68 protein-coding genes and 1 tRNA gene (1 of these 69 cut by a window edge) are annotated in these 54,055 nt (G+C 44.7%); 51 read left to right on the top strand and 18 right to left on the bottom strand.

The genetic code is table 11. The features are described 5' to 3' along the window. Window positions 1–207 carry the end of a GNAT family N-acetyltransferase gene (locus tag DD616_RS02285; protein ID WP_013868537.1) on the top strand. The gene continues 336 nt to the left of window position 1, outside the view, so 207 of the gene's 543 nt are visible here — the last part of the coding sequence; its start codon lies beyond the left edge, outside the window; it ends in the stop codon at window positions 205–207. 186 nt (window positions 208–393) lie between these two features. On the opposite strand, the gene DD616_RS02280 is transcribed toward DD616_RS02285, so the two are convergent. Then, window positions 394–484 (bottom strand) — tRNA-Ser (locus DD616_RS02280). A gap of 315 nt (window positions 485–799) precedes the next feature. Between DD616_RS02280 and DD616_RS02275 the strand changes: the two genes are divergently transcribed. Next, the gene (locus tag DD616_RS02275) at window positions 800–1,477 is read left to right on the top strand and encodes a MaoC family dehydratase (protein ID WP_013868538.1); all 678 of its coding nucleotides are present in this window, start codon (window positions 800–802) and stop codon (window positions 1,475–1,477) included. Window positions 1,478–1,530: 53 nt separating this feature from the next. Here the strand turns inward: DD616_RS02275 and DD616_RS02270 are convergent, their stop codons facing one another. Beyond that, window positions 1,531–2,352 carry a phosphate ABC transporter substrate-binding protein gene (locus tag DD616_RS02270; protein ID WP_194575112.1) on the bottom strand — a complete coding sequence of 274 codons (822 nt, stop codon included), beginning with the start codon at window positions 2,350–2,352 and terminating at the stop codon, window positions 1,531–1,533. Between the two features lie 174 nt (window positions 2,353–2,526). Here DD616_RS02270 and DD616_RS02265 point away from each other — a divergent pair, with 174 nt between their 5' ends. Further along, window positions 2,527–2,877 (top strand): DUF3024 domain-containing protein, encoded by a 351-nt coding sequence (locus DD616_RS02265; RefSeq protein WP_026027345.1) that lies wholly within the window; start codon window positions 2,527–2,529, stop codon window positions 2,875–2,877. Between the two features lie 61 nt (window positions 2,878–2,938). On the opposite strand, the gene rnb is transcribed toward DD616_RS02265, so the two are convergent. Continuing rightward, complete coding sequence (gene rnb, locus DD616_RS02260; RefSeq protein ID WP_208871374.1) at window positions 2,939–4,948, bottom strand: exoribonuclease II; 2,010 nt, start codon at window positions 4,946–4,948, stop codon at window positions 2,939–2,941. Window positions 4,949–5,310: 362 nt separating this feature from the next. On the opposite strand from rnb, the gene DD616_RS02255 reads away from it, so the two are divergent. Next, window positions 5,311–7,323, top strand: a complete 2,013-nt coding sequence (locus DD616_RS02255; protein ID WP_064626716.1) for a DEAD/DEAH box helicase — start codon at window positions 5,311–5,313, stop codon at window positions 7,321–7,323. A 393-nt stretch (window positions 7,324–7,716) separates the two neighbouring features. Continuing rightward, window positions 7,717–8,925: a tyrosine-type recombinase/integrase gene (locus DD616_RS02250; protein WP_208871373.1), complete on the top strand. Its 1,209-nt coding sequence runs from the start codon at window positions 7,717–7,719 to the stop codon at window positions 8,923–8,925. Here the strand turns inward: DD616_RS02250 and DD616_RS02245 are convergent. The 12 genes from DD616_RS02245 to DD616_RS02190 form a co-directional block, all read right to left on the bottom strand. Then, window positions 8,922–9,140, bottom strand: a complete 219-nt coding sequence (locus tag DD616_RS02245) for a hypothetical protein (protein ID WP_208871372.1) — start codon at window positions 9,138–9,140, stop codon at window positions 8,922–8,924. The genes DD616_RS02250 and DD616_RS02245 overlap by 4 nt on opposite strands. Window positions 9,141–9,198: 58 nt before the next feature. Next, window positions 9,199–10,701, bottom strand: coding sequence for a DNA cytosine methyltransferase (locus DD616_RS02240; protein WP_208871668.1), 1,503 nt, complete (start codon window positions 10,699–10,701; stop codon window positions 9,199–9,201). Window positions 10,702–10,774: 73 nt separating this feature from the next. Continuing rightward, a complete protein-coding gene (locus DD616_RS02235) occupies window positions 10,775–12,394 on the bottom strand; it encodes a DNA sulfur modification protein DndB (protein ID WP_208871667.1) in 1,620 nt (539 codons plus the stop codon). 61 nt (window positions 12,395–12,455) lie between these two features. After that, on the bottom strand, window positions 12,456–13,058 hold the full coding sequence (locus DD616_RS02230) for a 3'-5' exoribonuclease domain-containing protein (protein ID WP_208871666.1): 603 nt from the start codon (window positions 13,056–13,058) through the stop codon (window positions 12,456–12,458). Between the two features lie 58 nt (window positions 13,059–13,116). Next, window positions 13,117–13,503, bottom strand: coding sequence for a hypothetical protein (locus tag DD616_RS02225; protein ID WP_208871665.1), 387 nt, complete (start codon window positions 13,501–13,503; stop codon window positions 13,117–13,119). Beyond that, entirely contained in the window at window positions 13,503–14,510 is a 1,008-nt protein-coding gene (gene yejK / locus DD616_RS02220) for a nucleoid-associated protein YejK (RefSeq protein ID WP_208871664.1), read from the bottom strand. The genes DD616_RS02225 and yejK overlap by 1 nt, the downstream gene beginning before the upstream one ends. A 34-nt stretch (window positions 14,511–14,544) precedes the next feature. Next, on the bottom strand, window positions 14,545–15,225 hold the full coding sequence (locus DD616_RS02215) for an ASCH domain-containing protein (protein ID WP_208871663.1): 681 nt from the start codon (window positions 15,223–15,225) through the stop codon (window positions 14,545–14,547). Next, the gene (locus DD616_RS02210) at window positions 15,222–15,461 is read right to left on the bottom strand and encodes a DUF7220 family protein (protein ID WP_208871662.1); all 240 of its coding nucleotides are present in this window, start codon (window positions 15,459–15,461) and stop codon (window positions 15,222–15,224) included. The genes DD616_RS02215 and DD616_RS02210 overlap by 4 nt, the downstream gene beginning before the upstream one ends. Before the next feature lie 70 nt (window positions 15,462–15,531). Then, window positions 15,532–15,906 carry a hypothetical protein gene (locus DD616_RS02205; RefSeq protein ID WP_208871661.1) on the bottom strand — a complete coding sequence of 125 codons (375 nt, stop codon included), beginning with the start codon at window positions 15,904–15,906 and terminating at the stop codon, window positions 15,532–15,534. Beyond that, window positions 15,903–16,172 (bottom strand): hypothetical protein, encoded by a 270-nt coding sequence (locus tag DD616_RS02200; protein ID WP_208871660.1) that lies wholly within the window; start codon window positions 16,170–16,172, stop codon window positions 15,903–15,905. The genes DD616_RS02205 and DD616_RS02200 overlap by 4 nt, the downstream gene beginning before the upstream one ends. Before the next feature lie 152 nt (window positions 16,173–16,324). Further along, window positions 16,325–16,594: a hypothetical protein gene (locus tag DD616_RS02195; protein WP_208871659.1), complete on the bottom strand. Its 270-nt coding sequence runs from the start codon at window positions 16,592–16,594 to the stop codon at window positions 16,325–16,327. A 36-nt stretch (window positions 16,595–16,630) separates the two neighbouring features. Continuing rightward, the gene (locus tag DD616_RS02190) at window positions 16,631–17,131 is read right to left on the bottom strand and encodes a hypothetical protein (protein ID WP_208871658.1); all 501 of its coding nucleotides are present in this window, start codon (window positions 17,129–17,131) and stop codon (window positions 16,631–16,633) included. 220 nt (window positions 17,132–17,351) lie between these two features. On the opposite strand from DD616_RS02190, the gene DD616_RS02185 reads away from it, so the two are divergent. Then, window positions 17,352–18,122: a hypothetical protein gene (locus DD616_RS02185; RefSeq protein WP_208871657.1), complete on the top strand. Its 771-nt coding sequence runs from the start codon at window positions 17,352–17,354 to the stop codon at window positions 18,120–18,122. Here the strand turns inward: DD616_RS02185 and DD616_RS02180 are convergent. Beyond that, complete coding sequence (locus DD616_RS02180; RefSeq protein ID WP_208871656.1) at window positions 18,107–19,009, bottom strand: LexA family protein; 903 nt, start codon at window positions 19,007–19,009, stop codon at window positions 18,107–18,109. The genes DD616_RS02185 and DD616_RS02180 overlap by 16 nt on opposite strands. Before the next feature lie 87 nt (window positions 19,010–19,096). Here DD616_RS02180 and DD616_RS02175 point away from each other — a divergent pair, with 87 nt between their 5' ends. The 39 genes from DD616_RS02175 to DD616_RS01985 all read left to right on the top strand — a co-directional run bounded on the left by DD616_RS02175 (window position 19,097) and on the right by DD616_RS01985 (window position 48,099). After that, window positions 19,097–19,291 (top strand): hypothetical protein, encoded by a 195-nt coding sequence (locus tag DD616_RS02175; protein ID WP_208871655.1) that lies wholly within the window; start codon window positions 19,097–19,099, stop codon window positions 19,289–19,291. A gap of 73 nt (window positions 19,292–19,364) precedes the next feature. Continuing rightward, window positions 19,365–19,913, top strand: a complete 549-nt coding sequence (locus DD616_RS02170) for a toxin YdaT family protein (RefSeq protein WP_208871654.1) — start codon at window positions 19,365–19,367, stop codon at window positions 19,911–19,913. Between the two features lie 71 nt (window positions 19,914–19,984). After that, entirely contained in the window at window positions 19,985–20,119 is a 135-nt protein-coding gene (locus tag DD616_RS17435; protein WP_256376003.1) for a hypothetical protein, read from the top strand. Continuing rightward, window positions 20,116–20,910, top strand: a complete 795-nt coding sequence (locus DD616_RS02165) for a helix-turn-helix domain-containing protein (protein ID WP_208871653.1) — start codon at window positions 20,116–20,118, stop codon at window positions 20,908–20,910. The genes DD616_RS17435 and DD616_RS02165 overlap by 4 nt, the downstream gene beginning before the upstream one ends. Window positions 20,911–20,912: 2 nt before the next feature. Continuing rightward, window positions 20,913–21,647 carry an ATP-binding protein gene (locus tag DD616_RS02160; protein WP_208871652.1) on the top strand — a complete coding sequence of 245 codons (735 nt, stop codon included), beginning with the start codon at window positions 20,913–20,915 and terminating at the stop codon, window positions 21,645–21,647. Then, the gene (locus DD616_RS02155) at window positions 21,647–22,279 is read left to right on the top strand and encodes a DNA N-6-adenine-methyltransferase (RefSeq protein WP_208871651.1); all 633 of its coding nucleotides are present in this window, start codon (window positions 21,647–21,649) and stop codon (window positions 22,277–22,279) included. Before DD616_RS02160 ends, DD616_RS02155 begins: the two co-directional genes overlap by 1 nt. After that, window positions 22,276–22,791, top strand: a complete 516-nt coding sequence (locus tag DD616_RS02150; protein ID WP_208871650.1) for an SAM-dependent methyltransferase — start codon at window positions 22,276–22,278, stop codon at window positions 22,789–22,791. The genes DD616_RS02155 and DD616_RS02150 overlap by 4 nt, the downstream gene beginning before the upstream one ends. Further along, entirely contained in the window at window positions 22,791–23,375 is a 585-nt protein-coding gene (locus DD616_RS02145) for a transposase (RefSeq protein WP_208871649.1), read from the top strand. The genes DD616_RS02150 and DD616_RS02145 overlap by 1 nt, the downstream gene beginning before the upstream one ends. A 385-nt stretch (window positions 23,376–23,760) precedes the next feature. Next, entirely contained in the window at window positions 23,761–23,952 is a 192-nt protein-coding gene (locus DD616_RS02140) for a hypothetical protein (protein WP_208871648.1), read from the top strand. Continuing rightward, window positions 23,939–24,427 (top strand): lysozyme, encoded by a 489-nt coding sequence (locus DD616_RS02135; protein ID WP_208871647.1) that lies wholly within the window; start codon window positions 23,939–23,941, stop codon window positions 24,425–24,427. The genes DD616_RS02140 and DD616_RS02135 overlap by 14 nt, the downstream gene beginning before the upstream one ends. After that, window positions 24,400–24,891 (top strand): lysis protein, encoded by a 492-nt coding sequence (locus DD616_RS02130; RefSeq protein WP_208871646.1) that lies wholly within the window; start codon window positions 24,400–24,402, stop codon window positions 24,889–24,891. Before DD616_RS02135 ends, DD616_RS02130 begins: the two co-directional genes overlap by 28 nt. A 147-nt stretch (window positions 24,892–25,038) precedes the next feature. Then, window positions 25,039–25,677: a hypothetical protein gene (locus DD616_RS02125; RefSeq protein WP_208871645.1), complete on the top strand. Its 639-nt coding sequence runs from the start codon at window positions 25,039–25,041 to the stop codon at window positions 25,675–25,677. After that, window positions 25,677–25,964 (top strand): hypothetical protein, encoded by a 288-nt coding sequence (locus DD616_RS02120; protein WP_208871644.1) that lies wholly within the window; start codon window positions 25,677–25,679, stop codon window positions 25,962–25,964. Before DD616_RS02125 ends, DD616_RS02120 begins: the two co-directional genes overlap by 1 nt. Window positions 25,965–25,973: 9 nt before the next feature. Continuing rightward, a complete protein-coding gene (locus DD616_RS02115) occupies window positions 25,974–26,186 on the top strand; it encodes a hypothetical protein (protein ID WP_208871643.1) in 213 nt (70 codons plus the stop codon). A 210-nt stretch (window positions 26,187–26,396) separates the two neighbouring features. Continuing rightward, complete coding sequence (locus DD616_RS02110) at window positions 26,397–26,867, top strand: DUF1441 family protein (protein WP_208871642.1); 471 nt, start codon at window positions 26,397–26,399, stop codon at window positions 26,865–26,867. Continuing rightward, window positions 26,848–28,932 (top strand): terminase gpA endonuclease subunit, encoded by a 2,085-nt coding sequence (locus tag DD616_RS02105; RefSeq protein WP_208871641.1) that lies wholly within the window; start codon window positions 26,848–26,850, stop codon window positions 28,930–28,932. Before DD616_RS02110 ends, DD616_RS02105 begins: the two co-directional genes overlap by 20 nt. After that, window positions 28,929–29,147 carry a hypothetical protein gene (locus DD616_RS02100; RefSeq protein WP_208871640.1) on the top strand — a complete coding sequence of 73 codons (219 nt, stop codon included), beginning with the start codon at window positions 28,929–28,931 and terminating at the stop codon, window positions 29,145–29,147. Before DD616_RS02105 ends, DD616_RS02100 begins: the two co-directional genes overlap by 4 nt. Further along, window positions 29,140–30,639 (top strand): phage portal protein, encoded by a 1,500-nt coding sequence (locus DD616_RS02095; RefSeq protein ID WP_208871639.1) that lies wholly within the window; start codon window positions 29,140–29,142, stop codon window positions 30,637–30,639. Before DD616_RS02100 ends, DD616_RS02095 begins: the two co-directional genes overlap by 8 nt. After that, the gene (locus tag DD616_RS02090; protein WP_208871638.1) at window positions 30,632–32,806 is read left to right on the top strand and encodes a head maturation protease, ClpP-related; all 2,175 of its coding nucleotides are present in this window, start codon (window positions 30,632–30,634) and stop codon (window positions 32,804–32,806) included. The genes DD616_RS02095 and DD616_RS02090 overlap by 8 nt, the downstream gene beginning before the upstream one ends. Window positions 32,807–32,877: 71 nt before the next feature. Next, window positions 32,878–33,216: a capsid cement protein gene (locus DD616_RS02085; RefSeq protein WP_170900777.1), complete on the top strand. Its 339-nt coding sequence runs from the start codon at window positions 32,878–32,880 to the stop codon at window positions 33,214–33,216. Between the two features lie 2 nt (window positions 33,217–33,218). Then, a complete protein-coding gene (locus DD616_RS02080; RefSeq protein ID WP_208871637.1) occupies window positions 33,219–33,557 on the top strand; it encodes a hypothetical protein in 339 nt (112 codons plus the stop codon). Then, window positions 33,532–34,134 (top strand): hypothetical protein, encoded by a 603-nt coding sequence (locus DD616_RS02075; protein ID WP_208871636.1) that lies wholly within the window; start codon window positions 33,532–33,534, stop codon window positions 34,132–34,134. The genes DD616_RS02080 and DD616_RS02075 overlap by 26 nt, the downstream gene beginning before the upstream one ends. Then, the gene (locus DD616_RS02070; protein WP_208871635.1) at window positions 34,097–34,606 is read left to right on the top strand and encodes a hypothetical protein; all 510 of its coding nucleotides are present in this window, start codon (window positions 34,097–34,099) and stop codon (window positions 34,604–34,606) included. The genes DD616_RS02075 and DD616_RS02070 overlap by 38 nt, the downstream gene beginning before the upstream one ends. Continuing rightward, a complete protein-coding gene (locus tag DD616_RS02065; RefSeq protein ID WP_231140441.1) occupies window positions 34,569–35,267 on the top strand; it encodes a phage baseplate assembly protein V in 699 nt (232 codons plus the stop codon). The genes DD616_RS02070 and DD616_RS02065 overlap by 38 nt, the downstream gene beginning before the upstream one ends. Then, window positions 35,264–35,599 carry a GPW/gp25 family protein gene (locus DD616_RS02060; protein WP_017042809.1) on the top strand — a complete coding sequence of 112 codons (336 nt, stop codon included), beginning with the start codon at window positions 35,264–35,266 and terminating at the stop codon, window positions 35,597–35,599. The genes DD616_RS02065 and DD616_RS02060 overlap by 4 nt, the downstream gene beginning before the upstream one ends. Then, window positions 35,596–36,585, top strand: coding sequence for a baseplate J/gp47 family protein (locus tag DD616_RS02055; protein ID WP_208871634.1), 990 nt, complete (start codon window positions 35,596–35,598; stop codon window positions 36,583–36,585). The genes DD616_RS02060 and DD616_RS02055 overlap by 4 nt, the downstream gene beginning before the upstream one ends. Next, window positions 36,569–37,183, top strand: a complete 615-nt coding sequence (locus DD616_RS02050; protein WP_208871633.1) for a phage tail protein — start codon at window positions 36,569–36,571, stop codon at window positions 37,181–37,183. Before DD616_RS02055 ends, DD616_RS02050 begins: the two co-directional genes overlap by 17 nt. Further along, window positions 37,176–38,462 carry a phage tail-collar fiber domain-containing protein gene (locus tag DD616_RS02045; protein WP_208871632.1) on the top strand — a complete coding sequence of 429 codons (1,287 nt, stop codon included), beginning with the start codon at window positions 37,176–37,178 and terminating at the stop codon, window positions 38,460–38,462. The genes DD616_RS02050 and DD616_RS02045 overlap by 8 nt, the downstream gene beginning before the upstream one ends. 9 nt (window positions 38,463–38,471) lie before the next feature. Next, complete coding sequence (locus DD616_RS02040) at window positions 38,472–39,032, top strand: hypothetical protein (RefSeq protein WP_208871631.1); 561 nt, start codon at window positions 38,472–38,474, stop codon at window positions 39,030–39,032. Between the two features lie 102 nt (window positions 39,033–39,134). Beyond that, window positions 39,135–39,374, top strand: coding sequence for a hypothetical protein (locus DD616_RS02035; RefSeq protein WP_208871630.1), 240 nt, complete (start codon window positions 39,135–39,137; stop codon window positions 39,372–39,374). Then, window positions 39,374–40,543 (top strand): phage tail sheath protein, encoded by a 1,170-nt coding sequence (locus tag DD616_RS02030; RefSeq protein ID WP_208871629.1) that lies wholly within the window; start codon window positions 39,374–39,376, stop codon window positions 40,541–40,543. The genes DD616_RS02035 and DD616_RS02030 overlap by 1 nt, the downstream gene beginning before the upstream one ends. After that, entirely contained in the window at window positions 40,536–41,012 is a 477-nt protein-coding gene (locus tag DD616_RS02025) for a phage major tail tube protein (RefSeq protein WP_064626817.1), read from the top strand. The genes DD616_RS02030 and DD616_RS02025 overlap by 8 nt, the downstream gene beginning before the upstream one ends. Before the next feature lie 65 nt (window positions 41,013–41,077). After that, the gene (locus DD616_RS02020) at window positions 41,078–41,782 is read left to right on the top strand and encodes a phage tail assembly protein (protein WP_208871628.1); all 705 of its coding nucleotides are present in this window, start codon (window positions 41,078–41,080) and stop codon (window positions 41,780–41,782) included. 111 nt (window positions 41,783–41,893) lie between these two features. Beyond that, complete coding sequence (locus DD616_RS02015) at window positions 41,894–44,644, top strand: phage tail tape measure protein (RefSeq protein WP_208871627.1); 2,751 nt, start codon at window positions 41,894–41,896, stop codon at window positions 44,642–44,644. 2 nt (window positions 44,645–44,646) lie between these two features. After that, window positions 44,647–45,012 (top strand): phage tail protein, encoded by a 366-nt coding sequence (locus tag DD616_RS02010; RefSeq protein ID WP_017049014.1) that lies wholly within the window; start codon window positions 44,647–44,649, stop codon window positions 45,010–45,012. After that, window positions 45,012–45,215 carry a hypothetical protein gene (locus tag DD616_RS02005; protein ID WP_170895095.1) on the top strand — a complete coding sequence of 68 codons (204 nt, stop codon included), beginning with the start codon at window positions 45,012–45,014 and terminating at the stop codon, window positions 45,213–45,215. The genes DD616_RS02010 and DD616_RS02005 overlap by 1 nt, the downstream gene beginning before the upstream one ends. Continuing rightward, a complete protein-coding gene (locus DD616_RS02000; RefSeq protein WP_208871626.1) occupies window positions 45,215–46,192 on the top strand; it encodes a hypothetical protein in 978 nt (325 codons plus the stop codon). Before DD616_RS02005 ends, DD616_RS02000 begins: the two co-directional genes overlap by 1 nt. Further along, window positions 46,192–47,472: a site-specific integrase gene (locus DD616_RS01995; protein WP_208871625.1), complete on the top strand. Its 1,281-nt coding sequence runs from the start codon at window positions 46,192–46,194 to the stop codon at window positions 47,470–47,472. Before DD616_RS02000 ends, DD616_RS01995 begins: the two co-directional genes overlap by 1 nt. 345 nt (window positions 47,473–47,817) lie before the next feature. Next, window positions 47,818–48,099, top strand: a complete 282-nt coding sequence (locus DD616_RS01985; RefSeq protein WP_208871623.1) for a hypothetical protein — start codon at window positions 47,818–47,820, stop codon at window positions 48,097–48,099. Between the two features lie 159 nt (window positions 48,100–48,258). Here DD616_RS01985 and DD616_RS01980 read toward each other — a convergent pair whose 3' ends face one another. After that, a complete protein-coding gene (locus DD616_RS01980; RefSeq protein WP_208871622.1) occupies window positions 48,259–48,594 on the bottom strand; it encodes a helix-turn-helix domain-containing protein in 336 nt (111 codons plus the stop codon). A gap of 210 nt (window positions 48,595–48,804) precedes the next feature. On the opposite strand from DD616_RS01980, the gene DD616_RS01975 reads away from it, so the two are divergent. From DD616_RS01975 to rplT, 5 genes are all read left to right on the top strand, one after another. Further along, entirely contained in the window at window positions 48,805–49,017 is a 213-nt protein-coding gene (locus DD616_RS01975; protein ID WP_208871621.1) for a hypothetical protein, read from the top strand. Between the two features lie 193 nt (window positions 49,018–49,210). Beyond that, window positions 49,211–51,139, top strand: coding sequence for a threonine--tRNA ligase (gene thrS / locus DD616_RS01970; protein ID WP_010319593.1), 1,929 nt, complete (start codon window positions 49,211–49,213; stop codon window positions 51,137–51,139). Between the two features lie 3 nt (window positions 51,140–51,142). Next, the gene (gene infC / locus DD616_RS01965) at window positions 51,143–51,694 is read left to right on the top strand and encodes a translation initiation factor IF-3 (RefSeq protein ID WP_080569453.1); all 552 of its coding nucleotides are present in this window, start codon (window positions 51,143–51,145) and stop codon (window positions 51,692–51,694) included. A gap of 103 nt (window positions 51,695–51,797) precedes the next feature. Then, a complete protein-coding gene (rpmI, locus tag DD616_RS01960) occupies window positions 51,798–51,992 on the top strand; it encodes a 50S ribosomal protein L35 (RefSeq protein ID WP_010319591.1) in 195 nt (64 codons plus the stop codon). A 41-nt stretch (window positions 51,993–52,033) separates the two neighbouring features. Then, window positions 52,034–52,387 carry a 50S ribosomal protein L20 gene (gene rplT / locus DD616_RS01955; RefSeq protein WP_010319590.1) on the top strand — a complete coding sequence of 118 codons (354 nt, stop codon included), beginning with the start codon at window positions 52,034–52,036 and terminating at the stop codon, window positions 52,385–52,387. A gap of 71 nt (window positions 52,388–52,458) precedes the next feature. Here the strand turns inward: rplT and DD616_RS01950 are convergent, their stop codons facing one another. Then, the gene (locus tag DD616_RS01950) at window positions 52,459–53,421 is read right to left on the bottom strand and encodes an integron integrase (protein ID WP_017043784.1); all 963 of its coding nucleotides are present in this window, start codon (window positions 53,419–53,421) and stop codon (window positions 52,459–52,461) included. Window positions 53,422–53,709: 288 nt separating this feature from the next. Here DD616_RS01950 and DD616_RS17290 point away from each other — a divergent pair. Further along, window positions 53,710–54,055: contractile injection system protein, VgrG/Pvc8 family (locus DD616_RS17290; RefSeq protein WP_269148163.1), on the top strand; the 346-nt coding region annotated here is incomplete at its 3' end.

Genomic DNA, 54,055 nt, shown 5'->3' with positions numbered 1-54,055 from the left:
TTTGAGCAGTATTTCCCTAATAGCGGTGTGTATTTGGAAGTGATGGCAGACAATAAGCAAGCCATCGAATTTTACGACTACTTAGCTGGTCGACCTAAAGGAGAGCGTTTATGGCGGTCTCCCTGTGGGCAAGATATTAAAGAGTGGGTTTATACCTGGACCAGCCCAACAGATTTGCTGGCTTCGGTCTCTTCTACGGTTGATTGAAACGAATAGTGCGCGGGTTATGTCTTACCTATCGGTATTCGTGTGATTCGTTCTTGATGTATTGAGGAAGAGGCGATGACCAAATATGATTGCATCTTCCAGACACATGAGTTTTTAGTGATCTAAAGTTTCCAAATGCTATAAATAGAAAAAGCCTCTGATAATCAAAGGCTTTTTCTTGATATTTGGCGGAGAGATAGGGATTTGAACCCTAGGATAGCTATTAACCATCGCCGGTTTTCAAGACCGGTGCTTTAAACCACTCAGCCATCTCTCCGTGTGGTGCGCATAATAGATAGCCACCATAATATTGTAAAGCAATAAGTTGAGTCATCGACTCGGTTTGGCTAACCACAATAACGTTTTCAGTTACAGTAAAGTACTGTTTTTACCGCTTCCCTTGATTTTATGAGCTATATACTCTACAACCTAGTTATCTAATAAAATGGTGTTTTATTTTTATTTGATTGATTTATATGTAATTTGTGTGTTTCAGGGAACGGTTGTACGCTCGAAAGTGTTTGCAGCTAAGTGTGAAGTACTTCAAAATTACCTCAATCCAAGGGCATTCTAACTAATCACCGAGGTTTAGATGAAAGTCGAGAATCTTTTTAAGCATCGTGGCGATTCAATGAACAAGTACTCCTCTGAGCTTATGCAGTGGGTATCACCTTCAGTACGTGAGTACTGGGGCGAGCTTCTACATAAAACAAACAGTCGCCAGTTGTTTTCTTGGGTTAGAGATTTTCACCAACCAGCAGTGAATGAAGATGCTCCTATTGCCGAACCCTTGATACTCAAACCTGAAGCGCAACGTCTGTATAAACAGCTCCAGACTCAGATTGGTGAAGTCATTCATACAGGTAAATGGCTGGTGGTTGATCAAGAGCGTATTAACCAGTTTGGTCAAGTAACTGAGGATATGCAGTGGATTCATACCGACCCTCAAAAAGCGGAAGTTGATTCTCCATTTAGGACCACAATTGCGCACGGCTTTTTGACCTTGGCCTTGTTACCTAAATTGACGGATAGCGTTGATCCTGACAAACCAATATTTCCGACCGCAAAAATGGTGGTGAATATCGGTTTAAATGAAGTTCGTTTCCCATATCCAGTGAAATCAGGAAACCGGGTAAGAGCCATTAGTACTCTATTGAAAGTTACGCCAATCAAAAAAGGTTTGGAGATCGAGAGAGAAATTAAAGTTGAGATTGAAGGTATTCGTCGCCCAGGCTGTGTCGTGGTTTCAGTGATCCAACTCCATTTTTAATTTTAGAAAAATGGCATAGAAACAGGAGAGTCGATCACTCTCCTTTTTTGTATTTATTTGTTTTTCAAAGGAATATAACCATATTCTTCTATGCGAGCCTTTGCTTCCGCTGATTTTAAAGATGCAATGAAAGCTTGAGTCTCTTTAGTGATTTTTTCAGGGTAATAGACCACTAAAAATGGCATGGAAAGTTTATATTCATGAGTGACAATATTTTTTGCAGTGGCTTCTACTCCCTCAAATTTTATCGCTTTAATCGATTTATCTACCGATCCCGTAGAGATGAAACCGATCGCTTGAGGGTTATGGTTAATCAGTGTTTTAACCATACTATTGCTATTGACCACTAAGTTATTGGAACTGATGTCTGACACTAAGCGATCATTAATCACACGAGTCAGGCCTAATAAGCTTTCAAAGCTATAGCGGGAACCTGATGATGCTTCTCTGGTCACAACTGCGATTTTTTGATCAGCACCACCGACTTGTTTCCAGTTGGTTATTTTCCCTTTATAAATATCAAATAACTGCTCACGAGTCAGATTTTCAATACTGTTTAATCGATTGATTACAACAGCCAACCCATCATAGGCAATCGGCAAGGTGCTCATCGTCTCATCTTGCTCACTTTCTGTGAGGTAGCGCGAGCTCATGGCGATATCTGCGACACCTTTTTTCAGTAATGTGATGCCAGCACTCGAACCTACGGCTTGAACCGCGATATAAGTTTCAGGATGTGCGGTATTGTAGTCCTCGGCGAATACTTCCATGATCCTAGCGACCGAGGTCGAGCCAGAAATATTAACTTCACTCGCGAAGGCAAACTGGGTATGTAGAAAAGTTGAAAGCAGTGTAGCAAGCGCGACTCGAAACATAGTGGCTCCAATATGGTTATTTAGAAAAATTGAGCCATCATAATATGTCGTATAGATGACACTTTTGTGAACCACAAAGGTAAGTGGTTTGTAGCCTTACGGTTTTTCATATCAGAGATAAGCGAAGTCAGCTATAGTCGAGATGTCAGGAAGCCGTGTTTGAGCGAGGGTAAAATGGCGGTAGTGAATTTGTTGCAACGTCAACTAGAACGAAGAGCAGAGCTTGTTTGCCATAATCGTAACCAAAGTGTGTCTGTTGAATTAGGCAAATCCTGTTTTGAGCCGATCGTTAACGGTGTGCACTTCATCAAACACCATTACAAATTAGATTCAACGCATTGCGACTATTCAAGTATCGTAGCAAAAGTGATTTGGGAAGAAGCTAAATGGGCGCTGTATATTCCCAATACGGATCCCGATAAAGAAATTGAAGATTGGTTGCCGTATCCTTTTCTCCCTAAAACAACGGATTTGACGGCGTTGATCCGCGAAATTGAAAAAGATCCTAAATCTTACTTTTGGTGATCAATAAGCAATAAAAAGGCACTCCGAAGAATGCCTGATAGAAATGTCTATGCTGCTAAAATCACTCCCCTTGGGTAGTGGTATTAGCTTCTGAAGGTATAGGTAACGGTTCGAAAACCTGAGTCGGTTTTGCAATCAGACTGCGGTTTTCCATATTCACTTCTGCGAGCACGACTTCGAGCGTATCACCGAGCTTAAAGACGACTTCTTTATCGACAAGCAGCGTTCCACTTTCCGCATTACATTCAATACGTTCTTTGTTGTCTAAGATTAAAGAACCAGGAATGAATGCGGCTGCGCCATTTTCCAAAAGACGTACGCGCATGCCAGCGCGATTGATATCAAAGATTTCAGCCGTAAAACGGGTGCCTTTGCTAGGTTCGTTTACTAACGTTCTAGCATAGAGCCAGTCGCCTACGTTACGTTCGGCCATTTTGTGGTGTTTGCGGTGTAGTGCCAACTCTTCACCAACGGTTCCATCCGGTGTTTGTACGGGCTCTTTGTTTAAAATATGTGCTTTCAACATACGATGGTTGATCATATCGCCATATTTACGGATAGGAGAAGTCCAAGTGGCATAGATATCCAAACCCATTGCGTAATGCGGAAGAGGTTGGTTTCCTATTTCACTGTAAGCTTGATACTTGCGGATACGATTATCCAGATAGCGGGTCTCTTGCTTACATAACCAGCGACGTAAAGAGGCAAAGCCTTCTAGAGTCGCTAAGTTATCGGCAGTGTATTCAAGCTCACCCGTTGGGTTGACTAATTCGACAACATCGGCAATTTTTTCGGGTTTGAACCCCGCGTGCGTATTGAACACGCCTTGGCCAAAATGCGCTTTGAGCGTTTTTCCCGCACAGATATTCGCGGTTATCATCGCTTCCTCAACAAGACGGTTAGCACTACGGCGAAGATCCGCATGAATTGCCACTACGTCGTTGTCTTCACTCAGTTCAAATCGATAATCAGGGTGATCAGGAAACACGACCGCGTATGTTTCGCGCCATTGTGCGCGCGCTAATGAAAAATCATACAAATCACGCACAACGGAAGCGATTTGGTCACTTGGTTGCCAATCGGCAGAAGTGCCCGTCTCTAACCAATCTGATACATGATCATAAACCAATCGAGCATGCGATTTAATGTTGGCCGCAAAAAAGGTAATGTCATCGCCAATCACACCTTCTTTAGTCACTGTTACGGTACAGCAAAGGGCAGGGCGAACTTCATTTTCCATCAACGAACACAAATCATCGGCTAAATCACGTGGCAACATTGGGATATTGCGGCCAGGGAGATAAATAGTGAAACCCCGCTCACGCGCGACACTGTCCATCTCGTCATCTGGCGTGATGTATGCGGTTGGGTCTGCAATAGCAATGGTTAATGTGAAGTCACCGTTCTCGGTTCTTTGGGCGAACAGTGCATCATCCATATCTTTAGTTGATGCCCCATCGATGGTCACGAAAGGAAGGTGGGTCATATCGATGCGTTGTAGGTCGGCATCATCTTTTAGCTGCCAATGTTCAATACCAGCCGGCTCACTGTTAGGCAGGTCATTTTCAGCTAAAGTCACCCACCAAGGTGCAATCTTATCGTTGGCATCCGTAATTTTATGGGTGATTTCAACCATAAAGCCGCTATCGTCTTTCAGTGGATGGTTAATAAGCTGTGCAACAACCCAATCACCTTCAGAGAAATGTTCAGGGTTTAATCCTTTTTGCACCTTGGCTTTCAGCGATTGCCTTTTTAGTTGCGGGTTATCGGGCGTGACATTCAGCTTACCTTTGTACAGCTTTATACGGCCAATGAAGCGAGTTAATGAAGGCTCAAGCAGCTCTTGAGGCTCAGCCACTTCTTTCTCATTCTCGGTGCGAATGATGGCCACCACTTTATCTCCGTGTAGGCATTTCTTCATGTACGGAGGCGGAATAAAGAAGCTGTTCTTACTGTCAACTTCTAAAAAGCCGAAGCCTTTTTCAGTGGCTTTTATCGTGCCTTCTTTCTTAGGCAAGTTCTCTTGGATTTGTTGCTTGAGTTGAGCAAGGAGCGGATTATCTTGAAACATGTTTCTTTTTCTAACAAATGCGATTGGGCACACTATAATCATTGAGCGGGATGATTACTACCGAAAGCGTTATTTTTGCTAGTCTGCTTTAACAGTGCGCTGTAAATGCAGCTTCTGTGTTCGTTTTGGGTGAATTAATGAGCTTAATGGTCATTTATGACGAATTTTTGTGATGTAATTCAATTTTTACTAGCTTTTTTTATGCTTTTAGGGAATAATCCGCGTCCCTTATATGTCCCTAGCGGCTTGATGCGTTTTAAGACTTATCCGCATCTGAACGGAACTCAGCTCTTTTTAATGGATCGGTATTGGAATTGGTAGAGCACGTGGGACCTTTTGTTAATTAATCTAGTGGGATCTCCATGCAAGACTCTGTAATTCAATTTAGTGAATTAGCCCTAAACGACTCAATCCTTTCTGCTCTAAATGAAATGGGTTTCGTTTCTCCAACTCCTATCCAAGCTGCTGCTATTCCATTTCTTCTTGAAGGAAGAGATGCGCTAGGTAAAGCACAAACAGGTACAGGTAAAACGGCTGCGTTTTCTCTACCTCTACTGAACAAATTAAACCTTTCTCAACACAAGCCACAAGCAATTGTGATGGCACCAACTCGTGAACTTGCTATCCAAGTTGCGGCAGAAATCAAAAACCTTGGCCAAAAGATTCAAGGCCTTAAAGTACTTGAGATCTATGGCGGTGCTTCTATTGTTGACCAAATGCGCGCTCTGAAAAATGGTGCTCATATTGTGGTTGGCACACCTGGTCGTGTAAAAGACTTGATCACTCGTGATCGCCTTCATTTAGACGAATGTCATACCTTCGTTCTTGATGAAGCTGACGAAATGCTCAAAATGGGCTTCGTTGATGACGTAACTTGGATCATGGAACAAGCACCTGGCACCGCTCAACGCGTGCTGTTCTCTGCGACTATGCCTCCTATGGTGAAGACGATTGTTGACCGTTACCTACGTGATCCAGCTCGTGTTGACGTAGCAGGTTCAAACCAAACTGTTGCGAAAGTAGAGCAGCAATATTGGGTTGTTAAAGGTGTTGAAAAAGATGAAGCGATGGCTCGTCTTCTTGAAACAGAAGAAACCGATGCGTCAATCGTCTTTGTACGTACTCGTCAAGACACCGAGCGTTTAGCTGATTGGTTATTATCTCGTGGCTTTAAAGCGGCAGCGCTTCATGGTGATATTCCGCAATCACTGCGTGAGCGCACGGTTGATCATATCAAACAGGGTGTAATCGACATTCTTGTTGCGACAGACGTTGTTGCTCGTGGTCTTGATGTTCCACGTATTACACACGTGTTCAACTATGATATCCCATTCGATGTAGAATCATACATCCACCGTATTGGCCGTACTGGCCGTGCTGGACGCAAAGGTAAAGCGATCCTTCTAGTTCGCACGAACCAAATTCGTATGTTGCGTACGATTGAGCGCGTAACTCGTTCTCAAATGGAAGAGATTCAACTTCCAATGCGTGACAAAGTTGCTGAAGCTCGTCTCATCAAACTGGGTGCAGAGCTAGAAGCTGACAAAGGTCATACTGCTTTAGACAAATTTGTTGAGCTCATTGAAAAACTTCAACAAAGCCTAGAGATTGATGCCACAACACTGGCGGCCATTTTACTGAAGCGCCAACAAGGCAATCGTCCACTGTTCTATGTCGGCCCAGATCCAATGGTTGACGCGATCGAGCGTGAAAAATCACGTCGTCGTGATCGTAAAGAGGGTAGTGAGCGTGGTGAACGCCGTGAAGGCGGTCGCGATAGCCGTGATGGACGCGAAGGTCGCCGCGAGTATGGTACTGCGAGCAATGACTGGGATACTTATCAGTTACAAGTCGGCCGCGAGCAAGGCGTGCAAGTGAAAGACATCGTTGGTGCTTTAGCTAATGAACTTGGTTTAACCAAAGGTTCAATTGGTGCAATTAAACTTGCTCAAGGCCATACATTCGTACAGCTTCCTAAATCAATGTCTTCAGATGTTGAAGGCAAATTGCGTAAACTGCGTATTCGCCAAAAAGAAGTCGGTGCTGTTGTATGTGACTTTGATGACTTCCGCGAGTCTCGTGGTCGTCGTGAAGGTGGTAACGGTGGTGGTGCCCGTCGTGAAGGCGGAAACGGTGGCTTCCGTAATCGTGAAGGCGGTGCTCCTGCGGCTGGCGCAGGTCGTGGTGGCCGTGAAGGTGGCTTCCGTGGCAACCGTGACGGTGCAGCGGCGACTGGTCGTGATGGTGAGCGTCGTTTTGACCGCAACCGTGGTGGTGACCATCGTGGTAACTTCCGTGGTGAACGTGGTCACGGCAATGCTAGTGCCAATGCCAATGCGGGTACGTTAAGTCGTCCTCGTCGCGCTGAAGCATAATCAATTATTGAAACTCCAAAGCCCGTGATATTTATCATGGGCTTTTTCTTTTGATTTATATAATTCGATCTTTGCATTTCTAGCGTGAGCTAGTTAAAATCTTCACTTCATTGAAGTTCCGGTATTCGTGTTACCGAGTGAGCTTCGATGGGTTATTTTCAATCAAACTCAACACGTGTTGCTTGGTATGTAACAAAGTTCACTTTTCAGATAAATTTATTTCCTTTCTTTTGCATTCAAAAATCACTATTAAGCCTTAAAAAATCAGCAACTTAACGCTGATTTAATGCTTTAATTTCCTTTCTCTAATAAACTTAAATGCACTCAAATTCGCTTGCATTCATCTTGTCTTTGTACCAAATTTGTACCAAATTTTTGTTTGGACAGGAAAGAATGGCAATCACAGACACTTGGCTGCGATCAATTTACGGAAAGCCGTACAGCGGTAAGGCTGAGATCACTTATAGAGATGGTGTTGGTGTTCGCATAAGCCCCAAAGGAAAAATCACGTGGATCTATCGTGTAAACTTCTTTGGTAAGCCGATCAAGTTAAAGCTTGGTGAATACCCGGCAATGAAAATCAGAGACGCGCTAAGAGAAAGAGACTCAAAAGCCGAGCTTGTCACTCATGGGCTCGATCCGCGAAAAGTACTAACAATAGAAACGGGTGTTAAACCAACCACATTAGATGACGTTATTGACTACTGGGTTGAGCATCACGCAAAAGAAAACGTAAAGCGATGGCAAGCTCTAAAAAAAATGTTCGACACAGACGTAAGCCCTTACCTTGGCGGATACCCAGTCAAGCAATTAGAGTTGTCCGACTTCATGCCAACTTTCCACAAAGCAAAACAGAGGGTTGGGCCTAAACACTCAGCAAACCTAATGTCTAGGCTTAAGCAAGTTTTGTCTTATGCGGTTCGCCACGGGCTAATAAAGAACAATGTCATATCAGAACTAAAAAAGAGAGACGTAGGCCAGCCAACAGAAGTCAAGAGAAGCCGTCAAAGCGAAGATAACGTTCCAGCACTTTGGCGTGCGATATCTGATCTAACAATACACGAAAGCAATAAAAACTTTTTGAGATTGATGGTCATCTTCGCGAACCGATCAAACGAGCTGCGTTTAGCTCGAAAATCCGATTTTGATTTGGATAGATTGGTGTGGACTGTGCCGCAAGAGAACAACAAAACCAGAAAGAAGGATGGTAGAGAAATCAGGCGTGCTATACCTAGCCTTGCCGTTGAAGTTATAAAGCAGCAATTCGATATATGGCCAGAGTATACAATAATGTTCCCGCCTGTTGTGGTAAAAGAAGATCGACCAATGGCTGCTAATATTCCGGTCGATTTTGGAGCAAAGCTAGCGAATAAGATAGAAGAGCTTGGCTATCCTAGAACTACAAACCACGATATGAGGAGAACCGCGCGGAATATCTGGGAGTCACAAGGAGCCCCATACCACGTAGGCGAAACCATGCTTGGTCATAAGGTGCATACTGGCGTACAAAGTCATTATTTAGACTACGACTACCTAGATGAGCAAAGAATCGCTTACGAGAACTGGTGCAGCGTATTGAAAGGCGATAAAAAGGGGAGTTAACACCCCCCGAAGTTCCATTCCATTCCACGTTCTTTCGCCCAATCAATCACTTTTTGGTATGGGCGTTTTCCCTTCATCCCAACAATGGCGGGTGGAAACCCTAGCTTTTGAGTCCAGCGCCACAGTGTGGGTTGGCTAATATTGAAAATACTCTTAATTTCAGTATCAGTAATAAATGGTTTTGGCGCTGCTTTCACTTCGGTCGTATTTGTCATTGCACAATCTCTATTTATCAGGGCCACCACTGGTCAGGTGGTGGCGGTTATTAAAATTTTAAGCGGCTGATGCTAAATCAATTTGATTCAAATTTGCCTCAACAAGCGCTTGAGCCACAGGAGGGCATACCGCATTACCGCATCTTGCTACTTGGCTTGCTTTGCTTATTTTCTTGCCTTGTGAGTTATGAGTAATTTTGTAATCAGCAGGGAAGCCTTGCGCGGCAAATAACTCATGTGGTTCAAGCATACGCATACCGATATCAACAATTTGATACTGCTCACCGCGAACTGTGACTAAACCAAAACGGTCTTTTGTGGTTACAGTGCCAATTGGCGATTTAAGATCTTCACCGAAGCTAGTGCCGTAATACTTAATTAGGAAAGCTCTCACTTCGCCTAGGTGTAACCCGCCGGCTGAAATTGTGTGTAGTGGCTCATTTGTTGCGTGGCCGATATTTGTTCCACGGAGCTTGACCATATGGCTAGTAACTAACGCATTGTGATCGATCGTAGTTACTGTTGGTAAAGGCTTGTTGATACATGCAGATGGACCATCAGTGAAATGACGAGCGATGAACGCAGTAACAAGAGCAAAATGGCCACCCTTTACTTGAGCACATATTGTTCTCAATGGTTCGTCGGCTGGCATATTACGTTGGTTAGATGCGTTTGCGTGCTCAGTAATAAAAGGAACTGCGCATTCACCAGGAGCAATAAAAGGGCTCTCGTTATTTAGTACAAACTTCTCTAATCCTTTAGCTATTCTCTTCATGGTATTCTCTACCAACGGCTTCTTGCGCCCAAAGATGGATTTAACAGGAATTGACCAATCGATGATATCTGCCGCCGTTACATAAGGGAGCAACCCTTCGCCATGAGTTGGCTTCGGCCATTCGATTGGCTGCTTGTCATTCCGAGCGACCAAAAAGAAGCGTTTGCGAATGGTTGGCGCACCGTAATCACAAGCGTGAAGAACTCGATAATCAACCTCGTAACCAAGCCCTTTTTCAAGTTTTTCATACGGAAAGGTTTCCCCTAGCGCATAGCGTATTTCTTCCCATGCTGGGTGTTGTTTCTCCAATCCAGTAGTGAGTACTTTTACAAAAGCCTCGAACGTTTCACCTTTTCGCTCAGTGCATGGTTTAAACTTCCCTTCTTCGGCTTCAACAACTGGCCCCCAAGTCATAAACTCTTCAACGTTCTCAAGCATGATGATGCGAACCGGCACAAGTGCGGCCCAACGAATAGCAACCCAAGCAAGGCCGCGAATGTTTTTATCAACGGGTCGATTACCCTTGGCTTTAGAGAAGTGCTTACAATCAGGTGAAAACCAAGCCAAGCCAACCGGACGCCCTTCGCATGCTTCGACTGGATCAACATCCCAAACCGACTCGCAATAGTGCTTCGTTTCTGGGTGATTCATTTTGTGCATATCAATCGCTGCGGGATCGTGGTTTATCGCAATATCAATATGGCGGTTAAGTCCAAGTTCCATGCCAGTGGAAGCACCACCGCCGCCCGCAAAGTTATCTACAACAATCTCATTTTCTCTTAGCATAATTATCTCATTGCATTAATTGGTTATCAGGGCCACCACTGGTCAGGTGGCGGCGGTTATTAAAGGCTGTCTGTTAGATGTAAAGGCTCTGTTTTTTAGCTGCTTTTTCTGCAATATCTGCAATATTTAGAGCCAAGCGTTTAACTTCACCTCGAATGGTTCTGATGTTCAGCAAGGATTTGTGAATGTCATTTACTTCTGGACTATTATCGAGATTGAATAGGAAATCTCGTAGAGCTCTAAAATAAATCTCTCTCACTTCTTCGTCAGCGAAATCGCCGCGAACAAAAGTTCTTATATAGTCAGCATCATCCCCCTCACTTGACACTATTGATAGTTTTTCGCTAGCTTCAAATTGTTGAGCTTGCGTTAGTTCATGACGTTTGCAAGCAAAGTTCAGTGCGATCATGGTGGTGCTTTCATCATTTAAGCCTACATATGCGCGCCAATCAGAAAGCGGGCTTGGTAGGTTTTTATCATTCCATTCAAATGTTGGGTGGTTGGTGGTTTCATCCGGTAGTTTTTCTGTTGCAGCACATTGCGGTTGTTCTACTGTTTCTATCTGATCTTCTGGTTGAGTTGATTCAACCTCAACTTCAATCGGCTTTACCTCACCAAAGACCTTTTCTTCCATGATGGATAGCCCTTCATTAAGATCAATTTTCATCATAGAAAGTAACTTAGCAGCAGTTAATTTGGTTGCTGTTGCATCTGCTTTCATTGTTTTTAAGTTGGCATCAACACATCGCCCATGAAATACCGTGCTATTTCTTGACCAATCAATGTCACGTAAGATTGAGAAATCAACATTGTCGATTCCTGCCTCCTTTACAGCTAACGCGGCCGCTTTAAGAATTACACCAGTGGTTATGATGCTTTCCTCTTTGAGGCGTTGAGCACTTCTCACGCAATGGGAAAACTTTTCATCAAAACCAATCCCTTCGAACCAGCTCTTCCAAAAGCGAGTGATTAGTGCTTTGTTTTCTTCTGTTGGTGCGCTGTTTTTCTTTATCCCGGCAACTGTTGCACTTACTTCTTTAATTGTTTTGATTGAGAATAGATAAGTGCTTTTCACTGAAACTACATTGCGCTCAAAGTCTACCATGTCGATTAACTGTGGAATGTTTGCGGCGAGTTCCTTAGCAAATAAAGCCATTTCATCTCGGTTGTTGTAAGTATCAGAAAGCGCTTGAGCTGGTTTCGCTACATTGCCGTTAATGTCCGAGAACATAGATTGACGCTCCTGAAGTGTTAAGCTTTCAAAGAGCATCACTGGGGCGCTGTGCGAACCAAGCTCAACTCTTGTGTCGCTATCTTCCATTGCAATAGCTACGCCACTCGCGCGGTGCTGCCCATCAACAAAAAGAAGGGCCGTATCCATAGGAACTGAAAGCGTTCCAACGTTCGCAATATTTGATTCTTTAAACTCAACATTCATGTCACGATCAACGTTCACAAAACCTGTCAGCGCTGGCAAAACGAAACTTTCTTTATTTTGTTTTAAGTATTCCGAAAACTTTTTAGCTCTAACCAAATTGACTTCACGTTGGCTGCGTGAAAGTGCGGATCCATCGCCAGTGTCAAGCTTAAACATATTTTGTACTACACGCATTGGGACAGTGGCCATGTAAAATATTCGGCCAGCTTGATGCCCGCGCACTACTGGAAATTCATAACAGAAATTGTTAGACATAATTCGCTTTCCTTAAACTTGTTCTTTATAAGCCACCACTGGTCAGGTGGTGGCGGTTTAATTAAAACTGGTTATAGCGCTGTGGGGCTTCAACCATTTGCAGAGCATCGCGCCAACAATCATCAATGCTAATATGAGGTGTAATCCAATCGGGTGTGTTCCAGCCATCAATGTAGCCTTGCTCGCCCATAGTGAATGCGTCTATGTAAGTTCTCACATCACGGAATGCGTTGTATTTGATCGGCATTTTCACACCAAAATCTTTGCATAAGCTAGCAAGCTTAGGTGGATCAAAGTCAGTGCCTCGGCAGAATGGTTGAGTGCCTTTAATGAATTCAAAGAACTCTTCTAGTGCTTTCTTTACCGGGTTAGACGGGGCGTAAAATGCGGCGTCAATGGCGTTTTTAGGCTGCTTTAACCAAAATTGCTCAATGCAGCTAGCTTCAATAATGCGGCCTTTTAATATTTGTTCGGGGATGTTCAATACTCGGTTAAAGCTAGTTTCTTGATAGAAAGCATCACCGTGAGGGATTGGTTGAAATCGATCAAACTTAACAGCGGAAAGCGTAAGAATAATGCAGTTATTAGCTGTTCCTGTTGTTTCTGTATCAAACACGCTTGTGTTTGGTTGGTACTCGTTAATGGGTTTGTCTTGCTTGCTCATTGCACGTTTCCTAATTTAATTTTGAGGTTGAAAGCCACTGGTCAAGTGGCCTAGTTGGTTAATACGGTTCTACATCTTGCGGCTGCATCGTGCCTTTTTTGCATTCCTTGCACGTTTCACCAATCTTTGATACTTCGAACCAGTTACCGCAGTCTTTGTTGTTACACTGGCAGTAATATTGACCTTCGTTTGCTTTGGATACCTCTGCGTTATTAATGCTCGGTAAGGCATCGATGAATTCCACAACCTGTTTTAAATTGTCAAATTCCATTTCGGTGCTTAAGTCGCCCCCTTTATCAAAAACCAAGTTTTCAGTTTCTTCGGTGAATTCAAGAGTCCATCCATTTGCATAACCATAAGGAGTAGGGCAACCTCTCTCGTACTCTATTTTGGTTGCGGTAATCCCTTTGCTTTTTAAAAGGTGTTCAATTTTGCGCTTGCTCATCACAACCCCCTCACCAACTGGTCGCGTAAATTTGGTGGTGTGCCTTTGATGGTTAGCGTGTCGGTTTCTGCGTCGTAGAACACGCGCTCTGAAAGAAGAATGCGGTCAAACTGGATGGTAATGCCGCCGCCAGCGCCTCTGAACGTGACAAGTTTACTGATCATCTTCTTGTCTACTGGGAATTGCGCGGCGAGTTCGTAGCCGTTTTCAACCACATAGCTTTCAAATGACTTGCCGTTGTTGAGTGGCAGTTCACCCGAAAGCTCTACAACGTCTAATTCTTCACCGAGGTTCGCGACATCAAAACAGTGAGTTTTTACTTGTTTGCGAATCGCTAGCGCTTCTTCTTGGTCGGCTTGCTGGTCGCTAATGAAGTCTTGCACTGCTTGCATAAGAATTTGATTTTGAAGTTTGGTTTCAAAGCCAATATCAAGCCCGAGGAAATCAAGAAAGAAGTCACTCACGCCGCGGCCAGAACGCCCCTTTAAAAACGTAACGTAGCGCAGTTGGTTAGGGTTAGTTTGGTATTCAGTTAGGTTGATCATCGCAGCGATGGTGATGCTAGGGGTGTTTAAGTAGTTCACTTTATTAACGCTTAACTGGTCGTTAATGTTTACGCCTTCCGCAAAGGGGATTATCGCCACTATCATTAGCTCGCTAGCCAAATGACGGTAACGGGCAAACATTACAAGCCCTGTGTCAGCAAACGGGTATTTGCTCAGCTCTTGAACTAAATGAGTAGATTCGTAGTAAGAGAACTCAAGGAAGTTACAGTTACCTTCAAGCAAGGTGTCTAACTTGCTTTGAAAATCGCTTTCAGGTTTGAAGTAACCAAAGCCTTTGGCGGGTTTGTTGGTGAAGATGTGGTGTGCGTCTTCGACTAGGCGTTCAAATTCAGCGAAGCCTATTTGTGGGCCTAGGTCTTGCGCGAAATGCACAAGGCCGATCTCCTCCATTTCGTTTTTCACTATTTGGTTTACGTGGGCGCTTATAATTTCAATACTCATTGCACATTTTCCTATTGGTTGTTGAGGCCGTTGGTCAAGCGGCGTTTTTGATTGATGAAAGGTATTTATCTACGTTTTGGTGAATCACTTCGAATTCGATTACCCAAACGTAGGGGTTTTGATGCCAGTTCTTATAAATTGAATCCCATAAGCAAGCGAAAGATGATTTAGCATCCTCAAACGTTCCGCCCCATGTTTTAGCCATTTCTGCGAGTTGGTAAATATCAAAATCACCAATGGTATTTTCAATGCCTTCTTTCCAGCATTGGTCTTCTGTAATTTCCTGCACTCGCTCGATGCGAACATCAGTGACTTTCAGAGTAATTCTGCTAATGCCACGGGGCATGTGGATTGATGGAGCCCATTTGCTTTCTGAGTTATCGCCACTGGTCGCTAAATAAATTGGCGCTCCTGTCGGTGGGCATGAGCAATGATCTGAGCACCCACACTCATCTGAATTATTGAATAAGCGAAATGTCTCACGCACATAAATTAGGTCGCCAGTTTGACAAGGTGCGTGCTTACTTTTAACAAAGTTTTTCATTGTTGACTCAGGAGAAAAGCCAAGGCCAAACATATAACCATCACAACAAAAACCACCAAGCTCGCTGTAAGTAACTTCTTTTTTTGTCGGTCTACGCGTTACCGTTTTATCGCCAGAAATCAGGGCTTTCACCATGTCAGTATTAAAAATCATTGGTAGGGTTCTCATCACCTTACCTCCATATCCATGATTGGGTTTTTGCGTTGCTTGCGGTTAAACAAGCGGCGGATAGAATAACTGCGGCCAATTGAGATAATGGTGAAATAAAGGCCTATCAGTAAGTTTTCTTCCAACTTCAAATGCACATCAAAAAGAGGGAAGATCACAAGCTGGCTGACAATAGAAATTCCATAGCCGATCAACACATTCACCACACTTTCAATAAAACTGTTTTGCTTAGTTTGCATCGCGATCTCTCCATGAATAAATGCCGTAGAACACAACGCAGATCAGTGCGTAAATGACTAAACCCATAAATCACCCCTTACCTGGCATATAAAGTCGTACTCGGTTAACGGTGTGCCAGCATTGAGCCTCACCATTGAACAAGCCGCCTTCAGATAACTTGGCACAACCTTGCGGTAGCTGTTCGCCACACTTGCTGCATTTGCCTAGTTCTTGTTTTATGGCATCAATTTGTTTGTGAGCGCGTAAAATACAAGCTTCTATTGCTTCCACTTCCGAGTAAGGCTCGGTTGGGTAGGCATAGAATTCGCGCACTTCTTTTAGCTTTTGGTGCACTACTGGGTGAAGCAATAACCCGCGCACCTCAACGTGTTGAGCGGCTTTCTTATTTTTGCGGTAACGCTTAGCGCGGGCCGCAGCTTGCTCGCGTTTTCTTTCGTCGCTCATGCTGCCTTACCTTTTGCTTTCGCGTTCGCGTTCTTTGCTGCTTTCTTTTTGACAGGGCCAAGCAATTGCTTGGCTTTGGCTAAGCAGTAGTCAAAGCATTTGCCGCCCTTTGCGCCGCCAAATGATGCGGTGGTGCGAAAGGTTTGTACTGCAAGGTCACAAGCGCGGTTTACTTCAAGCGGCTCGTAACCTTCGGCTTCGAGAATTTGTCGAATGTGTTTATCAATAAACGCTTCTCGGTTATCACGAAGAATTAAAGTGCTCATTGCATATTCCTTGTTTTTGGGGTGAAACCCCGCAATCAGGCAATTGCTTGTCAGAGTGGTCAGCCCTGTATATACTTGATTGCGAGGCGTAAAAGTCTCATTGCACAAAGTTAACCCCTGTTGGTTTGGTCACCGATGGGGGTTATCTTCTTTTAGTGGGCATGTTTTCTTGCGTGGATCTGCCCTTGAATATTTGAAATATCCGCGCCAATCTGCTGCATCAATGCGTAGGTTTCATCATCAACCTGCAAATTAACCCCACATAACGACTGTACCTTTTCTTGAACTAACTCCACCGCTACGCGAATGGGGTCGTCTTTTTGCAAGCTGTTTTTTTGCTCATCAAAAGAGCGGGTGCATACGTTCGCCACTTGAATGCCAGTTAGCATTTGGTGTGTTTGTTCTAGGGTTAGTGTTTTCATTGCAATCCTCGTTATTACTTTAAAAAGCGGGGCTGGTCAGGCCGCTGTCTCATTGCACAAAAATTGTTTTTCTGATTTAGAAATATGAGCTAATTTATTTCCTTTTTTACGTGTGGCTTTTTTTTCTTCCCATAGAGCCAAGCCATTAATGTAGGCTTTAATATTTTTTAGACTCTTGTGTTTGTTGGCATCAATCACGCTTTTAGTTGTTCTCACCTCTGTTTCGCAAATCCATGCGTTCGTGAAGAACCTAAAGGTAATGAAGTCTCCTTTTCTTTCGCTTAGCTGAATGTTTTTTGGTGGCGCATTACCTGTTAGCAGGTAATGATTTTCGTCACAGCGTTTGTTTACAAATTCCAAGAGCACTTCAATGCTTCCTGTTAATGTTTCATTTGTTGCATAAATGTGCGCTGTTTTTTGATCGCCAGATAAAGAAGTGTCCCAGTAAACGAGAATGGCGGATGCTGATCCTGTCATTGTTTCATTCTGGTAACCAAACCATCGTTTTTTGTAGGTGCTTTCTCCAACCTGAAACATGTCAACTCCTTGCCCTTCGTGATCTAGCCCTGCTTTATCACCAAAAAGGTACAAAATCTTTCACAGTAAGAAAGTAGTTTGATATAAACAAAACGTAATGCTTTATAGTGCCAGCCAATATGTACCTTTTAGGTATGAAATAAAGGTACAATTAAATTATGGTACTGTAAAGTTGTTTTTGTAACTTTTTTGTACCATTTGTTTTGAGGGGTATTTAATAATGAGATTAAGAGATTACATGCCGAGCACACTGGCATTATCAACGCTGGTTATCGTTGCTGCTGGCGATGCGCCGGGCATAATCGTTTGGGGAGTGTTCTTTGTGGCGCTTTTTGTAATGCCTATAACTGGTAAATTAATAAATAAAGCTAGAGTTAGTAGCGGGTTGCAATCAAAATCTGGATCATTTTATCTTGCTATCGGGATGGGTTTTTATGCTTTGCTGATGGTTATGTATAGCTTTAGTGGCGTCGATTATGATCAATACAAAAATAGCACAATCGCTGAAATCAAGCAGAAACCTATGACATTGCGTCATGATCTGGTTGACGCTTATATGAGCGGAAATGGAATTAATCAAGAAGCGAAAGATGATTTTTATTCCTGCTTTAGCCATAAGACAAACACTAAGAGCAATAAGCTTGAAATTGATAAGGTGTTAGGGTGGTGCAAGGATGAGTACGCTAACAAAAGCGATAGGTTTGGGACTTATATAAATTTTGATGATTTTGAGAAAAACTTAAGCATGTGGGATGGTAGTTACAGACCATTAGAAGTGAAAATCAAATCTGATATGCATAACAAGAGCACTTATGAGCACGTATCAACTAGATATAGATATATTTTGGATGGTGAACCAAGGGCTTTCGTAAGAAGTGAATTTACAGGTCAGAATGCCTACGGCGCAATTGTTAAGCAAACTGCAACTGCGCTAATTTCGCTTCCCAGCGGTTTAATTATTGAAGATAGCATTAATTATTCAGGCATATAGCTGCCAATTACCACGCCGCATATATCAATCCCACCATCAAATATAGGTTGGTGGTGCGGGTTGAGCGGTTTTAAGTAACGCTGGCCTAATTCATTTTCTGCCAACTGCTTGAATGTGTGGCCTTGGTCTGTTTTCGCTATTACTCTCATGCCCGGTTCAGCCACTTTTTCAGGATCGACAAAAATAACCGTGCCTTCTGGGTAAGTTCTGCCATAAGGGGCCGTCATTGAATCACCCACCACGCGCAAAGCAAATGTGCGGTTTGATGCAGCCTTGTTTGGGCACAGTATCATTTCGCAATCGTGCGGCAGAACTTGCGTTTCTGAATTGCAAAAGGCCCCAGCTTGCACCCAAGAGATCAATGGCACCATCGGTGCGTAATTCACCGCTTGTACATTTACGCTGTAATTAGCTTGCGTTTCATTGGTTAAATGTTCGGCTGGCATATTCAGCAAGTTTTCAACCGTGGTACCGACAATAGCAGCAATTTCTGCAATGCGCTTTGTATCTGGCACTGCTTCGCCCACAATCCATTTGCGAATAGCGGTTAGCGATATTTTCCTAGACAATCTTTCTTGTATATAACCTGCTCGGCCTCGTTCTGGAATGCCAGCCTCATCACATGCCTTGTTTAATCGCTTGGAAAAAAAATCCTTTTTATAGTTTCCGTTACCATGATTGGCGTCTAACCAGCCATCCGCTTTACCAAAGCACTGCTCGATATGGCGGGCCATTTTAGGGCCTATATTCTTTGTTCTACCGCTTCCCAAAAAGCGGCTGACTTGGGTTTCCGAGCGGTCTATTTTATTTGCGAATGCACTAATGCCACCCTCGATAAGTGAGAGATATCTTGCATTGTCAATTCTATTTTCTTCGGCAGTTTTCATGCTTATATGTTAAACCTTGTACCAAACGCGTACAGTCCCTTGCGGGTATGGTTGTTCTCGGTTAGTATTACCTCGGAGGTACTATTTATGTACGCAAACTACTGGCGTCAATTAGACGCATGCCAACGGGAAACCTTGGCAAGCCATTTAAAAACAAGCACCGAGTATCTGCGGTTGATCATGTTTGGGCATAAAAAGCCCGGTGCGACTTTAGCGCGTAAGCTGCATGACCGAACCAAAGGCGAAGTCGATAAACACAAACTTCGGCCAGATATTTTCTAACTTAATTGTAGCCAATTCATCACTAAATGGCGGATAGCTAAAATTCTGTACAAATAACCAGTAAGGAAAAACTATGCAGCACAGTTTAAAGAGCGTTATCCGTAACGCTGTGGAAGGGTGGCGAACTGAGGTAAGCAAAGAATACATTGCAAGCCGCGTTGCCAGTGTTTATCACCGTTTTGAGTTGAGGTTTGAAGTAGACGCTCAACGTAAAGAGCTACTAAAAAGACCGGGCATTGATGACAAAAACAATGCGCAAAACTTTTTTCGTTACCTTGAGCGTTATTCCGTGGAAGCGAAATCCACCATTATGGATCTTCTTCCGGCTATTCTCACTGCCATGCCTGTCGAACGTGCTTGTGCAGCGCTAAATCAGTTTTTTAACCCGCTTGGGTTTTCTGTTGCTGCTATTGGTGCAAACCACACTAAATCAAGCCGTGACGACCTGCTAGCAAGCCAAAACAAAGAAACCAGTGAGGCGTTCCGCGCGGTTATTTTGTTACGTGAAAACGCCAGTATTGACCAACTGCGTGATGCGTACCGAGAAGTGCAGGAAGCGCAAAACAGCCATGACCCAATTTTAGAGTACCTAGAAACGTTAATGAGCAAAAAAGCGGCGTAGTGACTGACCATCACACATACGCGTGACGCATAACGCTATTTGATAGCATTGATAACGGAGAACTTTGTGCAATGAGTCTTTATATCGTTTTAACCAGTGGCCTCCGCTCTTGGATGTACGCCACTGCTGAGGGTAAACGTGTGGTTTCTCGCGAGGAAGCTGCGGCCATTTTCCACCGAATGAAAGCAGATAGGGCGGCAGTATGAGTATTAAAATTATGTCTGCCGTGTGGGATGTTTCTGCGTTTAAAGGTAACCAGAAACTTATCCTGCTTTGCCTTGCTGATTTTGCCAGTGATGAAGGTTATGCATGGCCAAGTATTGGCACGGTTGCAAGAAAGTGCGGCGTGTCTAAAACAACACTAAAAAGCCAAATTAAGACACTTATTGATCTTGGCGTTCTTAAAGTAAAGCATCGTAAGAAAGAAAACAGCCGAAATAACGATTCAAATATGTACTGGATTGACCTTGCAACTATCAGAAAAATGGAGCTGACCGAGGTCGAAAATAAACCTAGGTCAAATTCCGACCTAGGTCAAAATACGCTTGAGGGTGGGTCAAATTCCGACCCCAAACCATCATTAATAGATCCACCAATATTAAAAGATAACCCCCTTAATCCCCCTAGTGATGAAATTGAGCCGAAATTGGAGCCTAAAAAACCCAAGCGTTCTAGCGGTAAGAAAACAAACTTTCCAAGTGATTTTAAGCTCACCGATGAAATGAGCGCTTGGTACGCTGAGCAAAAGGATTTTGTGATGGGTATTGTTTACGCTACCGAGCAATGGCGAGATGCAATGATGTCGAGAGGTAGCACCTATGTCGATTGGGTTGCAGCGTGGCGCAGTGGGATGCGGTTACAGAACCAGTGGGCAAGAGAGCGCGGGTTTGTGAAAGGTCAGGCGCTTACTGTGAAACCAACCACCGCGCAAGTTGGTGAAAGCTATCGCGATGGTATGGATGTTTCGAAATACCAATTACCGGAACGCAGGGGGTAGCCATGAGCTCATTACAACAACTTCGTGCCAGAATTCCTGCGCACATTCAGCCATACAGCCGCGCGCAAATGGAAGAAATTCGCAAGCGTGAGGAAGAAGAAACCAGCCGTAAGATCTTCCAGCAACATCAAGTTGCCAAAGTGCAAAGCGCGCTGGGCCGTAGCGGTATTGGTAAGAAACACGCCAAGTGTCGTTTGGATAATTACATTACCGAAACGCAAGGCCAGCGAGTGGCGTATAACCATGCTAACACATGGCTGGGTGACTACCTGAAAGCGCCCCATAACCGCAGTTTTGTGTATTCAGGCACAACGGGTACGGGCAAGAACCACCTTGCTTCAGCCATTGGTAACAACCTGTTGGCGCGCGGTAAGTCGGTGATGCTGCTTTCTGTCCCTGATTTGATGTTGAAGATCCGCGACAAATACAATTCAAGCAGTGTGATGACCGAGGCGAAGTTTATTGAAGTGCTTAGCCAGGTTGATCTACTGGTGCTTGATGAAGTGGGTGTGCAGCGCAAGAACGACCATGAAAACATTATGCTGAGTACGATCATCGATGCGCGCTGGTCGAACGACTTGCCAACCGGCATTCTCACCAACCTTGGGTATGAAGAACTGCAAAGCTTGCTTAGTGAGCGAGTGGTAGAACGCTTGCTCGATAACGGCGGTGAGTGGGTGTCGTTTGCGTGGGAAAGCTTTCGCGTGAAGTCGCGAAATAAACCGGAGGGCGCGTAATGGCAATTTTAGTGAATTCTACATCGCCAGCGGAAGATAAAAACCGATGGGGTACAACGTGGGAATGCTTTGGTGATGGACAAGCGTTGTATGGGCGAGAGTTTAAATTGGATGTCTGTGCAGAGCCAGCAACGGCCAAAGTGAACCGGTTCTATACATCGATTGATTGGTTAGAGCACCGCGCGGGTAACTACTTTCAACGTGGTGTTGGTTTTGCCACTAACGACTTTAACCCGAACGCGAAAATAGTCGGCTTTGATGCACTTGAGCAGCGATGGGAAAATGATTTTTGGTGTAACCCGCCGTTTGACTTAAAGCAGTTGTTTATCAAAAAGGCTTATCAAGAAGCCAGAGTAGGGCTAAGTGGGATGATGCTATTACCCTATGAACCCGCAACCACTTGGTGGCGTGAATTGGTCGATGGTAAAGCTACCGCCATTTATGAACCGGATGGCCGCTACAACTTTTTTGATATTGATGGGAAAACCAAAAAGCGCGGCGTTAACTTTCCTTCAGCTTTTGTACTTTGGACACCGCACCACATGCACTACACACCGAAAATTCCATTTAAAAGAGGTGTGGCGAGTGATATGGGGCTTAACTTTCTTTATCCACTACAGGAGGTGGCATGAATAAGATTAACACGCTGATTCTTGATGCATGCTGCGGTGCGAAAATGATGTGGTTCGATAAGCAGAACCCTCTAACCCTATTTAATGACATTCGTGAATTGGAGACGAATCTTTGTGATGGGCGCGAGTTTTCTGTAAGTCCTGATGTGACTTATGATTTTACAAATCTGGATTTTCCTGATTGCAAATTTAAGTTAGTTGTTTTTGATCCTCCTCATTTGAATAAGATTGGTGATGATGCATGGATGGCGATTAAATACGGGAAACTTCCTGAAGATTGGCGGGAAATGCTTTCTAATGGATTTGCTGAGTGCTTTCGAGTTCTAGAGAATAATGGAATTCTTATTTTTAAATGGAATGAGATTCAGATTAAAACAACCCAAATTTTAGACTGTGTAGAGTTCGCACCATTATTCGGACACCCTAGTGGTAAAAGAGCTGATACTCATTGGATCGTTTTTATGAAGAATGAAAGCATGCGCAAAGACAACAAATGTGAGGAGGCGGCATAATGCGACCTGAAACGTTATTGGCTAAATTTGATTTGAAAGGGCTTAACTACGAACAAATGCACAACGGCGGTGGTAAAGGCTTGTTCTCGCTAGAAGAACAGCTTGCGATGGTTGGTGTGACGTGGAAGGAATCACCAGTTGGTTTTTTGGTGTTGTTTGTAGAAGTTCAGAACAATGCACATTCCAGACGAATGCTTGAGAAAGCTGTGATGCTTGAAGTGATCAGCCAAACTCAAAAGTGGCGCGGCCAGAAATGCGAGCAAGCCTTTGTTGCATTAGTTCGCGTGGCTATTGAAGAGTCGATTAACCCGCTAGGCCAAGTTTGCCCTGCGTGTGGTGGTACTGGCACTTATAGAACAGATCGCCGTCAAACCCGCAATTGTGTTCATTGTCACGATGGTCGTATTGAATGGAACTACGAACAACGCTTTGCTGCAATGTGTTCTGCTGAGTTTGCTTGCACTTACAGCATGTTTAAGCGTTATCACGAAGTGCTAGAACCAATCACGAAATGGCTTTCTGCAAAACGTAACGCAGCAATGCTGGCGCTGATGGAAAGAATTGAACGAGAAGAGGCGGCTTAGATAAGCATTACTAAATGCGACGAGGGAATTACTTTTTGTTATTGCTGTTGTTCTTTAATGCTTTTTTCGATTAAGTTTTATACAAACAATAAGTAACGCCTTCCTTTGCTGTCATTAACCAAAAGCGCCCTTAGGGGCGTTTTTTATTTTTATGCACAACATCTAGTGGGTGAGTGTTGACATTCACCCCTAAATGGAGCAGTATTACCACGATGCAGAGCCTCACCTATTCGGTGGGGCTTTTGTGTTTCTGACATTTGTTACTCTGTTTTGCGCCTTTATGGCGCTTTTTTTGTGCTTGTCATTTCTCATCTAGCTCAACAGTTCTGTGGGGCTTTTTATTTTAAACCAAGTAAGCAAAAGGACACTCCAGCAGGGGGTGGATATGCGTATGAATGAAAAAATTTCCAGCTCAATGTCTTACTGGTGGAACGGTTTAATGGCTTTCTTTGGTGGGGTATCAACGGATGGTTACATAGTTATTATCTCATTAGCCGGTATGTTGTTAACTGCGTGGATAAATAATTACTGGCAGAAGAAGCGGTTTAAAGCGGAATTTGGCAATGAGCAAAGTTAATAACATTACTCGGTCGCTCATCGCTGCTGGCGCTGGTGCGATTGCGATTGCGGTTTCAATGATAAAGCCGCTTGAAGGAATAGAATATATTCCGTATCGCGATGTCGTTGGTGTCCTTACGGTTTGCTACGGCACTACAGGGCCAGATGTTATCGAAGGGAAGGTATACACAAAAGAAGAGTGTGAATACTTCTTACGGCGAGACTTAAAGAAGATCGAGCGACAAATACTTCCGATGATTAAGCCAGCACTTCCAGAGCCAACAAAATCAGCGCTTTACTCTTTTACTTACAATGTTGGTGTGGGTGCGTTCTCTCGCTCAACGTTGCTTAAAAAATTGAACGCTGGTGATATAACAGGCGCTTGCAGTGAACTGAAGCGGTGGGTGTATGCGGGCGGTCAGAAGTGGAAAGGATTGATCACTCGCAGACAGATTGAGGGCGAGGTATGTCAACTTCAGCTTACTGGAAAATGATCGTCGCTGGCGTCATTACTATCGTAATCATCGCACTTTTTAGTTTGTATTCAGTAGAGAAAGCAAACCGCAAGGTAGTGCAAACGAAGCTTGATAAGGCAACGGAAGAGCGTGATTCACTAGTTGAGCTAAACAACAGACAAGTCGCCAAAATTAAATCCTTCAATGAACTCAGCACTAAACATGCGGAGGAAGCCGCTAATGCAAAGAAAGAAATTGACTCTCTTCGTGCTGACGTTCGCAACGGCGCTAAGCGGGTGTTCATCAAAGCCAGTTGTCCTGAGCCAGTGCCCAAAGTCGATAGCGCCAGAAGCGTGGGCGATGCAGGAGCCGCCGAAGTTGAACGAGCAGTTGCAGAAGATATTCTCGATCTCCGAGAAATGAACTCAAAAGCCATCAGGCAGATCCATTATTTACAAGGCTACATTCTTACTCAATGCTCGCTAGCCAGTCACTCTGATTAAAGCGGCCCGCTTGCTGCCTTAAAGCAAGCAAACCTATCACCGCCAAGAGCAAAAGCGTGCATTCTTTTTTGGTGTCGTCGAGCACCTAAGGCTTAGGCCATTATCCACAGTGCTTACGGCGGTGACCCTTTTATAAGTGAGTTAATCATGTTGAAACCTATTTTACCTAGGGTTTTGCCTTCAATCTTGAATCGAATGAATCAGCATGCTTCGGTGCAAGTGTTTGCACTTTCATTTGATGGTTTAGCTCAGTATGTTCAATTTAGTCAGCCAGTTGTCATTCCAGAAAATACCGACTTTGAAATAGAGGTTTGCGTGTCAGGCGTTAGGACTGATGCTTTTCAGTCTATTTTTTCAGGCCCAACGATCAACGATTTTTTTAGAGCGTTAACTAATGGTGATGGCATACAAGTTTACGCAGGTGGTTATGTTGTGAGTTGGACAGGGGCTAATTTAAACGTTTCTGAAACTCATGTTTATGGATTGCGAAGAGTTGGTGTCACGATATCAATTATTATTGATGGCGTAGTGGTTTCAACTCGTACCGGATCCAGTTCGCAGGTCGTGATTGATCGGTTAATGCGTTCTTGGGGGACGTCTTCTTATTCACTTGGCGTTCCTCGGTTGTTTAAGGCTTGGGTTAATGGTGACAAAAGCAGCGGGCAATTAGTTTTAGATTTGCCACTGACTAAGCGCGAGATGGGTGCTATTCAGTACGCCAATTCTCCTAGTAATTTTACCGCTGAAATCATTAATTATACCGACGCTATGTGGACGGAAATCTAATGTATCAAGTTTATGCTTTTCTTACTTTGGCAGGCTGGCAGCAGCTTGCTGCGGAGCAATGGCCGCATGCCGTTGATGTAGGCAGTAATTATAAGTTGATTGTTTTTACCAATGAACAAGAGCCTAAACTTGAGGCTTTGGCTATAAGTCATGGTTTTAAGGTGAAACGCCTAACGGCTGTTCGAACTATTAATGCAATGACCGCGAGTTCTGTTGGTCCGTTTGTTTGCAGTTACGATATTGCTCAAAAAGTCGTACAGCATTTTTCTCCAATCGAAGTTGAATAGGTGGGGCTTATGCCGCTGCATACTAATGAAATGCCGTTTGATCATCTTGGTGGTTATTTGCAAGTCGAAGTCGTTGGTTCTGGGACGGCTCAGCTTCAAGTTAATTCTGGAGAGAACTGGGTAAATTGCGGAGAGCCTTTATCAGAAGGTGTTTACTGTGATTTATTCAAGCCAGCGGTATATCGCTTCTCTCTTACGGATGCTACGGCATTTACTCGATAGTTCCCCCGCGTTGGCTTCTCGCTGTCTTAATTCGTTAGCTATGACCACGAAGCGGTTTACCGCTTACTCCTTACGTGTGAGCGCGAGTTCAGAATCAAAAAGAAGCAAGTCAAAGGTGAGACTCCTTACATTACTGGCAACGTCAACCATAGGCGACAAGGGCGTGACCACTCGGAGAGTCGGGAAAATTTTTATAACTTTGAGGAAGAAATGAACAATGAAAAACGCTTATGGAACTTGTCAGAGTTAGAAGTCTTTGGGTATCACCGTTCAACTATTCGTAAAAAGCTGAAAAACGCAGGGATAGAACCAACTGCGCATAAAGGTTCGACCCCACTTTATGATGTGGTTCAGGTTGTGCCTTACCTCTGCCAAGCCCCTATCAAACAAAGTGATGCGCCGGATTTAATGGGCTTTAAAACGGCTGCTGAGATGCGCGCTTATGTGCAAGGGCAGCGTGAAAAGTTAGCGCTAATGAAAGACGCGGCAGAAATTGTAACCAGAGAAGATTTTGAAAACGAAATAGCCGTGTGTATTGCAGGGGTGAAAGGGTTTAAAGATAAAGTTATTACCCGTATTGAGTCGTCTATTCCGTCGGCTACTCCTCAGCAATTGGAAGATTTAGAACGGCTATTGAATTTTGATTTAAAGGCGGTAGCAGATGAGCTTGGATCAGTTTGATAGTCGCCTTGGGGTTCAGTTCGCAGATGCGAAATCTATTCGTCGTGGACTTGCGTATTTGTGTGAGCCTACAAATAAAACCCCAGTTCAAGCCGCTGATGAAGATCTGTGGATTTCAGACGGCACGGACGTCACTAAGTTTTTATCGACTCAAGTGCCTTACATGCGTGAGCCGTTGGAGTGCCTAGCAAGGCGTATATATGAAGCTGTGATCGTAGTTGGCCCCGCACGTTCGGGTAAAACAAAAGCGATGGTAGAAGGGTGGATTAACTACGCCGTCACTCAAGCCCCCGGCGACATGTTGCTGATCTACAGTACCAAAACCAAAGCAGCAGACATGAGTAAAGTCGATTTAGATCGCTGCTTTCATGCGACACCGGGCATTGCAAAATTAAAAACGGGGCGAAAGTCAGACGACAATATCACCTCGAAGAAATTCAAAAATGGCATGAATCTAAAGTTAGATTCAGCCACAGAAACCAGTTTATCCGCATCGACTTACCGCTATGCAGGCTGTACCGACTACGATCGCGCGGATGATTCTGTTGGTGAAGAAGGCTCTAAATTCGAGCTTATGCTAATGCGCGTTCAAAACGCGAAATCTTCCGGCATGGTGATGGCGGAATCTTCCCCTGGTCGTATTGTCCGTAACCCCAAGCCAGTTGAAGAGTTGGCCCCGCATGAGGCGCAGCCTTGTGGCGGTATTGCTTCATTATACAACCAAGGCGATAGGCGTCGTTTTTATTGGCAGTGTGATGATTGCAAAGCGTGGTTTAGGCCGGATTTTGAAACCCTGAAATGGGAAGAACACAAAGACCCGTTAGAATCGGCTAAAACAGCTTGGGTAGAATGCCCTCGCTGTACGCATCGAATTAACGAGTCACAAAAACAAGATAAAAACCTAAGCGGTGATTGGTTTCGTGAAGGGGCGATCACTCAATATGGCGAAGTGGTTGAGGATGAATCACAGATAAGAAGCTCCAAGTGGGCTACGTTTTGGTTTGAGGGCATTGTAGCCGCTTACGCAAGTTGGGAAAACTTAGTGTATCGCTACTTAAATGCAGACACTCAATACCAAGATAGTGGTGATGAAGAGGCTTTAAAGTCATTTATCAACACAAGGATGGGGCGTTCTTATATTCTGCAATCTCGTGCTTTAGAGGTGGGATCGCACGAACTGATGCAGCGCGCATTAGATCATCCGCGCAGTGTTGTTCCTCATGATGGCCGCTTTATTGTGATGTCGATAGACGTTCAAGGCGGTAAATCTAACCCGCGCTTTATTGTACAAGCGCACGTTTATGGCCTTGGCCTGCAGCGTTGGGTGATTGATCGCTTTGAAATACTTACCACCAAACACCGCAATGGTGATCGCATTAATCCTGCGGTTTACCCAGAAGACTGGGATTTGCTGGTTGATGAAGTGATGAAGAAAACCTACTCGCTTGCCGATGGTTCTGGCCGTGTCATGAAGCCTGTTTTAACGCTGTGTGATTCTGGCGGCTCAGCAGGTGAAAAGGACGGCAAACAAACGTCGGTGACTGACTTTGCTTACCAGTTTTATAACCGGCTTAAATCACAAGGTTTGGCACATTTGTTCCGCTTGGTTAAGGGAGCAAGCCGAGATATTGATCACCTAGTTAAAGAAAGCCACCCAGACAAGCGCAGTAAAATCGCACATGGTGAAATCAAGCTGCTTTTACTGCATACCAATCGCCTTAAAAACCGTGTTACGGCCAGTTATTCGCGCCTTGAATTTGGTTCACGCTATTTTCATTTGCCCGGATGGGCTGAACGGAATTGGTTTGATGAACTGACAGCGGAATACATTGATGAAAAAGGCAATTGGGTTTGCCCGCCAAACACCCGAAACGAAAGCTTAGATTTATGCGCTTACGCGGAAGCGGGTATGCATTATTTAGGTGGCGACGACATTGATTGGAACAGCCCGCCCGCATGGGCCGCACCTTGGCAAATTAACCCGAACGTGGTGGATGCTAACGTGAAACCAGAATTTGAACGCAAGCAGCGCCGATACAACCATTCAAGAGGTATTTACGGATGACAGCATTACCCACTAACCGTGAACGCCTTGCATGGTACGTTGCGGCAGAGCAAAAAATTCTGATGCAGCAAGAAGTGACAACCGCAGAAGGCGAAAAACTGACGCTTGCCAGTTTGGCAACGGTACGCGTAGAGATAGAGCGTTTGACTCGATTGATCGCTCAAGAAGCACTTGGCGGCAGGCGCAGCATGATTAGGAGGAATTACCTTGAGTAATCCGTTAAACCTATTCGATAAGATGGTGGCGGTATTTAACCCCGAAAAGGGTTTAAAGCGACTGTATGACCGAACGCTGCTGAACAAATACACCGCTGCGTTACCTGCCGACCCCAAAACAAAGCAAAAGCGTAAATTTTCAAAGTCCTCAGCGAACGAACTCAATAAAGGCGCGAAAGCGATTTATGAAAGAGCGCGAGATGGCGACGAAAATAACCCATTTGTGACGGCCATTCTTGATGAGCTGTGCGCGAACGTTGTTGGGCCCAACGGTATTATGGTTGAGCCGCAACCGCTTGATCACAAAGGTGAGGTTCACATTGAATTTGCTCAAGCCATTTCAAAGTGGTGGGAGCTGCATTCGCTTGCGCAAAATATTGATAACGAAACGTCCCGCAGTGAAACGGAATGGCTAGCGTGTCGAACTTGGTTGCGCGACGGGGAAGTGTTTGGCCGAATGTACATGGGCCATCACCCAGAAATTAGTTACCCGTCTACTACGCCCTTTGCTATTCAGCCATTTGAGCCGCAATTCGTGCCGCGCCATATTACTGAATTGGAAGGTGGCTTGATTGAAGGGATTAAGCGTAACAAGCTCGGACAAGCCATCAGCTATTTGATCCAAAAGGATTCAAATGGTTTTGAGTTTGCCGAAGTCGATGCCATGTTTATTTGTCATTTGAAGTTTACGCGGCGCTTACATCAAAACCGTGGCATATCGATACTGCACTCGGTGCTTGATCTCATCTCTCGTTTAGAAAGTTACGATAACTCTGAAATGGTGAGTGCCGATCTTGCTTCGCGCTTTTCTTACTACATTAAGCGTGACCCTACGCTTGGTGCTGACAATAACGATGCCCTTTCACGAAGCAGCGACATCTTCCTTGGTATGGGTAACTCGTTTGAGTTAGCGCCCGGTGAAGATGCAGGGATTGTGGAATCTAACCGTAAAGAGGCGATGAGCGCGCCGTTTCGAGGCGGTCAGCAAAAGTTAGTCAGTAGTGCGGTTGGAGTAAACAACTCTTCAGTCACACGAAACTACGATGGTGCGTATTCATCGAACCGCCAAGAACTGGTTGATTCCTACGCCCGCTATCGAGTGCTGCAACGTAAGTTCGTACTGAATTGGACACGCCCGCAGTACCGTTATGCGCTTTCAATGGCGATCCTCAAGGGTGAATTGAAAATCCCAACAAGCGTTGATGCTTCCAGCGTTTACAACGCGATTTACCAAGCCCCTGTTATGCCGTGGATTGACCCGAAAAAAGAGATGGACGGAATCGAAAAAGGTTCGCGCCTTGGTTTGTTCTCTCTTAGCCAAGCCCAGCGTGAACGCAACATTAACCCACTGGCAACCCGCAAAGAAATTCAAGCCGAACGCAAGCAGCTTAATGAGATGGGCATAATTAGCACCGCTGATCCTGCTCATAACATTGCACCTGTTGATCAAATCAAAACCAACGAAAAAGGCGAGGGAGTTCTCGATGCCTAAACCAACCGATAAACGCTGGTATACGTTAACGAACGAAGCCGACGACAAGCCAGCGCAACTTTCCATTCACGGCATTATTGGCAGCAATCACATTGCTGCCATTGATCTTGTTGCTGCTTTGCAGACGATTGGAACCAAAGATATTAAGGTTCATATTCATACTCGTGGTGGTGGTGTGTACGAAGGTATTGCAGTGCATAACGCACTGAAAGCTCATAAAGGTAAGACGACAGGTGTGGTTGATGGGCTTGTGGCTTCCATTGGTACTTATGTGCTGAGCGCGTGTGATGTTCGCCAAATGCCGTCAAACACATCGATGATGATCCACAACCCGAAAATTGGTGCGTGGGGCGAAGAGGATGATTTAGAAGCCGCACTGCAACAGTGGAAAAATTCGCGTGAGTTAATTTCCCAAGAATACGTGGAGCGTTCTGGCAGCAAAAAGACGTTGGAAGACTTCCTTGAAGCGATGAAGAAAGAAACATGGTTCACCGCTGAAAAAGCCCTTGAGTGGGGCTTGGTTGATGAGGTGATTGACCCGGTTGATTTAACCAACTGCTTTACCGAAGACGATATTCAGGACATTTCGAATTACAAAAACGTGCCTGATTCATTAATCAATGGTTTCAATTTGCAACCCGTTAAAGGCAGCAAACGAGAACCGACCAAACAGGCGGCAGACGCCGACCCTAATCATTTACAAAACCATTTAGACGAACAGGTAAGCGATATGCCGAAACCACTAACACCTGAAGAACTGCAAAACGCAGTCAAAGCAGAAAACAAACGCCAGCAAGATATTCGTGCTTTATGTGTAAAGCATAACGTAGGTGATGAGCTGGCCAACAAATTGTTAGAAGATACAGAATGTTCTGTAGAGCAGGCGTCCAGCCAAATTCTACTCAATATGGGTAACGAAAAAGAGAATCTTCGTAACCTTTGCAAAACCTTAAACCTGAGTGATGAATTGACTAATCAGGTTCTCAATAACCCGAACATTACGATTGAAACCGCCAGTGAACAGTTACTGAATGCGTTGGGTGATCATAGCAGTTCGGGTACCAAAGCAAACTTAACCGCAACTCATCTACACATTGGCAATGGCGATCACGTAAAAGAAGAACTTCAAAACGCACTGAATGCCCGTGCTGGTGTGGCTGAGTTAGACAAGCAAAACTCGTTTGGTCATGAATCATTACTGAACATGGCTCGTGCTAGCTTGGGCGTCAATGCGGGTACGGGGTTAACCAAAAACGAACTGGTTAACCGCGCGTTTAACAGTGGCGATTTTGGCGACATCATTACCGAGAGTATTCGCACGGTAATGCGTGATGAAACCAAGGTGCGTGCGCCATTGTGGCGTGAACTGGCAAACGTGGAAAACCTCAGCGATTTTCGTGAAACCGAGTTGGTAATGGTGAATGATGCGCCGGACTTGATGGCCATTGGTGAAGACGGTGAATATAAATCCGCATTGCTAAAAGGTAGCGGTGAGCGTATTCAATTGGCGACCTTTGGCCGAGCGATTCAATTTACCCGCCAAGCGATCATCAATGATGAAATTGGCTTGATTGCTAAGGTGCCACGCAAGTTCATGCAAGCGGGCTACCGCTTATCAGATAAGTTGATGATCAACTCTATTTTGAGCGGGAAAATGGGTGATGGTAAATCTGTATTCCAAGCTGCGCCAAGCGCCGAAAAGTGGGGAAACCTTGTCGCTAACATTCCCGCCAATGATTACGCGGCGCTTATCATGGCACTGCATAAAGTATTCGCTACTGCAACCAGCGTACCGTTTGGCGGTGATAAAGACGGCGGCGGCGATGCGCTAGATTTGCGCGGTGAGTTCTTGATTGCTCACCCAGATCACGCATCCATGCTTGAAGCGGTATTGAATACGGCCAGTAAGCCAGACAGCTTTAACCCTGCTTATAAGAAGTTCAATAAAGTGATTGAAACGGCGCGCTTAACTGACGTGAATGGTGCGATCGCTCTGACATCGAAAGACTTTGATTCAGTAGTCATGGGCTTCCTTGATGGACAGCAAGACCCTTGGTTAGAAACGGGTGACGGCTGGACAAGCGACGGTGCGAAATTCCGCATTACTTACGATATTTCATCGAAAGTCGTTGATCGCCGTGGTATTGCGAAAGCAACCTTTGAGTAAATCAGAAGCAATCAAACCAAGGGTGAGCGTGTCTCGCCCTTTTGTTTATCTAGATAAAAATGGTGAAAACGATGCGTTATAGCGACGGTAAAAAAATTGCAGTGATCGCTCCAACGGGTGGCTTTAAAAAAGACATCCCTTGTTTGGTGGGCAGTTTGTTGGTTGTGCCAATGCAAACCATTAAAGCGGGTGAAGTGGTGACGTGCCACATTGATGGTCACTTTGATGGCCCGATTAAAGTGGGTGACACACCAAGCTTTGATTGTGATGCGGCTTACTTTGAAGCGGGCGAGTTTACTAAAACGAAACCCACGGCAGAAGGTGCGGTTTCGCAACCCGTTGGTGTGTTCGTTGACGGTGGTGTGCTGCTGACTGGCGGTGTGATCACTGAAATCGTCCCTGCTGCTTAAGTATGAGTAGCTTATTTGAATCTGCTCGGGGGTTACTCCGGGCATCTATCGCGGATTGCTTTGGGCATTCTATTTTAGTGACGACAGCAGAAGGCGATCAGCGAGAGATTATTGGGTACATACAAAGTGCAAAGCGCGGTGAGCACACTGTGTATCGTTTACTTACTGATGAAGCGTTACCAGAGCAATGCAGTACGGTTTATAAAGATAAGCCGTATATGTTGGTTTATGAGATGCCTGTTAAATCAACCGGCACGGATAGCCAGATCACACGCGAGTATGTGATGGTGCAAAAAGGCAGCGGGGCGCGTGGTGATGATTACTCCGAGTGGAAAAGTTAATGTAGATACATCTTTTATATCAAAACTAAACTACCTTCCTCGCGATATTGAAAGGGCGGCAAAGGTAGCAACTTGGAGGACGAATAACTGGCTAAGAAATTACTCAATGAATCTTCTTGGTGTTGAATTAAGAATATCAAATAGCGGATCGAGTAAGAAGGTAGATAAACGCACTAAAGAAGTATTCGATCGGAGATTTAAGCCATATAAAAACGTAAAGCTTCTTAGCGGTAAAACTCGGGTTTATACATCTAAATTATGGATAGGTTTAAATGATGTGTCTGTCCATCGTTTTGGGCCTATAAAGGAGTTGGCAGGAAGCAGGATTAAGGATGGCTCTGGAGAAATTCACAATAATGCATTTATCAAGAAATTTAGAACTGATTCTCATCCATTCGCCGTGCAAAGACATGTAACAGCCGAAACGTCAAAAGCAAGAAGAAAATATAGCGTTATAAAAAAAGATATCGCTGATGAAGTGGAAGAAATTATCTCAAGTTTGGAGCCTGAGATTAACGGAATGTTTGAGGAGTTTTTTTATGCAGAACTTAGACAAGTTCTTTCGAAATCCAAGTGATTATATTGGCTTGGTTGTTTCTCATGTTGAAGAGTGCCTTTCTATTAAAATGAGCTCACACTACAAAAGGAAACCAGAAGAACTAAACGGTTTAGAAGTTACCTATCGGTGCGGTGATTGCAACACGATGGACGAGTTTTCTAACGATGGCAGGAAAAAACACGAAATAGAGATTTTTTTCATTGTTACAGTAAGTATGGCCGATGATAAGTTTGACGAATTAGCACTTGATGTATGCTCTCGAATTGAAAGAGAGTTTGTTTCAAATTTATTTGAACACCCTGATGTACTAGAAGAACCACATTTTATTCAAAGCGATCCGGTAGCCTTCAATGCCGAAAATGGTTATTTCATGCGCGCCATATCGATTCGGCAAGTTATACGCATGGGCCCAGTTGATGAAGTGTATGGTGAAATTGGCGGGGCTGAATTGGATGGATTTAATCAAGAGAGTAGCGGCGCTTCAGAATGAAGTTCGAAAACTGAGAGAAGAGCTTACGGATACCGATAGGCGATTAGCCAATATTATCCGCCTCGGTACAGTTAAAGCGGCCCATGAACGAACGGTGGATATTCAAACAGGCACAAACTTAGCTGAGGGTGTGCCTTTTTTTGTGCCTGCGGCGGGGCGAGTCAAACATTATCGCCGCCCAACCGTTGGTGAGCAGTGCATTTTGATTAACCTTGGCCATGGTGACAACTTAAACAACGCCGCCGCGCTGATGGGGTTGCGTTCTAACCAGTTTCCCTTTCCGACTTTGCAAGAAAACGAAGTAATGACGGATTACGGGGGCGGCATGACCGAGCTGTATAACCTCGATGAAGGTTCGATCACTTGCAACTACCCCGGCGGCATGTTTTTGAATGCAGACTTAACGCACATTGGTAACCAAGAACACACAGGCAATACGAACCGCACAGGCGACAGCATATTCACAGGCAAGTTGATTAATACTGGCCTGTTTAACCACCAAGGCGCGTTTGCAGTTTCTGGTGGTGCAAGTGGTGGCGCGGCTACTTTTGCCGGTTCGATGGAGATCACCGATGGTGATGTAGTGGTTGATGGCTATAGCGTGAAACTGCACTTCCACTATGACGATGAAAATAGGCCGACAACTGAGGCTAAAAAATGATAGTGGGCATTGATCAAGAGTCGGGTTTAACTGTCACTGGGCTTGCTGCATTGAGTTGCCGAATTAAGCGAGTGCTAACCACTCAAGTTGGTTCTCGGGTGAAGCGCCGTGCGCTGGGTAACCGAGCCATTGAGCGTTTAGGGAAAAATCAAAGCCCGTCTGAAGCATTAATTGTGCAAAACCTTTCCATTGAAGCGTTAACTAATCCTAATAATCAATTGATTGGCTTGACGATCGAACAGTGTCAAGCCACGCCAACTGCACGCGGTTTTGTGGTGAGCGTGGTCGGCAAGTGGAATGGTGAAGCAATAAGAACGAGTGTGGATGTATGACAACTCAAGATAACAGGCCGAAAGCGTTTCAAGAGCCCGATTTTGAAACGTTGCTCGCTGAGTATATTGCGTTTGCTGTAGAGCACTGCGCAGCAAGCGATGTAGAGAAAGCTGCTTATTTGCAAGAGGCGTTGACTAATGACAGTGAATTACTCGCACAAGTGCTGCAAGCTTTGGTGCTGAAATACATTGCTGATACCCGTGAGAAAAACTACTGGGCGCTGCAGATGTTTCGTAAGTTCGTGACAGAAAGCGACATGGTGGATTTAATGGCGCTGCAGTACAACTTGAAACGGCAAGTCTTACAGCCAGAAGATACCTCAGTGTTTCCACCTAAACCCGCTGTTCTTGAGTCTAATGATGATCTCTTACGTCGCTTTGATTTAGCGCCGTACCAGTTCCATACCACTGGAACTCGGTTAGGTTACCGCTTTCATGCGTTAACTTTGGATGAGCGGCCAGTGATTAAGATTGAGTCGGAAGCGGATGCGGTGGTTGTGCGCTATGAATTTCCGAAAGCGGCTCAACCCGCTCTTGTGAAAGATGCACAGGCCAGAATGACCGAGCCAAATTCGGGTAAAGTGGCTGTTGCTATTTTGAGTCGCGAAACGCCCAATGGCGTTCCGAGTGCTGCGCTACTTGAACGCGCGAGCAAGTATTTAAACCGTGATGACATTGCTCAGGAAAGTGATGAGATCACCACAAAAGCTGCGATACCTATTCCTTATACGATCAGCGTTGTGCTTTATACCGGCGCAAATCCAAATAACCACGTCACCAAAGCACAGGCACAGCAAGCCGGAATGGCCTTTGCTGAGCGCAAGCATCGCTTAGAAGAAGTGATTGATGTTGAAGAGATCGGCCACGAGTTCTACGAGCTGGGTGTGAAGCGAGTGAAGGTGTTAGAGCCTGCTGCTGATGTGGTGTGCCAATGGGATGAGGCGCCATATTGTAGCGAGGTGATTATTGATGTCAGATCCGAATGAGTTTGTTAGCGTTCAACCTGACAACCGAACGCTCATCGAAGAGTCATTAGAATACGCATGGGCGCGTATTTTAGCGTTAGCCCCGAACCCTTACCCAAATTTAAAGAACCCACAGTTAACCGCTGATGAGTTCGTTGTGCTGCTCGCAGGTGAGCGTGGCGTTGCAGATTGGCAACCTACCGACACGATAGTGCAGCAACGTAAAACGACGGATAAAGCATTCCCTATACACAGCAAGGCCGGAACCAGAACAGGGCTTAAAACAGCGCTTGATGCGTTGGGCTTTGCTTCTGCTGTTACCCGTGGTGATGCAGCGTATTCCATTGACGTTGATGCCAGATTACTTGATCAACCGCTTACAGCGGAGATGTCGCAACGTATTAATGCGCGAATTACGGCTTACAAATCGGAACGAGACAGCGTTACAACTACGCTTTCGCGGTTACACAGCGCAAATAAGTATCGTGCTTTGGTGCTTCACAGTGCGCGTATTGTGCAAGTGAAAGCTGCCGAGCCCATTCCTCCAATATATGCAATGCCTAAAACCAGAGCGATTGCTATTCATTCAGTTAAGTCGGTGAGAATTAAACATGGCTAATCAAGATACAGACTTGCGCTGCTATTTAACGAATGCAGGTATTGCAGCAGAAAACAACTCGATCCAACTAGGTCGAAAGCTACCCGTGAAAGAAATGGTGTTTGGTAGCGGGCTACTTGCTGATGAAAGTGACCCACGTTTGCAAACCACTATGATTCAAGAAGAGTATACCGTTCCATGCGGTATGCTGTTTGACCCTGAAAGCCCAACACTCTTGGTATTTAAAGGCGATCTACCCGCCGATGTGGGTGGTTTTCATATTAATGAAGTGGCGATCCGCTTAGAAGATGGCACACTTTATGGTTACGCTCGCGGAAAAGGGGATTACAAGCCAACCATAGAGCAAGGCGCTACCGATTCGGTTCGCTATGCCGTGGAAATGTACACTACCAATGCGAGCAATGTTGAGTGCAAAATTGATCTGTCAAAAGTGTATGTTGATTGGGAAGATTTGGAAGCGCGCATTAAAGCGCATACCGATGATAATGCTCCGCACCCCCAATATGCGACGGATGATGATTTAACCCAAGCAAAGCAACAAGCCAAAACAGATTGGTCGAATTTAGTCGCGGTAAGTCAGTTTTTACCTTATGACCAAGGTCGAAAATATAAAACGGGCGAAATTTGCTACACCATAAATCAAGCAACTGGTGAGTTAGCGTATTGGCAATGGTATTCCAATGTTGAGTCATTGGCTGGTAAGTGGCCGCTGTCAGAAGGGAATCGTCATGCTGGTTGGTCTGACAATACTAAGCCGTTTTATTGGATTCCCTACACAGGAGATCAGGTAGGTATGCCTTTTTTATGGCTTGCTGAAGAAGCACCAGAGTGGGCAGTGATGGAGATCAATGTTGATTTACCTACAGCAGTTTATTGGCGTTTAGCTCGTCGTTATCCGCATTTAGTTAGTGGTGGCACAATTAATACGGGTGAAATTCGCGGTGAGTTCTTGCGTGTGCTTGATCAAGGTCGAGGCGTGGATGCAGGTCGTGTGCTAGGTAGTCATCAATCTGACGACTTTGAGGCCCACTATCATCCCCTAACAGCGGTGTCTGGAGGCGCAGCAACGTCACCTTCTTTTCCTAGTGCATTTGCTTCACCATATTTCTCCGGCAATGCGGCTAAACAGAACGATGGTTCATTTGCTAACGCAGGAGCGCTTACATACGGTGCCGCAGGGCAAGGTGCATATCAGAGTCCAGAACAACAGAAATCATCTGGCAATGGTATAGAAACAAGACCACGAAACATTGCTCGTTCTATGGCCATTGTCATTTAAGGAATTGAAATGATAGAACCAAAACAGTATTGGCCTGTAGATGGTCACACGAAAGAGATTCAACAAGCTGTTTTATCTGAATATCGGGGAGGAATCTTTCACATTCCCAAAGATGCGTTAGAGGTTCAACCGTTACCACCAAAAGAAGGTTTTGCAGTAGTAGCAATCTTAGATGATTCGGGAAAAGCTATTGATTCGGAATACATCGAAGACCATCGCGGTACGACGATTTATGATGAATCTGATTGCACTAAGTCGGAAGTGGTTTCTGAGCTAGGTCCCATTAAAGGCGGATTTACGCCTGATAAGCCATTAACGATTTTTGATGAACGTATTGATGACAAGTGGGTGACTAATGAAAGCAACAAATACATTGCTGAATATGATGTAGTAGATAGCAAGCGCAGGGCGTTATACACGCAAATTAGCGACCCGCTTTACTTTGAAGCTTATCGAGCTAAAGATGACGGCGATATTGCTAAGTATGAAGATTTTAAAGCGCAAGCAGACGCGGCGGTTGATAAAATCAAAACCGAAAACCCTTGGCCGATAAACCCAGAAACACTTTAGACACCCGCTAAATTAGCGGGTTTTTAATGCTCGTTTACAACCCTATTCAAACCCAACCCGCTTAGTGCTTTGCATTGGCGGGTTTTTTATTGGAGCTAGCCAATGGCGACACCCACAAAGCTGCAAAAGTCAAAAACTCAGAACTACCCGATATTACAGCCGTTTCGATTGAACGGCGAATGGGTTAGCCCTGATTACGAGAATAACAAAACCGTCCCGCTCTTACCTGCTCAAGCTTCCATGCTGCTACTGAATGGCAAGGTGGGCAAACCCGGAACACAAGCGAAAGCGACTGTTGCTCAAAAAGCGGCAGAGACAACCGCAAAACAAGAGGGCAAATAATGCTTTCACCGATCCAAGATTTTGAACTCAATGGCGTTGAAGTCAAAACCATTGAGCCGATGCCGAGCATGGGGCCACTTGCACTGCAGGTGGTTCACATCACTGGAACTGCACCGAATAAAAACGCAGGGTTAGCTTATAACGAGCCGACTCGTTTATGGAATTACCCACATGCGATGTTGATGCTTGATAGTGTTGGCGATCGCGTTGGGACGCTACCTAACGTGGTGCGTTATTTACTCGAGTTCGTGCAGTGCATTCTTTACGTCACCGTTGTTGAAGATACCGAAGTGCCTGCAACGACGGAAGCGAATGTGATTGGCGGTGTTGATAGCGCAACAGGGGCGATCGCTGGTTTACAAGCGGTGAAAGCGTGTCCTGAAACACCGACGATTATCGGCGCGCCGGGCTTTAGCTCTAAACCGATTGGCCAAGCATTAGCGCTAATTGGACGTGATGTCCGTTGCCGACCTGTACTGGATGGACCCAACACAAACGATATGGCCGCAGCGGAGTTCGCGGGCGAATTCGGTGCGGAAGGAACGGGTGAAGATAAGCTTTGCATTATCGACCCTTGGTTTTTGAAAACCTACGATGGAGCACAAGTATTAATGCCCGCTTCCATCGCTTTGATTGCGGCAATGGCTTCGGTGGAAGGGTATGAAAGCCCACAAAATCGCGGCGTTCTGTGTGATGAAACATCGCGTAATGTGTCTTACAAGATCAATGATAAAACCACGCAAGCTAACTTCTTAAATAAGCATGGCGTAGTAACCATTGCGCGCACACGCATGGGGGGCTATTCGATCATCGGTAACCGAACCAATACGGGACGCTTTATTGGTCACGTTGGCTTGGAAGATCTCATGGCTCGTAAGCTTGAAGAGACAAGCCAGCCCCTCATGGGCAAGCAGCTTACCGAAGCTTTCATGAACCAGGTGATTGATCGCTTAACTAACTGGGGACAAAACCTAGTCGCGCAAGGTGTTATCCCGGTGTTTAAGGCATTTCTGCACCCTGACAAGAACAACCTTGAGAACTATACCTCGGGGCGTTGGTTCTTGTGTGTGAACTACGGTCGCTATTCTCCAAACGAACATATGGTGTATGAGATGAGCGTAGATAACGGCTTAATTGAAGCGTGGCTAGAGGAGGTCGTTAATGGCTGATCGTATTCGTAAACGTATTGCGGCATTGGTTGAATCCGTGCCACTTATGAATGAAATCGTGGAATTCACCCCGCCCGATTTAAAAGCTAAGACCGCCTCGAATGATGGCGGTTTTTTTCAATCTGAAGATGTGGTGGGTTTTGAAGCGTTGAAGTGGTCTTTAAAAGTCCATGGTGATCACAAGCTGCTGCAGCTTGCACTTGGCAAATATTTTATGGATAACGCGCAAATCAACGTGACAGAAAATGGCAAAGATACAATGGGTATTGCTTATGTTGAAGCTTACTCACTGTACGGGCCGATCACCAACATCAAGAAAGATGCGTTAAAAATGGGTGAAAAGCCTACGGTAACCATTGAAGGCACTTGCAAAGCATACAAGCTGACGGATACGGGCATCACGATCCACGATATTAATATCGACACTGGCAAAGCGACGGTTGGTGGTGTGGATTTAATGGGATTTTAATTTTATATGGCAAATAGACCTCCTTTACTAGCGATAGTGGGAGGTCTTTTTTTTGGGGTTTCAACATGGAAAAAATCAGTATTCTTAAGTTTTTTAGTTGGGATGCGACAAAAAGCAAAGCACTAGAAGCTCGCCTGTTAGAGCTGAAGAATAAGCTTAAGCAGATCACGACTGATGCGAGTGAAGATGAGATAGCCGCACTGCAGCGTGAAACGGACAGCGTACAAAAAGAAGCACAAGCGCTCAGAACCGTTAAGCTAAAAATCATTTCGACCGCCAGTTTTAAAGCGTTGCCGCACATTAAGCTGACTGAAATGACACCAAAGCAGGAATTTGAACAGCGCAAAGCGGTGATTCTTCATTGTGCTGAGATAACACTTGAGAAATTCAACACACTACATACGCCCGATTTCCTTCAACTTTATTCAGACATTATTGAGTTTATTTTAACTCCCAGTGATGAGGTTCAAGGCAAAAAGTTAAGTGGTGATTGCTTTGAATTTGATTTGCTTGATCCGTTTGAAAATGAAGCGGGCGAGAAGTTTGCTCGGATTAAATTCCAAGTTCCTAAAGTGTCTCATTCTGCCGCATTGGCTGAAATTGAAGATGATGAAGAACGTGAAGATTTTATGTTTCGCGTGGTAACTGGGCTACAAAAAGCGGACTTTCAATACCTCTCTTTACGTGATTACTTGGCGCTAAAACCGCAGGTGGGCGCTTTTTTTCAACAATCGGCGGCATTCTTTCACCCCGCGACGTTGAATCTTTAATCGACCTTATTCCTATGCACCGTAATACGTCTGAATCTGAGTTGCTTCAATGGGCTCAAGACGTTGCGGTGCGTCGTTATGAGTTGATTTTGTCAAAACTCGGAGCGCGCAATGGCGGATAAGATCAGCTTAGTCCTTGATACTACGGTGAAAGGGTTAGAGGACATTGTTTCTACTACTTCGGCGGCTGAACGTTTAACGGCGGCAATTTCTAAACAGCGCAGTGAGGTGATCTCTCTTAATTCTCAATTGAAAAAGGTTGAGGGTTATCAGTCCGCTATTAAGCGCATGGAAAAGCTGAGGGAGCAATCTAAACAAGCTGAGCTTAGTGTTTCGGAGCTGGGCAAGCAGCTTGAAGAAAATAACGCTCAGGCGACTGGCCTACGTGTCGCTTACAGCCAAACGCAAGCAGAGATCAAAGGGCTTAATAGCCAACTTAAAAAAGCGTCAGGTGATGGAGCCGAGCGCTTAAAGGTTCAATTACACCAAGCGCAAAACCGCTTGGAGTCGTTAAACCTTGAGATGCACCAAGGTAAGGTTCGCACTTCTGATCTGAATTCGGCCTATAAAAAAGCGACGCAGCGCGTTACTGAGCTGACGGATAAACAAACGAAGCAGCGCGATAAATTGCGCGGCCTTGGGGCAGCACTGAAAGAGTCGGGTATTAATACTCGGCGCTTGGGTGATGAGCAGCAGCGCTTAGAGCAGAAAGCAGAAAAAGCAACCGCCGCTATTGCGAAGCAAAATGCGCGCATGAAGGAGATGCAGGCTATTCAGTCGCGCATTGATGGACGTAGTGCGAAGTTAGGTGAGATAGGCAGTCAGGCGACATCACTAGCGATCGCCGCTGCGCCCGTTGCCGCGACGGTTTGGAGTGCAGTTAAAAACGAATCTTCTTTTGCTGATGTGAAGAAGGTAGTGAATATGTCGCCTGAAGAGGCGGCGCAAATGCGGCAGTGGTCGTTGAAAACTCAAGCTTCTAAAGAGGGCGGCGGGTTAAACGCGAATGACCTGAATGCGATGCTTGCCGCTGGTGGCCGTTCTGGCATCAAAGACCCTAATGATTTAAAGCAGTTTGTTTTGGATTCAGCGGTAATGGGTGTGGCTTTTGATATGGAAGCGGCGCAAGCGGGTAAGACGCTGTCTGATTTTAAGGCCGCTTTAAACTTAGATCAAAAAGGTGCGATGAATTTAGCGGGTATGGTGAATTACATATCTAATGATTCAAACATGGACCCTAAGCAGCTTGCTAACGTGATGGCGCGCGAGGGGGCGACCGCGAAACTGGCAGGTTTCACCAATAATGACACTGCAGCGTTGGCTACCACCATGATTGCAACGGGCATGGGAGACGAACGAGTTTCAACAGCGGTAAAAAATATTTCAGGCCGTTTAACTATGGGGGATGCGGCCTCAAGCACCCAGAAAAGGGCTCTTTCTTCCATTGGGTTCGATTCTGCTTCTTTGGCGTCGTCAATGCAAGATGATGCGGCGGGCAGTTTGCTTGACGTATTAGAAGCGATTAAGTCTGCACCTCTGGAGGAGCAAAGCGCGTTGATTTCACAGATTTTCGGTGAAGAGGTAAAAGGCGCGGTGGCGGTTCTGGCTGGAAATACGAAAGAGTTTGTTCGCTTGCGTAAGTTGGCTAATGAGTCAGAAGAAGTCCACCTTAAATCACTTCAAGGTGAGTTTAATTCGCGTATTGCGACGAGTGAAATAGGCATTCAGCTTTTCATTAATAAGTTGAACCGTTTGAGTGTGATCGTTGGTACTGCGCTGCTTCCTGCGTTGAACTGGGTTTTACAACCGCTCGGTAATGCCGTTGACATGGTGAGCAATTTCGCAGAAGCCAACCAAGGTTTAACGGCTGCGGTGGGTATTGGCGTTGCTGCGTTGATCACATTGAAAGGCGTGATGCTTGCGGGCAAAGCTGCCTCGCTTATTTTTGGCAACACGCTAGATAAGAGCCGCTTGTTTCGTAAAGGTCTAAACCGTGAAACGAATGAGAGCGGTCGCGCTGCGCAGTTTGCTGCTAAGCAGTTTAGCCGGCTAAATGAAACGTTGTGGAACTCAGGACGAGATAATGGCGGACAAGATGGAGGCAACGACAGAAATAGGCGCAACAGGAACAACAGAAACAACAGAAACAATCGGCCACCACGCCGCAGGTCACGAAATCCATTATTGAGAGCATATGATATAGCATCGAGCTTCTTTACTCATAAGCGCGGCGCTTTGCCGATCGCTCTTGGTGGGGGCGCTTTGGCGATGACTCCGGCAATGGCCATGGCGCAAGATGCGCTTGATATTGGTGGTGATGTTGCTGAGGGCTTAGGGAAAGGCGGACTGAATAAATTGATTAGGCCGCTTTCAATGGCGATCTCTACGGCGAATATCGCTACCGCTTTAGTGGATGGTGACACTAAAGGAGCGATCACCGAGGGAGGTGGTTTACTTGGTGGTTTGGGTGGCGCGAGTTTGGGTGCGGCGATTGGTACCGCCATTTTGCCCGGTGTTGGCACTGTTATCGGCGGTTTAGCCGGTTCGTTTTTGGGTGACTATGGTGGCGAGCTGTTAGGTGGTTGGTTTGGCGATAAGCTGACGAATCCGCCAGATAAGCTAATGGCTTCTAGTGACGTTCAATCGAAGATTGAGGAAAAGGAACGACAAGAGTCGGTGGCACGCTCGCTTCCTCCTATCCAAATATCAACGCCCATTTATGCCGCGCCGGGCATGGATGAACAAAAGCTCGCTTCTCTGGCTCGACAAGAAGTAGCGAATGCGCTTCAGCAGCAGTTCGGCAGTATGTCTGGGCTTTCTATTGATGATTCTTTGTCTATTTCTGCGATTGACCGGAGTTAGTTATGCACCACATCGTGATCGGTGAGTTTGTCTTTGCTGTGGGGGATAAAACCCCCATTAGCAAAATGGATCGGGTAAGCAATGGAGCCTACTCGGAAGTGTCGGTGATGGATGGAAGTAAATCGGAATTTACGGGGCAACCCCTCGATTCTATTGATATTACAGCTAAGTGGACTCGATATGGCGCGGCTAAAAGTGTGGACGCGCTGAGGGCTTTGATTCTTGCTCCGCAGCAAGTGAGTGATGGACAAGGTTTTAACCTAGGCAAGTGGACGATTAAGCAGATCAAAGAGGGCCGTTCTGAACTTGTCCATGATGGCCGTGCGATGGTGACCGAGGTTTCTTTACAACTGATGGAGTTTCGTTAATGCGGGTACAAGCTAAGGCGGGGTATTTGGTGGCTGATTTGTTGTTCAAGCATGCGGGGCAAGATGGAGATCGGATCGAGGCGGAGTTTTACCGCCTCAATCCCCATGTTCGCGCTGATGTTTTTCCACAAGATTGTTCTGTGATTATCCCTGAAGTGAATGTGAATCAACGTTCTATTGGTGTTACGCGGAGTTGGGACTGATGTTGAGAATCGAAGGTAAAAACGCTGAGCTCATGATGAGCTTATTGAAGAGTTGGCAGCTCACAGATGGTAATGGGGTGGAAGGAGACTACCTTTCCATGGCTATTTTTTCAGATGATATTGATGGTATTCCCCCAAAGGGTGAGAAATATCAAGTCTATTTAGGTGATGTATTTCGTGATGAATTCCAGATTTCTAAGCGTTCAGCAAGTTTGCACCCACGTGAGATCAGCATTGTGCTGAGCGTGGCCCCCTTTAATATTAAAGATTCAACGGGTTATCGTGCCAAGAAGTCGTCAAGCTGGAATGATTCGACCTTGACGCAAGTCGTTTCTGACTGTGTTACCCCTCATGGGTTTTCGGTTTTTGTTCATCCTCGATTACAAAATATTAGAATCGAGCATGTCGATCGGACTGATGAGAGTGCATCTGCTTTTGTGTATCGCTTAGCCAAACAATACGATGCCGCCGCGAAGATTGTTGATGGTGTGTATGTGATAGCGCCGAAAGGTGAAGCTTCAAGCGCAAGTGGTAAAAAGATTGAGACTATTACGTTGTCACTTCCTGATATTGCGGAGGAGAAGGGCTCGGCTGACTTTTTGAATGTTGAGGTCGAACTTGATGGGCGTGATGACTTCAATGGCGTTAAGTCTTTTTATTTAACGACGGATTCTGGTGAGAGATTGGAAGTTTTGGTGGGAAATGAGCCGTTCAAAGTGATCAGCAAGGACTGTGGTAGCCGAATTGACGCAGAGCAAGTTTGTTTAACCGAGCTGAGACGAATTCAACGAGAGGGGCGGAAACTGACGATCATCGGGCCACCTAACCTGCGCGCTTTTGCTGAGGGGGTTGTGGTTCTGGATGATTCTTTTCCTAAAGCATTTCGCGGGAAATGTTCTATTGATTCGGTTAATTTTTCTGGGCGTGGACGTCAGCCTAGCTCTATGACTATTAAAGCAACGTTATTGGGGGCGTGATGGGGATTCGATTTAATGCAAACGCGCACGCTCAGTTGACCGTTTCTCTTAGAATTTCAGATGCACAAATCCGAAAGTATTTGCGTGACCCAAGGGTTAGGCAGTTAAAGGACGTGCGTGGTTCTTTGTATCTTCGCTTTAATGCGTCTAGAACGGGCGGCACGTGGTGGCTGTATCAATATAAAAATGGTGAACAGTTTCCTTATCGTATCGGCACTTATCCGACCACGCAAGCTAAGGATGTGATGGACTTAGTTAGCGCGACGACGGTGCAGATCGCTAAAAATAATGTGGTTAACTTTAGGCGTTTTGAGACGGTTGATCAGCTAATTGATTGGCATGTGACACGCCAATTCAAGCTTGGTAACTCTTCAAAAGAGCGCTTAGCAAACATTAAGAGCATGGCTAACCGCCATCTTATGGGCATTTTTCACGGAGAGCCTATCATGACGCTTGATGCGGAGTTGATTGATGAAGAGCTAATCCAACCAATGTTTGATGCCGGACTCTCACTGAGTTACGTGAAGGCCATGTTTAACTTGTTGAAGTCTGCATATACAACAGCGAAGAGGTTAAAGCATATTGGGGTTAATCCGCTGGCTGATGTTCGCTTTCGTGACTTTTTCCCAGACAACTTTTCAATTACTAAAGCGCAGGTTCGCGGTTGTCGCTTAGCGACTGATCAAGTACCTGATGTCTTGATGGCATTAGATTTTGCTGATAATCCAACTCGTTTGCTGGTGATGATGATGCTTGGCCATGGTTCACGCATTGGAGAAACTCGCAAGGCCAAATGGTGCAATGTTAGCTTTTCAACGAAGTGCTGGACGATCCCAAGTGGTGATGCAAAAACCCGTCAAGCGATGGTTTATCCGTTGTCTGATTCGATGATTGAGTTGTTGCAATCATATCGAGATTGGCAAGCTGAGCTAGGCTATAAGGGTGAGTATGTGTTCCCCGTTGATTTGCGTTCAAGTTCTGGCATTTATGGAGCGCTAGCCAGTAACTTAGTTAAGTCAATTTCAAAGGGAGATTGGAGTGGACACGATTTGCGCAAGCGAGCTCGTTCAATTTGGGCCGACTTAGGTATTGATTACATGGTTGCGGAGACGCTACTGAATCACGCAAAGGGTAAACTTGATCTCGCTTATATACACACTCACATCGAACTGCAAAAGAAAGAAGCCGTTTATCGCTACCACGAATGGTTAAAAAGTTGCTGGCGAACCTGTTTTAGACCTGTCTCGACGGATCAACAGATCATCAAAAAGGCTATTTAGATCAATTTAATAGCTCATTTCAAATATAAATCTAAGCGGATGATAATTGCATGTCATTTTTATGCCAAAACGAGCCAATAAACGAGGCTCTTATAACTGCTGCACGTCTGGTTCCGCACCAAGTGGCGCGCATTAAACCAAGCAAGACTCAGCTTAAAGTGCTGAGTTCAATTCGATGGGGCGAAGAGGTTACTTCGTCACAGATTGCTGACAGGTTGGATCTTTCTGAGAGTTGGGCAAGTACGCTGCTAAATCAGTTGAACTGCAAGTTGTTTCTTGAAAGAAGACCTAATGCTCGTCAAAATGGTGGTGTTGAGTTTTTTTATAAACATGCTGGAGGGTGAAATGGAATCTGAATGGGCTATTGATAGTGAGTGGTACTGGCATATGGGTACTGAAGGTATTAGGTTTGTACTAAGAAATGAAGAAGAACGTCACTTATTCGAAATTTCTAGAATAGCATTGGTCGATTTATTTAGAACCGAAGATACCAGGAAGAAAGCTGAGGAGTTGTTTGTTAGTAATCAAGATCGAATCATCGCATTATGTCTTAAGTTGCTAAGCGAGAAAGGCGAGCAAGAGCGACAACTTATCAAGCTTGAAACTCTTCAGCGTCTTGGCTTCTAAACATTTAGGGGTAATAGGTTCTTTTGGGGGCTGTCGGTTAGCAAACGAGGGCAACCCTCGGGAAATAAAAATTTTTCGGTTCTTATGGTCACCACCACCAAGGGTATTGTTTTGTCTGCTTTTCTTGGTGGCTGACTGAGCGTGACGCATAACGCTTAATTATTTTCTGTTGTTTATGCTCAGGTCGGCATGTAGACTTATAAGAAACTCAATAAGAAGTCTTCTTGTTTTTTGGGGTAGTAATCTAGAAGCGGCCAACACGTCTACTTCGCTTGCATTGTCATAACCGAGCTTATCAAGTAATAAATCAATTTCACTGACATTAAGCGCCCTGATAATTGATTCATACTGACTTAGCTTTATATCAGTTTTACATTGCTCTATGCGTTGATATGTCTTTTTACTCATACCGCATAGTTCTGCTACTTCATCCTGTGTTAACCCTGCTAAATTTCTCCGCTTTTTTATCGCTCTGACTAGAGATTCTCGTGACATACAGCACGCGCTACGGCCCAAATGTGACCTTTATTGCGGATAAAAGAGACCATTTTGAATCGCTCTATTGATGAAAGTTAACTAACGAATGAAAATAACCACCGAAAAATAAGAGGTTAATCCCGTTTAAAAATAGACTCTATTGATAATAGTAGCAATAAAGAGTGATTAACAAAACGTCGGCTGGTGGCTTAGAGGTAAAAAGTCTTTATGAGTAATGGTATTTGTTTTGATGATATAGATTTAGGTTTAGTGCACGTAAGTTCGTTAGCTTCTGAATTGCATGATGAACTAATTGAGTTTGGACGAGAGGATTTAGCTGCAAAAGCTGAACGACTGGCCTATTTTTCTTGGTTTCTTTCTAGGGCTAGTGTGAATATAAATCAGGAAGGCGATTCATTTACTAGAAGCATTAGAAATTAAAATAATATGTTGTGATCTGTGTTGCATTCATTAGAATGCACACAAGTACGCAAGAATGTACATCCGTATTTGTACCTAAAAGTGTACCAAATTTAAATAAATTAACCCTTTCTTCAGCTAAGTTGTTGTACTGAAAGGGTTTTAAATTAAAACATGTGTTGCTTGGTATGCAACACCACTGTAAGGATTATACATGCCTATTATTACTCTTCCTGACGGCAGTCAACGTCATTTTGAACACCCAGTATCGACAATGGAAGTTGCAGCTTCTATCGGCCCTGGTCTTGCAAAAGCAACGATCGCAGGCCGTGTCGATGGTGTGCGCGTCGATGCGTGCGATCTTATCGAAAATGATGCTAGCCTTGAAATTATAACGACAAAAGATGAAGTTGATGGTTTAGAGATCGTACGCCACTCTTGTGCGCACTTACTTGGCCATGCATTAAAGCAACTTTATCCACAAGCCAAAATGGCGATTGGTCCGACGATCGACAGCGGCTTCTACTATGATATCGATCTTGAGCAATCACTCACGCAAGATGATTTAGAGCAAATCGAAAAGCGCATGAAAGAGCTTGCCAAGACAAAATATCAAGTTGTCAAAAAGAAAGTCAGTTGGCAGGAAGCCCGTGATGCTTTTGAGGCTCGCGGTGAAACATACAAGATGGAAATCTTGGATCAGAACGTGGCTCGTGATGACAGACCGGGTCTATACCATCATGAAGAATACATTGACATGTGTCGTGGCCCTCACGTACCTAACATGAGCTTCTGCCAACACTTTACCCTGCTTAGCATTGCTGGCGCGTACTGGCGTGGTAACAGTGATAACAAGATGCTACAGCGCATCTATGGTACGGCATTCCATGACAAGAAAGCACTTCAAGCCCATTTAACGCGTTTAGAAGAAGCGGCTAAACGTGATCATCGTAAAATTGGTAAGCAGCTCGATCTATTCCATATGCAGCAAGAAGCTCCAGGGATGGTATTCTGGCACCATAACGGTTGGTCTATATTCCGTGATCTTGAAGTGTTCATTCGCCAAAAACTCAGTGAGTACGACTACCAAGAAGTAAAAGGTCCATTAATGATGGACAGAGTTCTATGGGAGCGTTCTGGTCACTGGGATAAATATGCGGACGCCATGTTCACGACGTCATCTGAAAATCGTGAATATGCAATTAAACCGATGAACTGCCCAGGCCACGTTCAAATATTTAATCAAGGTTTGAAATCATACCGTGATCTGCCATTGCGTATGGCTGAGTTTGGATCTTGCCACCGCAATGAACCATCAGGTTCATTACATGGTATTATGCGTGTTCGTGGCTTTACTCAAGATGACGCCCATATTTTCTGTACCGAAGATCAAATTCAACAAGAAGTGACATCTTGTATCAAGATGGTCTACGACACCTACACGACGTTCGGTTTTGATAACATCGTTGTTAAGCTGTCTACACGCCCAGAAAAACGTGTTGGTAGTGATGAAATTTGGGATAAATCGGAAGAAGCATTAAAGCTTTCACTGCAGGCAATGGATATCCCATTTGAAATTCAAGAAGGTGAAGGCGCATTCTACGGCCCTAAAATTGAATTTACTTTGCATGATTGCTTAGATCGTGCGTGGCAATGTGGTACAGTGCAGCTGGATTTCAATTTACCTGCTCGTCTAGGCGCGACATATGTTGGCGAAAGTAACGAGCGTCTTGTTCCGGTTATGATTCACCGTGCAATTTTGGGTTCACTTGAGCGCTTTATCGGTATTCTTATCGAAGAGTATGCAGGTTTCTTCCCTACGTGGTTAGCGCCGGAACAAGCGGTAATTATGAACATTACTGATAAACAGTCAGTTTACGCTCAGGAAGTAGCACAAAAACTACAAAAATGTGGAATTAGAGCCAAAGCAGACTTGAGAAATGAGAAGATTGGCTTTAAAATCCGCGAACACACTTTAAAGCGTGTACCGTATATGCTTGTTTGTGGTGACCAAGAAATGGAAGCCGGAGAGATCGCAGTACGTACCCGCAGGGGCAAGGACTTAGGTAAATTTAAATTGGATGACTTTATTGCGTATATCCAAGCCGAAGTTTCTAGCCGTAAGCTCAATCTGGAGGAATAAACTATTAAAGGCGGAAGACGTGGCCAACAGCCGGCCAAACCAAACCAGCACCGTTTAAACGGTGAAATTCGTGGCGTTCGTGAAGTTCGTTTAACTGGCGCAGATGGTGAATCCGTTGGTGTTGTATCAATCAACGAAGCATTAGAAGCTGCTGTAGAAGCTGGTATGGATCTTGTAGAGATCAGCCCTAACGCCGAGCCACCAGTTTGTCGTGTGATGGACTATGGCAAGTTCCTCTTTGAAAAGAGCAAGACTGCTAAAGAGCAGAAGAAGAAGCAAAAACAGATCCAGATTAAGGAAATTAAATTCCGTCCTGGGACTGATATTGGAGACTATCAGGTAAAACTACGCAACCTGACCCGTTTCCTAGAAGAAGGCAACAAAGTGAAAGTTACTATTCGCTTCCGTGGCCGTGAGATGGCGCACCAAGACATCGGTGTCGATGTTCTTCATCGTTTGAAAGAGGATACTGCTGAAATTGCAGTAGTTGAGTCTTTCCCGAGTCGAATTGAAGCACGCCAGATGATCATGATGCTTGCCCCTAAAAAGAAGTAATTAACGGCTTACAAGTAATGAGACCTCGCCGTTGAAAGACGGTGGGGTGTTATTCGCCCTAATTACATGTTATTTAAACTACTACAATGCGGAGTTATTCATCATGCCTAAGATGAAAACCAACAAAGGTGCAGCTAAGCGTTTTAAGAAAACTGCTGGCGGTATTAAATTTAAGCACGCTACAAAACGTCATATCCTGACTAAGCGTACTACTAAGAACAAGCGTCAACTACGCCCTAACTCAATCCTTCCAAAATGTGAAGTGGCTGGTGTTATGCGCATGTTGCCATACGCTTAATTCTTTTTAGTTTATTTATCGTTTAGTTTAGGAGAAGCATAATGCCTCGCGTAAAACGTGGTGTACAAGCTCGTGCACGTCATAAGAAAGTTCTAAAACAAGCTAAAGGTTACTACGGAGCACGTTCACGTGTTTACCGCGTAGCTTTCCAAGCTGTAACCAAAGCTGGTCAATACGCTTACCGTGACCGTCGCACTAAAAAGCGTCAGTTCCGTCAACTATGGATTGCGCGTATTAACGCAGCATCTCGTCAAAATGGTCTATCTTACAGCCGTTTCATTAACGGTCTTAAGAAAGCATCTATTGAGATCGATCGTAAGATCCTTGCTGATATCGCGGTATTCGACAAAGCTGCATTTGCAGTGCTTGTTGAAAAAGCAAAAACTGCTCTTTAATTTAGCAGTGAAGGTTTAAAGAAAAGGAGGGCAAGTATGCTCTCCTTTTTTATTGCGCTTATTTATAAGCTTTATAAGCGCGACAGTGGGCTTAATACACCGCTGGCGCCTCTATCCAGTACGTGAGTGTAAATCTGAGTGGTTTTTACATCACTATGCCCTAATTGTTCTTGTACTGTTCTAATGTCCGCTCCCGCTTCTAGCAAGTGTGTCGCAAAGCTATGCCTTAGCGTATGGCATGAAACTGACTTTTGTATCTCAGCATCATGAGCGGTTTTCCGAACTGCTCGCTGCAATGCCGACTCATTAATATGGTGCCTTCGTTTCAACCCACTATTCTCATCTAAGGTAAGTAAATTAGATGGAAACAAGTAGTGCCAATTAAACTCATAAGGAGCTGAAGGATATTTTTCTCGCAACGCATTGGGTAACCAGACTCCTCCATAACCTTTGGTTTGCATATCTTTATCATAGTAACGCTTAGCTAATGCTTGTTGCTCAGCTAGTTGTGGATAAAGCTCCTTAGCAAGTGTGACGGTGCGGTTTTTTCCTCCTTTTCCTTGCCATACCCGAACCGCACCATAATCTAAATCAATATCCTGTATTCGGAGTCTGACACATTCCATCAGCCGCAGCCCTGATCCGTATAAGAGCATAATTTGCAATTGATATCGTGGCTCAATATGTTCTAAAAACCGCTTAATTTCAGTTCTTGTCATCACTACTGGTAATTTTTGAGCAAGTTGAGATTTCTTGAAATTCATGCTAATTGATAGCGGTTCTTTAATGATTTCACGGTACAGAAAATGGAGAGAGTTAAGCGCCAACGCTTGTGTTTTAGCGGCTACTTTACCATTAACAGCTAAGTCAGTTAAAAACATCTCAACTTCTTTACTACCCATTCTCATTGGATGTGTTTTGTTATTGAAGTAGATGAATCGTGTTATCCAGTGCAAATATGCCTCTATAGTTTTCTTTGCATAGTGTCGCGCTTGCATATACTCTTTAATGCTTAAAATAAATTGTGATTTCATATTTTTCCAATAAAATTGCCTGTTTTTATATACAGTATTGTTGTTTTTGGTTTAGTCAACAAACTAAGTTGCATAAAGTCGTCTAATGTGAAGTCTGACGCAGTTTTTATTCAACTAACCATCTGATAAAAAAGATTTATATGATAGATTTCTAATTATCAAAGTTCATGATAAGTGGCGGTAGCATGGTAAATTAGGTCGCATTTTGTTGTATAGATAGCGTTATGCATTTTTTAGGAATGTATTGAGCTTAAGGTTTTTCGACATTCAAATGTGGAAGGTAAAAAGATGGCAAGGTTAAGTTTTAGGCTCACCGTGGAGGGTTTGGCAGACGACACGTTGGTGGTGCGTGAATACCAAGGCGTGGAATCGCTGTCTGATAGCGCGCAAGCGGGCCTGCATTGCTACGGTTTTCGCTATGAGATAAAACTGGCCAGTCGCCAATCTGGCTTAACAGCGCTGGAGCTGGTGGACAAAACCGCTCAGCTTGAGATGTTGCGTGATGGCCTTGTCGTGCAGCGCGTGCACGGCATTGTGCACCAGTTCAGTAAAGGCGATATTGGCCATCATCACACCTTTTACTCACTGACCTTAGTCCCGGCATTAGAGCGGTTATCACTGCGCCAAAACAGCC

Source organism: Vibrio anguillarum (assembly GCF_003390515.1).
GTDB classification, from domain to species: Bacteria; Pseudomonadota; Gammaproteobacteria; order Enterobacterales; family Vibrionaceae; genus Vibrio; species Vibrio anguillarum.
The sequence above is the reverse complement of the archived record's forward strand: the minus strand, read 5'-3'. Positions and strand labels throughout refer to the sequence as shown.

What these genes read in the sequence shown, in the direction of transcription:
- rpmI (WP_010319591.1), top strand. Translation starts at nt 51,798, where the DNA reads ATGCCTAAGATGAAAACCAACAAAGGTGCAGCTAAGCGTTTTAAGAAA.
- DD616_RS02210 (WP_208871662.1), bottom strand. Translation starts at nt 15,461, where the DNA reads ATGCAAACTAAGCAAAACAGTTTTATTGAAAGTGTGGTGAATGTGTTG.
- DD616_RS02055 (WP_208871634.1), top strand. Translation starts at nt 35,596, where the DNA reads ATGACAACTCAAGATAACAGGCCGAAAGCGTTTCAAGAGCCCGATTTT.
- DD616_RS02025 (WP_064626817.1), top strand. Translation starts at nt 40,536, where the DNA reads ATGGCTGATCGTATTCGTAAACGTATTGCGGCATTGGTTGAATCCGTG.
- DD616_RS02060 (WP_017042809.1), top strand. Translation starts at nt 35,264, where the DNA reads ATGATAGTGGGCATTGATCAAGAGTCGGGTTTAACTGTCACTGGGCTT.
- DD616_RS02175 (WP_208871655.1), top strand. Translation starts at nt 19,097, where the DNA reads ATGTACGCAAACTACTGGCGTCAATTAGACGCATGCCAACGGGAAACC.
- DD616_RS02100 (WP_208871640.1), top strand. Translation starts at nt 28,929, where the DNA reads ATGACAGCATTACCCACTAACCGTGAACGCCTTGCATGGTACGTTGCG.
- DD616_RS02265 (WP_026027345.1), top strand. Translation starts at nt 2,527, where the DNA reads ATGGCGGTAGTGAATTTGTTGCAACGTCAACTAGAACGAAGAGCAGAG.
- DD616_RS02275 (WP_013868538.1), top strand. Translation starts at nt 800, where the DNA reads ATGAAAGTCGAGAATCTTTTTAAGCATCGTGGCGATTCAATGAACAAG.
- DD616_RS02040 (WP_208871631.1), top strand. Translation starts at nt 38,472, where the DNA reads ATGATAGAACCAAAACAGTATTGGCCTGTAGATGGTCACACGAAAGAG.
- DD616_RS02070 (WP_208871635.1), top strand. Translation starts at nt 34,097, where the DNA reads ATGCAGAACTTAGACAAGTTCTTTCGAAATCCAAGTGATTATATTGGC.
- yejK (WP_208871664.1), bottom strand. Translation starts at nt 14,510, where the DNA reads ATGAGTATTGAAATTATAAGCGCCCACGTAAACCAAATAGTGAAAAAC.
- DD616_RS02080 (WP_208871637.1), top strand. Translation starts at nt 33,219, where the DNA reads ATGAGTAGCTTATTTGAATCTGCTCGGGGGTTACTCCGGGCATCTATC.
- DD616_RS02245 (WP_208871372.1), bottom strand. Translation starts at nt 9,140, where the DNA reads ATGACAAATACGACCGAAGTGAAAGCAGCGCCAAAACCATTTATTACT.
- DD616_RS02230 (WP_208871666.1), bottom strand. Translation starts at nt 13,058, where the DNA reads ATGAGCAAGCAAGACAAACCCATTAACGAGTACCAACCAAACACAAGC.
- DD616_RS01975 (WP_208871621.1), top strand. Translation starts at nt 48,805, where the DNA reads ATGAGTAATGGTATTTGTTTTGATGATATAGATTTAGGTTTAGTGCAC.
- DD616_RS02110 (WP_208871642.1), top strand. Translation starts at nt 26,397, where the DNA reads ATGAACAATGAAAAACGCTTATGGAACTTGTCAGAGTTAGAAGTCTTT.
- DD616_RS01985 (WP_208871623.1), top strand. Translation starts at nt 47,818, where the DNA reads ATGGAATCTGAATGGGCTATTGATAGTGAGTGGTACTGGCATATGGGT.
- thrS (WP_010319593.1), top strand. Translation starts at nt 49,211, where the DNA reads ATGCCTATTATTACTCTTCCTGACGGCAGTCAACGTCATTTTGAACAC.
- DD616_RS01950 (WP_017043784.1), bottom strand. Translation starts at nt 53,421, where the DNA reads ATGAAATCACAATTTATTTTAAGCATTAAAGAGTATATGCAAGCGCGA.
- DD616_RS02195 (WP_208871659.1), bottom strand. Translation starts at nt 16,594, where the DNA reads ATGAAAACACTAACCCTAGAACAAACACACCAAATGCTAACTGGCATT.
- DD616_RS02145 (WP_208871649.1), top strand. Translation starts at nt 22,791, where the DNA reads ATGCGACCTGAAACGTTATTGGCTAAATTTGATTTGAAAGGGCTTAAC.
- DD616_RS02015 (WP_208871627.1), top strand. Translation starts at nt 41,894, where the DNA reads ATGGCGGATAAGATCAGCTTAGTCCTTGATACTACGGTGAAAGGGTTA.
- DD616_RS01980 (WP_208871622.1), bottom strand. Translation starts at nt 48,594, where the DNA reads ATGTCACGAGAATCTCTAGTCAGAGCGATAAAAAAGCGGAGAAATTTA.
- DD616_RS02255 (WP_064626716.1), top strand. Translation starts at nt 5,311, where the DNA reads ATGCAAGACTCTGTAATTCAATTTAGTGAATTAGCCCTAAACGACTCA.
- DD616_RS02185 (WP_208871657.1), top strand. Translation starts at nt 17,352, where the DNA reads ATGAGATTAAGAGATTACATGCCGAGCACACTGGCATTATCAACGCTG.
- DD616_RS02270 (WP_194575112.1), bottom strand. Translation starts at nt 2,352, where the DNA reads ATGTTTCGAGTCGCGCTTGCTACACTGCTTTCAACTTTTCTACATACC.
- DD616_RS02125 (WP_208871645.1), top strand. Translation starts at nt 25,039, where the DNA reads ATGTTGAAACCTATTTTACCTAGGGTTTTGCCTTCAATCTTGAATCGA.
- DD616_RS02235 (WP_208871667.1), bottom strand. Translation starts at nt 12,394, where the DNA reads ATGTCTAACAATTTCTGTTATGAATTTCCAGTAGTGCGCGGGCATCAA.
- DD616_RS02045 (WP_208871632.1), top strand. Translation starts at nt 37,176, where the DNA reads ATGGCTAATCAAGATACAGACTTGCGCTGCTATTTAACGAATGCAGGT.
- DD616_RS02180 (WP_208871656.1), bottom strand. Translation starts at nt 19,009, where the DNA reads ATGAAAACTGCCGAAGAAAATAGAATTGACAATGCAAGATATCTCTCA.
- DD616_RS02250 (WP_208871373.1), top strand. Translation starts at nt 7,717, where the DNA reads ATGGCAATCACAGACACTTGGCTGCGATCAATTTACGGAAAGCCGTAC.
- DD616_RS02205 (WP_208871661.1), bottom strand. Translation starts at nt 15,906, where the DNA reads ATGAGCGACGAAAGAAAACGCGAGCAAGCTGCGGCCCGCGCTAAGCGT.
- DD616_RS02200 (WP_208871660.1), bottom strand. Translation starts at nt 16,172, where the DNA reads ATGAGCACTTTAATTCTTCGTGATAACCGAGAAGCGTTTATTGATAAA.
- DD616_RS02135 (WP_208871647.1), top strand. Translation starts at nt 23,939, where the DNA reads ATGAGCAAAGTTAATAACATTACTCGGTCGCTCATCGCTGCTGGCGCT.
- DD616_RS02165 (WP_208871653.1), top strand. Translation starts at nt 20,116, where the DNA reads ATGAGTATTAAAATTATGTCTGCCGTGTGGGATGTTTCTGCGTTTAAA.
- DD616_RS02240 (WP_208871668.1), bottom strand. Translation starts at nt 10,701, where the DNA reads ATGCTAAGAGAAAATGAGATTGTTGTAGATAACTTTGCGGGCGGCGGT.
- rnb (WP_208871374.1), bottom strand. Translation starts at nt 4,948, where the DNA reads ATGTTTCAAGATAATCCGCTCCTTGCTCAACTCAAGCAACAAATCCAA.
- DD616_RS02050 (WP_208871633.1), top strand. Translation starts at nt 36,569, where the DNA reads ATGTCAGATCCGAATGAGTTTGTTAGCGTTCAACCTGACAACCGAACG.
- DD616_RS02085 (WP_170900777.1), top strand. Translation starts at nt 32,878, where the DNA reads ATGCGTTATAGCGACGGTAAAAAAATTGCAGTGATCGCTCCAACGGGT.
- DD616_RS02000 (WP_208871626.1), top strand. Translation starts at nt 45,215, where the DNA reads ATGTTGAGAATCGAAGGTAAAAACGCTGAGCTCATGATGAGCTTATTG.
- DD616_RS17435 (WP_256376003.1), top strand. Translation starts at nt 19,985, where the DNA reads ATGAGTCTTTATATCGTTTTAACCAGTGGCCTCCGCTCTTGGATGTAC.
- DD616_RS02140 (WP_208871648.1), top strand. Translation starts at nt 23,761, where the DNA reads ATGCGTATGAATGAAAAAATTTCCAGCTCAATGTCTTACTGGTGGAAC.
- DD616_RS02150 (WP_208871650.1), top strand. Translation starts at nt 22,276, where the DNA reads ATGAATAAGATTAACACGCTGATTCTTGATGCATGCTGCGGTGCGAAA.
- DD616_RS02160 (WP_208871652.1), top strand. Translation starts at nt 20,913, where the DNA reads ATGAGCTCATTACAACAACTTCGTGCCAGAATTCCTGCGCACATTCAG.
- DD616_RS02170 (WP_208871654.1), top strand. Translation starts at nt 19,365, where the DNA reads ATGCAGCACAGTTTAAAGAGCGTTATCCGTAACGCTGTGGAAGGGTGG.
- DD616_RS02065 (WP_231140441.1), top strand. Translation starts at nt 34,569, where the DNA reads ATGGATTTAATCAAGAGAGTAGCGGCGCTTCAGAATGAAGTTCGAAAA.
- DD616_RS02010 (WP_017049014.1), top strand. Translation starts at nt 44,647, where the DNA reads ATGCACCACATCGTGATCGGTGAGTTTGTCTTTGCTGTGGGGGATAAA.
- DD616_RS02035 (WP_208871630.1), top strand. Translation starts at nt 39,135, where the DNA reads ATGGCGACACCCACAAAGCTGCAAAAGTCAAAAACTCAGAACTACCCG.
- DD616_RS02225 (WP_208871665.1), bottom strand. Translation starts at nt 13,503, where the DNA reads ATGAGCAAGCGCAAAATTGAACACCTTTTAAAAAGCAAAGGGATTACC.
- DD616_RS02130 (WP_208871646.1), top strand. Translation starts at nt 24,400, where the DNA reads ATGTCAACTTCAGCTTACTGGAAAATGATCGTCGCTGGCGTCATTACT.
- DD616_RS02030 (WP_208871629.1), top strand. Translation starts at nt 39,374, where the DNA reads ATGCTTTCACCGATCCAAGATTTTGAACTCAATGGCGTTGAAGTCAAA.
- DD616_RS02005 (WP_170895095.1), top strand. Translation starts at nt 45,012, where the DNA reads ATGCGGGTACAAGCTAAGGCGGGGTATTTGGTGGCTGATTTGTTGTTC.
- DD616_RS02105 (WP_208871641.1), top strand. Translation starts at nt 26,848, where the DNA reads ATGAGCTTGGATCAGTTTGATAGTCGCCTTGGGGTTCAGTTCGCAGAT.
- DD616_RS02155 (WP_208871651.1), top strand. Translation starts at nt 21,647, where the DNA reads ATGGCAATTTTAGTGAATTCTACATCGCCAGCGGAAGATAAAAACCGA.
- DD616_RS02090 (WP_208871638.1), top strand. Translation starts at nt 30,632, where the DNA reads ATGCCTAAACCAACCGATAAACGCTGGTATACGTTAACGAACGAAGCC.
- DD616_RS02020 (WP_208871628.1), top strand. Translation starts at nt 41,078, where the DNA reads ATGGAAAAAATCAGTATTCTTAAGTTTTTTAGTTGGGATGCGACAAAA.
- rplT (WP_010319590.1), top strand. Translation starts at nt 52,034, where the DNA reads ATGCCTCGCGTAAAACGTGGTGTACAAGCTCGTGCACGTCATAAGAAA.
- DD616_RS02190 (WP_208871658.1), bottom strand. Translation starts at nt 17,131, where the DNA reads ATGTTTCAGGTTGGAGAAAGCACCTACAAAAAACGATGGTTTGGTTAC.
- DD616_RS02120 (WP_208871644.1), top strand. Translation starts at nt 25,677, where the DNA reads ATGTATCAAGTTTATGCTTTTCTTACTTTGGCAGGCTGGCAGCAGCTT.
- DD616_RS02075 (WP_208871636.1), top strand. Translation starts at nt 33,532, where the DNA reads ATGATTACTCCGAGTGGAAAAGTTAATGTAGATACATCTTTTATATCA.
- DD616_RS02115 (WP_208871643.1), top strand. Translation starts at nt 25,974, where the DNA reads ATGCCGCTGCATACTAATGAAATGCCGTTTGATCATCTTGGTGGTTAT.
- DD616_RS01995 (WP_208871625.1), top strand. Translation starts at nt 46,192, where the DNA reads ATGGGGATTCGATTTAATGCAAACGCGCACGCTCAGTTGACCGTTTCT.